This is a genomic window from Streptomyces sp. NPDC003032 (assembly GCF_053591415.1).
On the sequence record NZ_JBSFTT010000028.1, the window covers coordinates 57672 to 114054 of the forward strand.

The following is a 56383-nucleotide window of genomic DNA, read 5'->3' on the forward strand; positions in this document are numbered from 1 at the left end:
CCTCGACCTCCTCCACGCCCCCACTCCACCCGTGCCTCGATCTCACTTGTGCCTCCGCCTCATCCATGCCTCCGCCTCATCCAGGCCCCGACCGCACCCGCGCTCCACCTCGCCCACGCCTCGCCCACCTTCACGCCCGAGTCACACCCCTCACCGGAACAACCGCCGCCACGTCTCCGGCCCCGGATAGCCGTCCGCCGCCGCGCCCCGCCAGCCCTGTGCGCGCTGGAAGGCCTCCACGTTGCGGCGGTCCGTCTCCGTCCAGGTGCGGCCCGGGCCCCGTGCGTAGTGTCTGCCGAAGCCCTTCTTCACCAGCTGCCTGCCGAGCTGTTCGATCGCCGCGTGCGACTGGCCGGGGCGGAAGACGCCCCTGCCGGGGTAGGCGGGCGCGCCCTGTCTGCCGTCGGTGACCGGGCCCGCGCCCACCCGGGGGATGTTCCGCCCCTTCCCCTTCATCAGGTACGACCACGTCGTCGGCCCCGGCAGCCCGTCCGCGTTCCCGCCCCACCAGCCCTGCGCCAGCTGGAACGCCTGTGTCGCCCGGCGGTCCGCGTCGGTCCAGCGAGGTCCGGGGCCCGACCGGTAGAAGCGCTGGGCGCCCCGGGCGATCAGCGCCTTGCCGAGCTGCGTCACGTACTTGTTGTTGGCCCCGGGACCGAAGGACCCCGCCCCCGGGTACGACGTCTCCGTGGAACCGGAGCCGCCCACCTTGCCCTCACCCGTCTTGCCCTCACCCGTCTTGCCTTCAACCGCCGCGCTCTCGACCGTCGTGCCCTCGTCCGGCGTGCCGTCCTCCGTCGGGTCGTCATCCGTCGGGTCGTCGTCGTCCTCCTCCACGCCCTTGAAGCGATAGGCCAGATAGCGGTCCGCGTTCGTCCAATAGGCATAGGGAGTGGCCTGTCTGCGGGCGTGCGGGCGGGTCTGTTCGTACGCGATGTAATGCGTCTGTTTGGAGTCCGTCCAGCCGCCGAAAATCGTCACGTGCGAACCATTGGTGGGGTTCGCCGGATTGTGGAAGAGGAGAATGTCGCCGGGCTTGAGCTGCTCCTTGGAAATGGGCACCCCGTACTTGTCGAGGGTGCCCGTCCATTCGTTTCCGCTCAGGTTCCACGCCATCGAGACAAAGCCCGAGCAGTCCTGCCGGTAGCCGTCGGTCCAGTACTTCTCCATGCTGTACGGCACCTTCGCGGTGACCCACGTCATGGCCCGCTCGATGATCATCGAGCGGGTGATCCGGCCGTACACCGACGCCGCCGGAGTCCCCGAACCGCCGTGCAGCGGGCTCGCGCGGCCCTGCGGCGTATCCGGTACGTCGTCCGCCGGGCGGGGGTCGGGCCGTGCCGCCGAATGGCCTCCCACCTCGGTGGCGGCCACCTCGGCGGCGGCCACCGACGGCAGCGTCTGGCCGCCGAGCACCGTGCCGGCCGCCGCCGCGAGGACGAGGGCGCGGCGCGCGCCGTGCGCCGCCGGGTGGCCCCCGAGGCGCACCGGCAGCGCGTGCGCCATGGAGCGCCGCCAATGAACACAACCGGGACAGTCGCAGTCGCTCTCGGGAACGAATTCCTCGAATACCGGAGCGTCCTCCATGCGATTCCCCTCACACCCCTGAAAAGAATGTCCGCGCATCTGCACGTCCGTCAGTTTCTCAACTGTCCCGCGATACCGCATGTTGACGGTCCGAATGATGTAGCCGACCTCCGGGCCGGCCTCCGGGCGGACATCCGGGCGGCCCACCGGGACCCGCACGGGCGCCCCGGCCGGTCAGGAGCACCCCCGGACATCCGGTAGAGTTCTCCAGGTCAGCAGGCGCCGCTAGCTCAGTTGGTTAGAGCAGCTGACTCTTAATCAGCGGGTCCGGGGTTCGAGTCCCTGGCGGCGCACAGACAGCGAAGGCCCTCCGTTCACGCGGAGGGCCTTCGTCGTGTTCAGGACCAGGCCTGCGCTCCCGCCCCTACCGCTACGGTTGCGCCATGGCGCGCGACATCCAGGAGCGGATCAAGAAGCTCATCATCGATTCCCGGCTGCCCTCGGGGGCCTCGCTCCCCACCGAGCCCGAGCTGATGGAGCGCCTCGGCGTCAGCAGGAACTCCGTACGGGAGGCGCTCAAGGCGCTCCAGGCGATGGGGATCGTGGAGATCCGGCACGGTTTCGGTACGTATGTCGGTCCGATGTCGGTCGCGCCGATGATCGAGGGCCTCGCCTTCCGCACGGTCGCGGGCCACTACCGCGGCGAGGACAGCCTGCTCCAGCTCCTGGAGCTGCGCGAGGCCGTGGAGACGGGGCTGATCGCGCGCCTCGCGGGCCGCGTCCCGGAGACCGACCTCGCCGAGCTCGACGCCCTGGTGGACCGGATGGACGCCGAGGCGGCCTCCGCGGAGGGCGCCGTGCGCGCCGAGACCGACCGCGCCTTCCACGCGGCGCTCTACCGCGGCCTCGGCAACAGCCTCCTCGGCGAGGTCCTCGAGGCGTTCTGGGACGCCTTCCACAAGGTCCGCACGGATCTGGTGGACGTGCCGCAGGACCCGAGGATCACCTGCCGCCAGCACCGGGAGATCCTGGCGGCGGTGCGCTCGGGGGACGCCCTCCGCGCCGAGCGGGCCATACGGGAACACTTCGGCAACATTCGAACGCGTCTGACCTCACCTGTCTCCATAGACGCCAAAAATCGCTCCTATGACCGGTAAACACCTTGTATCGCCCTTGCGATCACGCTGTAGGGCGTAGAACCCTGTTCTGGAGCCATTGGCTCACATGAGGCGGACGATGCCGGGCAATTGGGGGCTCGTGCGGTCCGCGGCGGGGCAGGGATGGGGGTCCCCGTTCATGAGGCGATGCCGAGGGGGGCATCATGCAACCGGAAGGTTGTCGTTCCATGTCTAAGGGGACGGTGGCCTGCCACTGACGCGTTCGCGGGGTCGAGGGGGATCCGGGCGGACGGAAGGACCAACGAACACGCGGCGTGACCGCGTGCGGGGGGATGACTCATGACGTCGACGCCGACGGGCGCGCGGCAGAACGACCCGTCACAGACGACCCAGCTGCGGGTGCCATCGCACAGGACGGGCGGTTTCCGCCGAATCAAGAAGACCCTGCCGCGGTACGACTACGAGCACTACAGCCGGCTCGCCGGCCCGCTGACCCAGCCGGACCCGAGCAAGCCGTACCGGGTGAAGTACCGCTCGCTCCTCTCGCAGGAGCCGCACAGGATTCGGGCCGCGCTGATGCTGGGCGCGGCCCCACTGCTCTCCCTCGTCCTGCTCGGCTGGCTGCTGCAGCCCGAGCACTGGACGGAGCGGGACTACGTCGCGAACGACTGGCTGCCGGTCCTCGACGTCGTCATGCTCGTCTCGATCGGCCTGATCGAGTTCTTCCGCTGCATGAACGTGCTCTCCAACGCGCACGCGACGCTGGTGGCCCGCGACCCGATACCCGTGGTGCCCGAGACGGGCACCAGAGTCGCCTTCCTCACCTCGTTCGTGCCCGGCAAGGAGCCGATCGAGATGGTGACGAAGACACTGGAGGCCGCGGTCAGGATCCGTCACCGCGGTCCGATGCACGTATGGCTCCTCGACGAGGGTGACGACCCGGAGGTCAAGGAGGTCTGCCGGCGGCTCGGCGTGCACCACTTCTCGCGCAAGGGCGTCGCGAAGTGGAACATGGCGAAGGGCCCGCACCGCGCCAAGACGAAGCACGGCAACTACAACGCCTGGCTGGACGCGCACGGCGACGACTACGACTACTTCGCTTCCGTGGACACCGACCACGTCCCGATGCCGAACTACCTGGAGCGGATGCTCGGCTTCTTCCGCGACGAGAACGTCGGCTTCGTCATCGGCCCGCAGGTCTACGGCAACTACGACAACTTCGTCACCAAGGCCGCCGAGTCGCAGCAGTTCCTCTTCCACGCGCTGATCCAGCGGGCGGGCAACGCCTACGGCGCGCCGATGTTCGTCGGCACGAGCAACGCCGTGCGCATCAGGGCCCTGAAGCAGATCGGTGGCCTGTACGACTCGATCACCGAGGACATGGCCACGGGCTTCGAGATCCACCGGGCCACGAACCCGGCGACCGGCAAGAAGTGGAAGTCCGTGTACACGCCGGACGTGCTCGCGGTCGGCGAGGGGCCCAACGCCTGGACGGACTTCTTCACGCAGCAGCTGCGGTGGTCGCGCGGGACGTACGAGACGATCCTCAAGCAGTTCTGGAAGGCGCCGTTCTCGCTGCCCCCGGGCCGCCTCTTCAACTACACGATGATGGTCATCTTCTACCCGATGTCCGCCATGAACTGGATCCTGGCCGCGCTGAGCTGCGCGCTGTTCCTGGGCCTCGGGGCCTCCGGCGTGAACATCGACCCGACCATCTGGCTGATGCTGTACGGCAACGCCTCCGCGCTCCAGATCGGCCTCTACATCTGGAACCGCAGGCACAACGTCTCCCCGCACGAGCCCGAGGGCTCCGGCGGTGTGGCGGGCATGGTGATGTCGGCCCTCTCCGCGCCGATCTACGCCCGCTCGCTCCTCGACGCGGCCCTGCGCCGCAAGAGCAAGTTCGTGGTGACCCCCAAGGGCGACTCGGCGAGCCCGGACACGCTGTTCGGGACCTTCCGGATCCACCTGTTCTTCATCCTGGTCTTCGGTGGCTCGATGGCCGCCTCCTTCGTGTACGGGCACTCCCACCCCGCGATGATCATCTGGGCCACGTTCGCCCTGCTGATCACGGCGGCGCCGATCTTCGCGTGGCGCTGGGGCATGCGGAAGGACAAGAAGAAGCCCGGACCGCCCGCGCCGGACGTGATCGTTCCGCAGCAGAAGCCCAGCTGGGCGGCGCCCGACCAGACCATGCAGATTTCCCTTGGGGGACATAACAAATGAAAGACCGTTCCAGCCGCCGCCGTGCCCGCCGCATCGCGATAGGCGCGGCGGTCGTCCTTGCGCTGGCAGGGATGAACGGCCCCTGGCTGTGGCGCGTGGGCTCCGAGAAGTACCACGACTACAAGATCAACAAGCCGGAGTACAAGGCGGACAACGGCCACTGGGACGTCGTGGACTTCCCCGAGGAGTACCGGCAGAACACGATCCACGCGGCCCTGCTGCACACCGGCAAGGTGCTCCTGGTCGCCGGTTCCGGCAACAACCAGAAGAACTTCGACAAGAAGAAGTTCGACACCCGCCTGTGGGACCCGGTCAAGGGGACCATCAAGAAGATCCCGACGCCCACCGACCTGTTCTGCACGGGCCACACCCAGCTGGGCAACGGCAATCTGCTGATCGCGGGCGGCACGCAGCGCTACGAGAAGCTGAAGGGCGACATCACCAAGGCCGGCGGCCTGATGATCGTCCACAACGAGGACCCGGACGAGCCGAAGACGATCCCCGCGGGGACGAAGTTCACGGGCAAGAAGAACGGCAAGACGTTCGTCTCCCAGGACAACATCCTCGTGGAGAAGGCGAAGAAGGTCTTCGACAAGCAGACCGGCAGGTTCCTGCGCACCGAGCCGGGCCTCGGCCGCGTCTATGTCGAGGCGGCGAAGAGCGGCACCAAGCACGAGACGGGCACCCAGGACAACTACCGCATCCAGGGCCTGAAGGGCTCCGACACCCGCAACGTCTATGGCATGGCGCAGAAGCTCGCCCTGGACAAGAAGGACTTCCAGGGCATCAAGGACGCCTTCGAGTTCGACCCGGTCGCCGAGCGGTACATCAAGGTCGACCCGATGAACGAGGCGCGCTGGTACCCCACGCTGACCACGCTCACCGACGGCAAAATCCTCTCCACCTCGGGGCTCGACGAGATCGGCCAGCTGGTGCCGGGCAAGAACGAGGTGTACGACCCGAAGACCAAGAAGTGGACGTACACCAAGGGCATCCGGCAGTTCCCGACGTACCCGGCGATCTTCCAGATGACCGACGGCAAGCTGTTCTACTCCGGTTCGAACGCGGGGTACGGCCCCGACGACGTCGGCCGCAAGCCGGGCATCTGGGACCTGAAGACCAACAAGTGGCGGGGCATCCCGGGCCTGAGCGACCAGAAGCTTCTGGAGACCTCCGGCACGGTCGAGCTGCCGCCCGCGCAGGACCAGAAGTACATGGTGGTCGGCGGGGGCGGTGTCGGCGAGTCCAAGGAGTCCAGCGAGAAGACCCGCGTCGTCGACCTGAAAGCGGACGAGCCGCGGTTCGTCGACGGCCCCTCCCTGGAGAAGGGCACCCGCTACCCGCAGATATCGACGCTCCCGGACGACACCGTGCTGATCTCCGGCGGCTCCGAGGACTACCGCGGGCGCAGCGACTCCAACATCCACCAGGCGCGGATCTACGACGCCAGGACGGGTGAGATGCGGCGGGTCGCCGACCCGGAGGTGGGCCGCAACTACCACTCCGGTTCGATCCTGCTGCCCGACGGCCGCGTGATGTTCTTCGGCTCCGACTCGCTCTACGCCGACAAGGCCAACACCAAGCCCGGCGTCTTCGAACAGCGCATCGAGATCTACACGCCGCCTTACCTGTACCACGGCTCGCAGCCGAGCCTCGGCAAGGGGCCGAAGACGATCGAGCGGGGCGAGTCGGGGACCTTCCCGACCAAGCACTCCTCCGCCATCAAGACGGCCCGTCTCATCAGGCCGAGCGCCTCCACGCACGTCACGGACATCGACCAGACGTCGATCGCGCTGGACCTGAAGAAGTCGAAGGGCAAGGTCACGGTGACGGTCCCGAAGAACCGCAGCCTGGTCGAATCAGGCTGGTACATGCTCTTCGTGACGGACGATCAGGGAACCCCGAGCAAGGCCCGCTGGGTCCACGTGCCGTGAGCGGTGCCCCGTCGGCAGCACCCCGTGATGGGCGCCGCTGACGGGGCTCTCCTCAACCGGCGTTCTTCGCGAGGCCCAGCGCGTACTCGGGCCACCACTGCCCCGCCTTGGGGCCGCCCCGGCATGTCCCGTCGGACTCACCGGGCCGCTTGACCCACAGATACGCGTCGACGAGCGGATCGCCGGTCTTCGTGGTGGGCGCCTCGCCGAGCGCGCGGCCCGGCGGGTTGCACCAGGAGTCCTTGCCCTTGTCGTACGGCCCGTTGCCGTTGCGCCCCGTGTCGATGACGAACGGCTTGTCGCCGATCTTCGCCGACAGTTTCCTGCCGAACTCCGTACTGGCCTCGGTGGTCTGGAAGTTGGAGACGTTCACCGAGAAGCCGTCGGCCTGCTCGACGCCGGAGCGCTTCAGGGGCTCCCAGAGCGAGTCGGGGTTCTGCCAGCCCGCGTTGCCCGCGTCGAGGTACACCTTGGTGTTCTTCAGGGACTTGAGCTTGCCGATGGCGCCCTTGAGAAGGTCGTACCGCTCCTCGTGGAACTGTTCGGGCGTGCAGTTGTCGACCATGTGGAGCACGGCGTCCGGTTCCAGGATCACCGTGGCGCGGCGATCGCCGATGCCCTTGGCGACCTGGTCGACGAACTGCCGGTACGCGTTGCCGTCGGCCGCGCCGCCGCCCGAGTACTGGCCGCAGTCGCGGTGCGGGATGTTGTAGAGGACGAGCAGGGCGTCCCGGTCGGCCTTGTCGGCGGCCTCGGTGAAGCCGCGCGCCTGGTCCTCCGCGTTCTCCGGGACGATCCACTCGGCGACGGGCTGCTCGGCGATCTTGCGGATGAGCGCGCCGTCGTCCTTCTTGCCGTCCTTCTCGTACGCGGCGACCTGCTTGGCCGCGTTCCCCTGCGGGTTGACCCAGTACGGGTCCTCCCCCTTGGGCTGCTGCTTCACCGGCGGACCCGACGTCTCGCCCTCCGGGTCACCGCTGGAGGAGCACCCGGAAAGGAGCAGCGCGGCCCCCGCGAGCGCCACTCCCGTCCTCACCCCCCTGGCCGCGAAAACGTGTCCGCGGCCGGTGCCTTTGTGGTACATCCACTCCCCCTTGGGTGCACTGTCCGTATCTCAATCCTGACATACGCCCCCTCTCCCCACGAGGCCCGTCCGTCCTGCGGGAAGAGCTGTAGGAGAGCTGTTACCCAGAGGTGTTACCGCACGCCGTGGAAGGGTAGGCGCAGTCCGCGGGGAGTTGGAGGAGAGAGGGCCATGGCGCACCGCCCATGCGTACTGCGGCTCGCGGAAGTGCTGGTGGAGACCGCGAACACGCTGACCGACGACTTCGACCCCGAACGCTATCTGCGACGGGTCTCGGACCAGTCGGTGGAACTGCTCGACGTGCAGGGCGCCGGCGTGCTGTACGCCGACGGGAACGAAGGGATCCATCTCGTCCCCGGCAGCCGCCGACAGGAGGTGGTGCACGCCCTTTTGGTGGCGCAGCACCAGGGAGGCCCGTGTATCGACAGCTTCGGCACAGGCAAGTCCGTGCCACCGGTCCGTGTCGATTCCGGCGACGCGAAGGCCCGTTGGCCCGCGTTCGCCGAGCAGGCCGGCGAGCACGGCGTCGCGGAGACCTTCGCGGTGCCGCTGCGGCACAGCGGTTCGACACTCGGCGTACTGAATGTCTTCGTAACGCACGCACATGAATCGGCGCCTCTGGAAGGCGCGTTGGGGATCGCGCAGGCGCTGGCCGACGCCGCGGCGGTGGGCCTGCGCAATCATCGCGCTCTCACGCGTTACCGAACGCTCACGGAACAGCTCCAGACGGCGCTGGACAGCCGTATTCGCATCGAACAGGCCAAAGGCGTCCTCGCCGAGCGCTGGAACACCGGCATGGACGAGGCATTTGAGGCGCTGCGGCGTTATGCGCGCAGGGAACGCCAGGTCATCGACCTGGTCGCCACCCAGGTGATCAAGGGGACGATCGACAGTGAAGCGCTTCGGCGGGGCCCGTCCCCACCTTCTTGAGTAACCGGCTCCACCTGCGGCGATCACGGTGCGAAAGGGGCTCGCGACTTGGCGTTATTCGACCTCTGACGCCCTCTAGGCCGACGCGCTCATTCGTCCTAGAGTTTGTTGGACGGCCCCAGCCCCCGGCCATGTCTGCCATTCCGCGATTCGGGATGGTCTGAACCTCCCGCGCCGGCGCCGGGTTTCTCCCGCAGCTCGTGCGCGCGCGGTCGAGGACCAGCCCGGTCGGCGGCTCCGGGGGGAGCGGGCCGCCGATCGGGTCAGGTGGACGGGCCCGGAACCCGAGGGGTCAGCGCCTCACTCCCGTGAGGTATGCCGAGACGATGACGTTGGCCGTGTAGCTGCGGGTGGCCCTGTCGAAGGTGCCGCCGCAGGTGATGAGGCGCAGTTCGGCGCGGCCCTCCTCGTGGGGGCCGTACGCCTTCTTCGCGTCGAAGCGTTCGCGGGTGACGACCTCGACGTCGTCGACCGTGAACTCGGCGACCGTGCCGTCGTCCCGTGCCACCGTGACCTTCTCGCCGGGGCGCACCGCGCTGAGATCGTAGAAGACGGCGGGCTTCGTCTCGGTGTCGACGTGGCCTACGAAGAGGGCGGCGCCCGGGGCTCCGGGGCGGGTGCCGCCGCCGTACCAGCCGACAGTGTCCGGCCGGTCGTACGGCGGTGGGTCGATCGCGCCCCCGGTGTCCAGGCCGCGGGCGGTCACCGGGGCCCTGACCTCCAGGAACGGCACGTCGAGCCGCTGCGGTCGGGCGGGCGCCAACGGCTCGTGGGCGGGCGGGCCGCCCGGCCGGTCCATGAGGTCGCTGCCCCACAGCCACAGACCGCCGGCCAGGAGGACCGCCCAGGCGACGCCGGTGAGCGGGCGTCCGGCCCCGGGCGGGCGTTCACCGCCGGACACGGTCTCGCCCCGCCCGTCAGTCGGAGCGGCGCCGACGGGCGCTGCGGAAGGCCACGGCGACCGCCGCGACCCCCGCGAGGACGAGGCCGACCACGGCGTGCCGGGTGCCGGGGCCGGCCTCGTCCGCGTCGCCCGCCTCGGCGGACGCGACGGAGGTGAACTTCGCGGTGCCGCCGCCACCGGCCCGCACCGGGGAGGTCGGCTCACCGGTCTGCGACGGGGAGGTCGACTTCTCCGGCTTCCGCGGGTTCACCCGGACGGTGCCGACGCCCTGGTGGGGGTGGCCGTCGCAGATGACGGTGAGTTCGTACGAACCGGTGACGCCGTTCCTGATCCTGGCGCTGCCGTTGAGCGAGTCGGTGCCGCCGCCGTCCCGCCGGGTCAGCTCGGCTTCCCCTTCGAAGGCCCCTGCCCCGGCCGACCCGGTGGTGCTCTCGCAGCCCGAGACGCTCACCTGCACGGTGGCGCCGGGCGCGGCGCTCGCGGGGACGACGGTGGCCCGCACGGAGCCGACGTCATGGGCCTGGGCCGCCCCGGCGGGCAGGGCGGCCCCCACAAGGACGGCCACCCCGCTCACACGAAGAGCAAGGGAACATATACGCATCGCGAACCTCCTGTACTACGAGATTCACGCAGCCAACCGCCCTCTTAGCAACTCGATGCGTGGCAAACGGGTGGGTGGGAGACATCCGCCGCGAAGCGGCGGCCTCAAACCCGATCCACGAGATCAGCGATGGAGTCGACAACAGTGGAGGGCCGGAACGGATACTGCCCGATGTCCCCCCGGGAGGTAAGCCCCGTGAGCACCAGGAACGTCTCCATCCCCGCCTCCAGTCCGGCAAGGACATCCGTGTCCATGCGGTCACCGATCATCGCGCTGGTCTCCGAATGCGCCCCGATCGCGTTCAGCCCTGTCCGCATCATCAACGGATTCGGCTTCCCCGCGAAGTACGGGTTCTTGCCGGTCGCCTTGGTGATCAGCGCGGCGACGGCCCCGGTGGCGGGCAGCGGCCCCTCGGTGGAGGGACCGGTCTCGTCGGGGTTGGTGCAGATGAAGCGGGCGCCGCCGTTGATGAGACGTACGGCCTTGGTCATGGCCTCGAAGGAGTACGTGCGGGTCTCGCCGAGCACCACGTAGTCCGGGTCGTGGTCGGTGAGGACGTACCCGATGTCGTGCAGGGCCGTGGTGAGCCCCGCCTCGCCGATGACGTAGGCCGTGCCGCCGGGCCGCTGGTCGTCGAGGAACTTGGCGGTGGCCAGCGCGGAGGTCCAGATGTTCTCGACGGGCACTTCGAGGCCCATGCGGGTCAGCCGGGCCTGGAGGTCGCGCGCGGTGTAGATGGAGTTGTTCGTCAGCACAAGGAAGGGCTTGCCGGACTCGCGCAGTCTCTTGATGAACGCGTCGGCGCCGGGGATCGGGACGCCCTCGTGAATGAGCACGCCGTCCATGTCGGTGAGCCACGATTCGATGGGCTTGCGCTCTGCCATGGGGTGCACTCCTGCGGTGAACGGGTTGGCTGGGGCGCCGGGACAGCGCTGTGCCGACGCCCCCACCCTACGTTCAGCTGCCTGTCGCCGACTTCCAGTCCTCCACGTACGTACGGAGGTTCTGGGAGATGTCCGTCCAGTCCGGCTCGAAGATCTCGACACCGTCGATGATCTTGTCGAGGGCGACCGCGTTCGCGTCGGTGGCCTTGACGTCCTTGCGGGCCGCGAAGCCGCCGCCGACCTCGCTGACCTGCTGCTGCGCCTTCTGGCTGAGCAGGTGGTCGAGGAACTTCCTGGCGTTGGCGCTGTGCGGCGCCTTGCTGACGAGCCCGGCGGCGTACGGGAGGGCGAAGGTGGTCGGCTCGGAACCCCGCTTGGCGGGGAACCAGATGCCGAGGTTCGGCATGTCCTTGGACTGCGCGTAGTTCATCTGGACGTCGCCGTTGGCGGCGAGCAGTTCGCCCTTGTCGACCTTGGGCGCGAGCTTGCCGGTGGACGCGGACGGGCCGACGTTGTTGGTCTGGAGCTTCTTCAGATACGCCATCGCCGGCTCCTTGCCGCCGAAGTCGTGCATGGCCTTGATGAGCACGGCGGTGCCGTCGCCCGCGACGCCGGGCGTGGAGTACTGCACCTTGTCCTTGTACGCGCCGTCGGTGAGGTCCTCCCACGTCGTGGGGGCCCTGCCGCCGCTCAGCTCCTTCTTGTTGTAGATGAAGCCGAAGTAGTTGTTGACGACGGAGGTCCACTTGCCGTCGGCGTCCTTGTCTGCGCCGTCGACCTCCTCGGAGCCCTTGGGCCTGTAGGTCTGGAGCAGCCCCTTCTCGTCGGCCTGCTGGATGAAGGGCGGCAGGGTGATGATGACGTCGGCCTGTGTGTTGGACTTCTCGCGGACGGCGCGCTGCACCATCTCGCCGGAGCCGCCCTCGACGTAGTTCACCTTGATGCCGGTCTTCTTCTCGAAGTCCTCGAAGACCCGGTCGTACCAGCCGTCGCCGTTCTCGCCCTTGAGGCCGTCGGCGCTGTAGACGGTGACGACCTTCTCGTCGGACGCGGCGGAGCCGCCGCACGCGGTGAGGGACCCGGCGAGGACGAGGCCGCCGGTGACGGCGGCGAGCGTTCTGATCTGCGTAAGGCGGGACATGACGTTGTGTACTCCTTGCAGAGCCTGGGAGGGCGGGCGGTTCAGCGGTAGGAGGCCCGGGTGCGGATACGGGAGACGGCGAGGAGCACGAGCAGCGTCGCCGCCATCAGGACCACCGCGAGGGCGGCGCCGGTGAAGGTGGAGCCGCGGTCGGTGGCCGCGTGGATCCGCACGGGGAGCGGCATCCAGTCCGGCGGGTAGAGCATCATCGTGGCGCTCAACTCGCCCATGGAGAGCGCGAAGCAGAGCCCGGCGGCCGCGTTCAGGGACGGCAGCAGGAGCGGCAGCCTCACCTTCCACAGGACGTACGAGGGCCGGGCGCCGAGCGAGGCGGCGGCCTGTTCGTACGCCGGGTCGAGACGCACGATGGCGGCCGAGACCGACTGGTAGGCGAACGCCGTGACGAGAAGGGCGTGCGCGAGGATCACGATCCAGCGCGTGCCGTTGAGGATCATCGGCGGTTTGGAGAACGCGACGAGGACCGCGAGCCCGACGACCACGGAAGGCACGGCGACCGGCAGGACGAAGAGCGCGTCGAGCAGCCTCTTGCCGCCCTTCTTCAGCGAGGCGGCGGCGAGCGCGGCCCAGGACCCGACGGTGAGCGCGAGCAGGCCGGCCCCGACGGCGGTGACGAGGCTGGTGGTGAGGGCCTGGAGCGACTCCCCACGGGTGGCCGCCGCGTAGTGCCCGGTGGTGAAACCGGACGGGAAGGCGCCCGACCAGTGCGAGGAGAAGGACGCCGCGAGGATGACGAGCAGCGGCAGCGCGAAGAGCGGCAGGAAGAGGACGAGGAAGAGGGCCCAGGTGCCCCACTTGCCCTTGCGGCTATGCACCAGCACGACGGCTCACCACCCGGTAGAGGCCGTAGAGGCCCACGGAGATCGCGATGTTGACGACGGCGACGACGCAGGCCGCCGGGTAGTCGGATTCGAGCATCGCCTTGCTGTAGACGAGCATCGGCAGGGTCGTGACGCCCTTGGCCCCGGTGAACAGCACGATCCCGAACTCGTTCAGGCACATGACGAGGACGAGGCTGCCGCCGGCGGCGAGCGCGGGCAGCGCCTCGGGCAGGATGACGCGGCGCACGATCCGCCACGGCCGGGCTCCGAGGCTGGACGCCACCTCGATCTGAGCCGTGTCGATCTGCGAGAACGCGGCGAGCAGGGGCCGCATGACGAAGGGCGTGAAGTACGTGATCTCCGCGAGCAGTACGCCCCACGGGGTCGTCAGGAACTGGAAGGGTCCTTCGGCGGCGCCGGTCGCGTCCGTCCACACCCCGTTGGCCATGCCCTTCGTCCCGTAGACGAAGAGCAGGGCGAGAGTGATGAGGAAGGAGGGGAAGGAGAGGAAGACGTCGATGAACTTGGAGACGGCCTTCGCGCCGGGGAACGGCACGAAGGCGATGACCAGCGCGAGCGCGAACCCGAGCGCCAGACACCCCACGGTCGCCCCGGCCGCCAGCCACACGGTGGTGCCGAGCGCCTCCCTGAACGCCTCGGAGGCGAAGACGTCGGAGTACGGCTGAAGGGAGGTCCCGCCGCTGTCGGGCCGCACGGACTGCTGGACGACGAGGCCGAGGGGGTGGAGGAAGAAGATCGCGAGCACGGCGATCGGGGGCAGCGCCCACACGAAGCGGGGCATCCGTTCCCGCTGGCTAACCATCGGTCACCCCTGCGGAGAGCAGCACCGCGTCGTCCGGGGCGAAGTGCAGGGTGACCGTCTCCCCGATGCCCGGCGGCGTCCGAAGCTCCCGGACGTCCGCCTTCAGCCGCTCCCCGCCCACATCGACGTACAGCCGGTGTGTCGCGCCGCGCCACTGGACCTCGCTCACGCGGCCGGTGACGGGGTTGGGCCCGTCCCCGAGCCCGACCAGGTGCGGCCGCACGCACAGTGTGGCGCCGACCCCGGGAGCGACCCGCCCGGTGTCGACCTTCAGCTCGACGCCCCCGAGGGACACCACCCCGGCGCCCCCCACCGTCACCGCGAGAAGGTTCGCGTTGCCGACGAAGGAAGCCGTGAACTCCGTACGCGGTGTCCGGTACAGCTCCTGCGGCGTCCCGCAGTCCTGGAGCCGCGCCCGGTCCATGACGGCGATCCGGTCCGCCAGGGTCAGCGCCTCCACCTGGTCATGAGTGACGTAGAGGATGGACACGTCGGGCAGCTCGCGGTGCAGCCGGGCCAGTTCCGCCAGCATCCCCGACCGCAGCTGCGCGTCCAGCGCGGACAGCGGCTCGTCGAGCAGCAGCACCCCCGGCCGGATGGCGAGCGCCCGCGCGATGGCGACCCGCTGCTGCTGCCCGCCGGACAGTTCGCGCGGGAAGCGCCGCGCGTACGAGGCCATCCCGGTCATCTCCAGGGCCTCGGCGACCCGCCCGGGGATCTCGGCCTTGGCGACCTTCCGCGCCTTCATGCCGAAGGCGACGTTGTCCTCGACGCGCATGTGCGGAAAGAGGGCGTACTGCTGGACGACCATCCCGATCCCGCGCCGGTGCGGCGGAAGACCGGTGACGTCGCGCTCCCCGATGAACACCCGCCCCGACGCGGGCCGCACGAAGCCCGCGACGGCCCGCAGCGCGGTGGTCTTGCCGGAACCGGAGGGCCCGAGCAGGGCCATGACCTCGCCGGGCTCGACGGTCAGGTCGAGCGAGTCCAGGACTGTGTTCGCGCCGTAGGCGACGGAGACCCGGTCGAAGCGGATGCCGCTGCTCATGTGCCCTTCCTCGCCAGCAGGGCGGGCAGTTCGGCGACGGAAGTGAGGACGTGCGTGGCACCGTGCTCCGTCAGCCGCTCCTCTCCGTGCGCACCTGTCAGGACGCCCGCGACGACGCCGGCCCCGGCCCGTACCCCGCTCTTCATGTCGTACGCGGTGTCGCCCACGACCGCGACCTCCTGGACGCCCGCCACGGCCCCGGTCCGCAGGAAGGCGCTGAGCACCATGTCCGGGTAGGGCCGGCCGCGGCCGCCCGCGTCCGCCGGACACAGGGTCAGCTCGACGAGGCCGCGCCAGCCGAGCGCGTCCAGGATGGCGTCCTGGGTGACGCGGGCGAACCCGGTGGTCAACACCACGGTCCGTCCATCGGCCTTGAGCTGCTCGACGGCCTCGCGCGCCCCGGCGATCGGTGCGATCCGGCCGCCGTCGACCAGCGTCCCGTACGCGTTCTCGAAGGCGACGTTGGCCCGCTGGGCGAGCGTCTCCTCCCCGAAGAGGTGCCGGAAGACGGAGATCTTGGACTCGCCCATCGTGGCGCGTACGTACTCCAGCTTCGCGGCGTGGTCCGCCGAGCCGGGCTCCACGCCCAGTTCGGCCGCGGCGGCGGAGAAGGCCTGCTCGACGAGGCCTCCGTCGGCGACGGTGGTCCCGGCCATGTCGAGGACGACCAGACCGATGTGGTTCTTCGGCAACTCGCTCACCATCCCAGTTCGTTCGCGGTCCGCTCGGCGATCGCGGGCGAGCAGGTCATGCCGCGCCCGCCGGGCCCGGTGACCAGCCACACGCCGTCGCGCACCTGCTGGCGGTGCACGACCCGGCTGGTGTCGACGCACTGCGCGTACACCCCGGCCCAGCGCCGCCTGATCCTCGGCAGCGGGCGGCCGAGGAAGCCCTCGACGACCTCGGTGAGGTGGTCGTAGGGGTCTTCGAGGGTGTCGAAGGCGAAGGGGTGCTCGTACTCGTGGGTGTCGCCGATGGTCAGGCCGCCGTCCTCGCGCTGCACCATGAGCAGCTGCATCCTGTGCGCGGCGGCGGTCGGGGTCTGCGGCTGCCCGGCGTTGAGCGCGTCGAGGGCGTCCGACGTGTACGCCGGGTAGTAGCGGAAGCTGTCGGCGTCGGCGACGGACGTGGTGAGCGGCTCGCCGAGCGGCGCGGTCTGCATCATCTGGAGGCGGACGCGGCGCACGGGCAGTCCGGGCCCGGCCAGCTCGCGCACGAGGCCGCCGAGCCAGGCGCCGGTGGCGAGCACGACGACGTCACCGGTGTGCACGTCGCCGTGGTCGTCGCGCACCGCGCTCTCCCCGACGACCTCACGGACCTCTCGGCCGGGCAGGAAGGTGTAGCGCGGGGACGCCGAAAGCACCTCCCTGAGCCGGAGTTGGGCGGTGCGGGGCTCCACCGCCGCGTCCCGCTCGCACCACAGGCCCGCGACGAACTCGCCGCGCAGGGCCGGGTTGAGGGCGCGCGCCTCCTCGGCGGTCAGCAGCTTGTAGCCGCGGGCAGCCGCGTCCGGGCGGGTGAGCGCGGCCTCGGCGACCGCGCGTTCGCGTTCGTCGCGTACGAGGGTGAGGGAGCCGTTGGCCCGGAAGCCGAGGCCCGGCACGCGCTCGCCGATGCCCTCCCACAGCTCGCGGGCGCGCAGCGCGGTGTCCAGCTCCTCGCCGCCCGCGCGGCCGCTCACCCATATCTGCCCGAAGTTGCGCAGCGACGCGCCGCGGGCCTCGCTCTCGCGCTCGATCTGTACGACCTCGTGGCCGCGTTCCACTGCGTGCCAGGCGTGCATGGTTCCCACCACGCCGGCTCCTACGACGATGACTCTCACGCCGGCAACGCTCCTGCGGGCGGGTGGCCCGCGCGGGGCGGAACGGCGACGGGACGGTGAACGGCCACCCAAGCTTGGACCAGACCCGTTATCCTGCCGTGACCTTCACCCGCTGTGGTCACGGCCGAGGTGCGTGGTGAACGAGAACCGGTCGCCCCGGTAGAGCGTGCGCACCCGCTCCAGCGGGCGGCCCGCCGTGTCGCGGGAGAGCCGGTGGATCAGCAGCATGGGCAGCGCGGGAGGCGTCCCGATGAGCAGGGCCTCGCGCGGGGTGGCGAGGACCGTCTCGATCCGCTCGTCGGCGTCCCCGAAGGAGACGCCGAGCCGGTCGCGCAGATAGGCGTAGAAGGACGAGTCGGGCTCGAAGTCGCGGTCGAGGCGCGGCACCCGCGCCACGGATACGTACGTGCTCTCCAGGCCGACCCGTTCGTCGTCGGCGAGCAGCACGCGCTCCATGTGCCAGACGGGTTCGCCCACGTCGGCGCCGGTCTCCGCGGCGAGCGCGGCCGGGCACGGGAAGCGGTCGAGGGAGATGAGGTGGCGGCCGGGCGTCCGCCCCTGCCTCCGTACGCCTTCGGTGTAGCTCGCCAGGGACAGGGGCTGCTCCAGCTTGGGGCCCGCGACGACGGTGCCGCGGCCCTGCCTGCGCAGCCGCCCCTCCAGGAGGAGTTCGCGCAGCGCCTGGCGTACGGTCTCGCGCGCCACCTCGTACCGCACGGCGAGGTCCCGCTCGGTGGGCAGGGGCTGCCCGTCCCCCAACTCGTCGGTGAGAGCGGCGATCCTGGCCTTCACCGCGTAGTACTTCGGGATGCGCCCGTGCTCGGGGATGCCGGAGCGGATGGGGGCGCCGGGCGCCTGGTCGAGCAGGTGCGCGGGAGGGGACGCGGGGGCGGGTACGGGGTTCGGTTTGTCCACGCGGGGATGTTCGCAGACGTACGTGAACCGGAAGGTGAACGGAAGGCCGGCCGGCGAAGTGACCGTCGGCGTCAGCGGCCGCCCGCCCGAAGGCGCCGGTAGCGCGCCAGCAGGGCGGCGGCGCCGCCGAGGACGAGGGCGCCGGCGGCGGCCCCCAGGCCGAGCAGGACGGCGGGGCCGGTCTGTGCCAGCTGCTCGGCCGGTTCGGGCCGCGGCGGCGGCGCGGTGCCGGACGGGTCGTCGGGGGCGTCGTCCGCGATGGCGAACGTGTAGTCGTTGGAATCGCCGACCCAGTCGCCGTCGTCGTCCCTGCGCTGGACGAGCGCGGCGGACGCCACGACGCGGGTGGGCCGGGTGCCGTCGGTGAAGCCGAGCCGGACCTTGACGGTGACGGTGCTGCCGGGGCCGACCGTGAAACCGGGGAAGCCGTCGTCGAAGACGCCGACGTGCTCGTCCTGGTCGGTCCGCTCGAACCGCACGGGCCGCCAGCGCGTCCCGTCGTGGAACTCCAGCCGGATCTGGTCCGACCGCATCGGCTGCCGCTGGTCGACGAGGACCAGGATCGGGTGGATGCCGGCGCAGGGCTCTCCGGTGGCGTTGGTGAGGTCGATCGTCCAGCCCTGCCGGTCGCCGCCAGGGCGGTAGGCGGCGGGGCCCTCCTGGATGCGGGTGTCGATGGGGAAGGCGGCGCTGTCGGCGGTGGCGCAGGTGGGCGGGTCCACGTCGGCGCTCCGCTGCTGCCGCACCTGGGGGGAGGCCGCCGCGAGACCGGGCTGCGCCGCCGCGAGACCGGGCTGCGCCACCGCGGCGGACGTCCCGGCCGTGGCGGACGTGAGGGCGGCGGCGACGGTGGTGGCGACGCCGAAGGTGACGGAACTGCGGAATCGCATGGCAGACCTTTGCTGAGCTGAACACCGATCGGCAAAGCGGGGGTGACGGGGAGTCCCTGCCACGGACCCTGCCACGCGGGCCGGGCGGCGCCGTGGCGCCACCCCCCGGTAGGCCCGATCGGCCGTCCCGGAACCGCACGATCAGTCGAGATCCCGTCAATCGCGATTGGCGGGGAAGGCCACGTTCGCGCGGCCGAAAAGGGGCGCGAGGACAAGCTGGGCCGCGCCCTCCGCGACCCCGCGCTCCCCTCCCGGGGCGAGCGCGACGGACACCTCCGCCTCCCCGCCGCCACGCCGGACGCGCTCGGCGACGACGGCGCCCACACCTCGTACGAACAGCTCCTCGGCGGCGAACACGGTCCGCCCGCCGAGCAGGACGCGGTCGATGTCGAGCAGCCCGACCAGGTTCCCCGCGGCCGTGCCCAGCACCCGCGCGGCCTCGTCGAGCTGGCCCCGGGCGACGGCCGCGAGGCAGAGCGCCTCGACGCAGCCGCGGTCCCCGCACTCGCAGGGCGGGCCGTCCAACTGGAGCACCTGGTGGCCGAATTCGCCCGCGCCGGTGCGGGCGCCCCGGTGGACGGAGCCGCCGAGGACGAGTCCGGCGCCGAGTCCCGTGCCCAGATGCAGATACGCGAAGGAGTCGACGGCGCCCGCGAGGGCCAGGCCGAGAGCGGCGGCGTTGGTGTCCTTGTCGACGACGACCGGCAGCCCGAGCCGCTCCGCCAGCGCGTCCCGCAGCGGAAACCCTTCCCACCCGGGAAACCCGGTCACGCGCCGCAGCACCCCGCCCACATGATCGAGCGGCCCGGGCAGCGCGACCCCGACCCCGGAAAGGGTCCCGTCGGCCGCACCGTCACCCGACTCCGCCAGAAGCCCCCGCACCTCCCCCGCCGCCGCCTCCACGACCGCCTCCGCCCCCGCGCCGAAGGCGAGCGGCGCGTGGCGTTCCGCGACCACCGTGCCGGTCAGGTCGACGAGGACCGCCGTCAGCGCGTCGCGGTCCAGGTGGAGGCCGACCGCGTGGCCCGCGTCGGGCACCAGGCGCAGCACGGTGCGCGGCTTGCCGCCCGTCGAGGCGCGGCGGCCCGCCTCCGCGGCCAGCCCCTCGGCCCGCAGCCGGGCGGTGATCTTGCTGACGGCCTGCGGGGTGAGCCCGGTTCGCTCGGCCAGCTCCAGGCGGCTTATGCCCGCCTCACCCGCCGTGCGCAGCAGATCGAGCACGAGCGCGGCGTTGTGCCCGCGCAGCGCCGGCAGGTTCACTCCGGGGTTCGCCCTGTTCACGTACGGCTTCACGGAGCCATTGTCTCTTCCGCTTGCACTTTGGCAACACCGTTGCTTAAGTGGAAGGCATGACTGGTACAGGCCCCTCGGGCTCCCGCTCCCCCCTCCGCGTCGGCCTCGTCGGATACGGTCTCGCGGGCTCCGTCTTCCACGCCCCGCTGATCGCCGCCACCGAGGGCCTCGTCCTCGACACGGTCGTGACGTCGAACCCCGAGCGGCAGGCGCGGGCCCGCGCCGAGTTCGGCGACGGCCTGCGCCGCGCGGCCTCCGCCGACGAGCTGTGGGAGCGGGCGGACGAGCTGGACCTGATCGTCGTCGCGTCCCCGAACAAGACGCACGTATCGCTCGCCACGGCCGCCCTCAAGGCGGGCCTGCCGGTGGTCGTCGACAAGCCGATCGCGGGCACGTCCGCCGAGGCGCGCGAGCTGGCGGCCCTCGCCGACGAGCGCGGGCTGCTCCTCTCCGTCTTCCAGAACCGCCGCTGGGACAACGACTTCCGTACGCTGCGTCAGCTCCTCGCGGACGGCGAGCTGGGCGACGTATGGCGCTTCGAGTCCCGCTTCGAGCGGTGGCGGCCGAAGCCCAAGGGCGGCTGGCGCGAGTCCGGGAACCCGGAGGAGATCGGAGGTCTCCTCTACGACCTGGGCAGCCACGTCGTCGACCAGGCCCTGGTCCTCTTCGGCCCGGCCGTGAGCGTGTACGCCGAATCGGACGTCCGCCGCCCCGGCGCGGAGGCCGACGACGACACGTTCATCGCGATCACCCACGCGAACAGCGTCCGCTCGCACCTGTACGTGAGCGCCACCACCGCCCAGCTGGGCCCGCGCTTCCGCGCCCTCGGGTCGAAGGCCGGGTACGTGAAGTACGGCCTCGACCCGCAGGAGGCGGCCCTGCGCGACGGCAGGCGCCCCGCCACGCAGAACACGCGGGAGGCGCAGAACACGCGGGACGCGCAGAGCACGCAGGACCCTTGGGGCGTGGAGCCCGAGACGATGTGGGGCCGGATCGGCTCCGGGGAGTCCCCGGCGACCGGCGGCGGCCGCCCCGTGCCGACGCTGCCCGGCGACTACCCCGCGTACTACGCGGCGATCGCCGACGCCTTGCGCGGCACCGGCGAGAACCCCGTCACCGCGCACCAGGCCGCCGCCGCCCTGGACGTCCTGGAGGCGGCCCGCCGCTCGGCCCGCGACGGTGTGACGGTGACGCTGTGACCGCCGCACGCGACGCCGCCGCGCCCACACCCGCCAAGCCCGCCCAGCCCGCCGCGCCGGCCATCGACGAACTGGAGGCCCAGGAGCGCCGCCTGGTCCTGTCCCGCTTCACCTATGACGACGCGTGGGCGCTCGGCACCCTCCTCGTGGAGCTGGCCCGCGAGCGCCGTGCCCCGGTGGCGATCGACATCACCCGGGGCGGCCAGCAGCTCTTCCACGCGGCGCTGCCCGGCTCCACCCCGGACAACGACGCCTGGATCGCCCGCAAGCGCCGCGTCGTCGAGCGCTACGGCTGCTCGTCCTACCTGGTCGGCTCCCGCTTCCGCGCCAAGGGCACGACCTTCGAGGACTCCTCCCGCCTGGACCCCGGCATGTACGCGGCGCACGGCGGCGCGTTCCCGCTCGCGGTCGAGGGCGCGGGGGTCGTCGGCGCGGTGGTGGTTTCGGGGTTGCCGCAGGTGGAGGACCACGCGCTGGTGGTGGAGGCGCTGGAGCGCTTCATCGCGGGCTAGCGCAGCCGAACGAGAATTGTTCAGCGGAAGGTGTGAGTCCGGGCGCTCGCGGCCCCATGGACCCCATAGGGTCCCTCCATGCAACTGCCCGCATTCGTAGATCTGCGCCCCATCGGCCGTTGCAATCTCAGCTGCCCCTTCTGTTTCGGGCCGCGCCACGACGTCCCGTCCATGTCCTGGGAGACCGCCCGGGAGGTGACCGCCGCCCTGCGGGACGGCGGCGTGCGGGGCGTCGTCCTCTCCGGTGGAGAACCGACTCTGCTCGGCTATCTCCCCGATCTCGTGGCGGCCTTGAGCCGTCCCGACACGGACGGTCTGCGCCCCCGCGTCGTCCTCAGCACCAACGGCCTCGCCCCGCTGAGGACCATGGAGCGCATCCTTCCGGGCCTCTCCTGGCTCGCCCTGCCCCTGGAGTCCAAAGACGGCACGGAGCACGGGCTGATGCGCACCGGCGGCGCCGCGCCGCACCGCGAGAAGGTGCTCGGGCTGCTGAGGGAAGTGCGCAAGAACCATCAGCACGTCCAGGTGAAACTGGGCACGGTCGTGACGCGCCTCAACGTCAAGGGCGCCCCGCGGGTCCTCGATCTGATCGAGGACGAGGGTTCCCTCCCTCATGTGTGGAAGGTCTACCAGATGTCGGAGACCAACTACGGCGCGGACAACCGGGACTGGCTCTCCATCGGGGACGACGTGTTCGAGGAGGTGGTGAAGGAGTGCGAGGAGGCCGCCGAGGAGTACGGCGTGACCTTGCGGGTGTACCGCAACGCCACCCGAACCGGCAGTTACTTCTTCATCGATCCGGACTGCGAGATCGTCGTCGTCGACAAGGATGGCGAACGAAGAATCGGGAATCTTTTCGAGAGGCTGGCGGACGGCACGCTCCGGCCCGCCGATTTGATCACTCTCGACAGGAACGTCAAGAATTTTGACAGTACCTATCCACGTCTGAGGAGTTCCCGATGACGACACAGGTACGCGTCGGAGTCCAGGCCATCGTCCGGCTGGGCGGCGACGTACTGCTCGGCCTGCGCGCGGGCGGCTTCGGCGCCGGCACCTGGGGCCTGCCCGGCGGCCATCTGGAAGTGGGCGAGTCCCTGATGGGCGCGGCCCGCCGCGAACTGGCCGAGGAGACCGGCATCGAGGCGCTCGGCCTGCGGGTCGCCTGCGTGACCGACCCGGACCCGGCCGCCAATCACCACATGCAGGTCGGCGTGGAGGTCGTGGTCTACACCGGCGACATCCGCGTACGCGAACCGGACCGCTGTCTGCGCTGGGAGTTCTGGCCCTTGGACGCGCTGCCCGACGCGCTCTTCGTCGGCTCGGCCGGTGTGCTCAGGAGCATCAGGGAAGGCGCCCTGCACCGCCCCCTGACCGCGCTGTGCCGACCATGATGTCCCGGCCGTGATGTCCCGGCCGTGACGCCCCCGACCCGCTACGTCTCGGCGCGCTTGCTCAGCCGGTCGTCGGACTGCGTCGCCATCAGCGCGCGCAGCCGCCCCTGGTGCTGCTCCTCGTGCACCCCGAACTGCTCCCAGGTGCTGGTCAGTTCCCACTGCGTACGGAACGCGGCGAGGCTGTCCGCGTAGTACTTGCTGTCCTTGTTGAACCGGTGCTCGAAGACGCTCAGGCCCCTGCGGGTCCGGTGCAGCGGGTTCATCGTGATGTACGGCTCGAAGAAGCCGACCTGCGAGGTGAGCAGCGTCGACCCCGAGATGTCGGTGGGGGTCAGCTTCAGCTCGATGTGGTCAGGGAACTGTTCGCGCAGGTCGAGATAGGAGTCGATGACCGGCCGGAACGTCTCTTGGTAATAGGTGCTCGCCCGCACCCGGTCCACGATGTTCTCGTGGCTCGCCCGCTCGGCGTCCGCTCCGTGCTGCATGAAGATCGCGAGATTGTTCCAAGGGCTGCTCAGAATCACATGGAAATAGGTGCCGCGCTCCAGGGCGCCGCGGATCTGCCAGTAAAAGATGTCCAGGTCACCGAGGAAGTACGAGGCGCCGGCGTGCGCGGTCAGCCGGACGATGTTGCGCTCCGCGTCGATCGCCCGCCGCTTCGCGTCGTTGCGCAGGTCGTTCTCCTGGGGCGTGTAGGTGCGGTCGATGAGGTACGGCAGGTCGTCCGTCTGCACGGTCGCCACCCGCAGGTGCGCGAGCGCCTCCCGGATCGCGAGCGTCTGGGCGTGCTCACGGCCGAGCACCTCCACGGCCATCTCCTCCGCCGTCTCCAGCAGGGACACGGCGCGCTGCCTGCGCGGCAGGCTTCCCGAACCGCCGCTGGCGGCCTCGAACTCGGCGACGGCGAGCGCCGCCTGGGCCACGATCGTCTCCCGGTGGCCGGCCCCGAGGAGCGCCGACGCGTTCAGCTTGACGATCTCCAGCTCGCACAGTTCGCGTTCGCTCCGCTCCACGTCGTGCGCGGCGGCCGCCGCCTCGAAGCGGGCCGTGGCGAGGGTGCGCCGGGCGGCGACGGCCGTCGGATGGGCGCCGCCCTTGAGGCGGACCGACCGCTCCACCGACCGTTCGAACACCTCCATGACCGGCGCCAGTTGCGCGCTGTCCTTGCGTGCCCTCGCCACTTCGAGGCGCACCCAGTCGGCGGTCAGGCGCGCCTCGGGGTCGTCGTCCTCCCAGCGGGTGTCCATCTCCCGGAGCGCCTTGCCGGCCCAGATGTCGGCGTCGTCGACGTTGCCCATGCGCAGGCTCACCGCGCTCAGGTTGGCGAGGATGCGGCCCCGTTCCGGTACGAGGCTGCCGCGCTCCGCCCTGCTGAGCGCGCGGCACAGGATGAGCCGGGAGCGCTCCAGGTCGCCGTGTTCGGCGAGCAGCGAGCCGAGGCCGTCCCAGACGGAGGCCGCGTAGACCTGGTGGTCCGCCTCCGCTATCTCCATGTGCCGCAGCGTCATGTCGGCCACGGACAGGGACAGCGTCTTCATGCCGAGGGCGCCCAGGAGACGGGCGAGGTGGGTGAGCTGCTCGGCGCGCAACTGCTGGCAGCGCTCCCCGGGATCGGGCCCCTTGACGTGTTTGACGTAGTCCGCCAGGCGGTCCTTGTCCCGGCGCCGTGGGCCGTCGGGCGCCAGGAGCATCTTCTCCGCCGCCGCTATGGCGTCGTCCAGGTACTGCGTTGTCGTCATGGTCCGGTCCCTCCCGGGTGCCGTCGCCCGATCGCCGGTGGGCTGGGGTCGGCGGCGTGTCCAGTGCGGTCAGCGGCGCGTCCAGTGCACTCTCACCACGCGGGGGAAGCCCGCTCTGTCGAGGGCGTCCTCCACCGCGGTCCTGATCAGGATCTCTTTCTCCGTCTCAGTGGCCCCTACGACGAACGGCCGCACGGCCAGGGGCGGTGCCGGGTCCCCGGCCAGGTCCTCGACGCGGAACCGGAAGCGCTTGAACCGCGTGACGGCCTCCCGCACCGTGCCGGCGAAGAGCGTGCCGTCCGGTGCGCCGCCCGCCCGGTCCTGGACGATCAGTCCGAGGACCACCGGCGTCCGGTAGGGGTCGCCGCGCTCCACCGGGCTGCCGGCGAAGATCGCGTAGTCGTCCGGAATCCATCCGCAGTCGAGCCGCAGTGCGCTGATCGTCCCTCCCCTGCCCGTGCTTCCGTAGGTGTAGGAGACCTCGGCGACGCTGCCGCACAGGATGTCGTCGCCGTCCGGCGGCTGGTGCGTCGCCTTCCACAGTTCCTGCGGCCGGGCGTCGTCGAAGCAGACCCCGGGGAGCTGGACGTCCTCGTCCTTCTGGAAGATGAGCCTCAGCAGCGCGAGGTCGGACGCCCTGTCGTAGTCCTGGACCTCGCCGGTGGCGTGTTTGCCGTCCGGCAGACAGAGTCTGACCGCGACCCTGCCCTCCAACTCTCGCCCCTCCAGGCAGTGCGCCGCGGTGAGGGCGAAGTCCCGGGTGAGCCGCACCCCGGAGCCCAGTCGGCGCTCTTCCCGGAAGACTTCGATGAAGTACTCGTCGTACACCACGGGCCACCCCCCGGTCCGGCCCCGGAGCGAATCCCCGCTCTCGCCCGGAAGACGCAATGGTAGCCAGAAAAGGTTGCGGTGGACCGGGCCGGGAAACGAAAGAAACGAATATGCCGGACGGGAACCCAGATTTTACCGTCCCCCATTCATATGGAGAATCTCCCGCAACTTCCGTCGCTTGCGTCTCTTCTCCGTGTGCACTTCCGCCCGCAGCAGATCAAGGACGATTCCGTCGGACTCGCGCGACTTGTCCACCGTCAGCTCGAACTCCACCCACAGGTCGTCGTCCTCGCCGCGCCGGGGATTGTTGCCGCGCTGGGTGCGCCAGGCGCCCCACGCCCAGTTCCACTCGTGCCCCGCGTCGAACATGTCCTTGCAGGCGTCGAGGAGCGGGTCGGTGGCGTAGATCTCCAGGCGGGCCAGGAGCGGGACCACGTCGTCGACCACGGCGGCCTCACCGGCGCGCCGCTCGGGGAAGGCGCCGGTCCGCAGGACGGTCTCGCGCAGGTCCGCCATCCGTCTGACGACGATCATCACCTCGTCGTAGACCTCCATGCGCCGGTCCCAGATCCTGTTCTCCCGCTCCCGTCTGGTCGTGGCCCGCTGGATGTACCAGGCGCTGGAGAACGTGGCCGTAGCGCCCAACGCCGTACCACAGAGGGCGGCTTCGGCCGGAGTCAGTCCCACCACGCCATCATGCCGCGCCACCGCCCTCCGGTCCCCGCCCACACGCGCTGAGCCCGGCTTACGCGGGTCGAGCCCGGCTTACGCGTCCTTGAGCTCCTGCCGCTGCCGCCCGAGCCCCTCGATCTCCAGCTCCACGACGTCCCCGGCCCGCAGATACGGCTTCGGCTCGGGCTGCCCCATGGCCACGCCCGCCGGCGTACCGGTGTTGATGACGTCACCGGGGTAGAGCGTCATGAACTGGCTTACGTAGCGCACCACCTCCGCGACCGGGAAGATCTGCTCGGCGGTCGTGCCGTCCTGCTTCAGCTCGCCGTTGACCCAGAGCTTCAGGGACAGTGCCTGCGGGTCCGGGACCTCGTCGGCGGTGACCAGCCAGGGGCCCAGCGGGTTGAACGTCTCGCAGTTCTTGCCCTTGTCCCAGGTGCCGCCCCGCTCGATCTGGAACTCCCGCTCGGACACGTCGTGCGCCACCGCGTACCCCGCGACGTGCGCGAGCGCCTCCTCGTGCGACTCCAGGTAGCGCGCCGTACGTCCGATGACCACGGCCAGTTCGACCTCCCAGTCGGTCTTCACCGAGCGGCGCGGCACCAGCACGGTGTCGTCGGGGCCGATCACCGTGTCCGCCGCCTTGAAGAAGACGACGGGCTCGGCGGGCGGCTCGGCCCCGGTCTCGCGGGCGTGGTCGTGGTAGTTGAGCCCGATGCAGACGACCTTGCCGATCCGCGCGAGCGGCGGCCCGACGCGCAGCCCCTCGGCCGCGAGGACGGGCAGCTCACCGGAGTCCGCGGCGGCCCGCACCCGGCCGAGCGCGTCCGCGTCGGCGAGCACTGCGCCGTCGATGTCGTCGACGACCCCCGACAGGTCCCGCAGCGTCCCGTCGGCGTCCAGCAGCGCGGGGCGCTCCGCCCCCGCCGTACCGACTCGCAGCAGCTTCATGGTCAGTCTCCCTTGGTCGAGCGTGGCCCGGCCGATGGGTGCGGCCATCGGAGGTTTGGTCGATCGTCCAAGGTCGCTGTGCCGTAGGCAATACCCGGTTCACGTACTGGACCGTTACCCGGCGGTAGCCAGTGCCCCCGCCCCGCCCGGCATGTCCCGGTACAGCACCGCCCGCTCGACCGCGCTCCAGGTCGTACTGGTCACCACGTACAGCGCGGCGGCCAGCGGCACCACGGCCACGGTGAACAGAGTCATGAACGACATCAGCGGCATGACCTTGGTGATCGCGCCCATGCCCGGCACCTGCTGGTCGCCGGTCCGGGGCAGCGGGGTGGCCGCCATCTGCCGCTTGGTGCGCCGGTAGTTGAACGTGGCGACCGCCGCGACGATCGCGAACAGCGCCAGATAGACCAGGCCCTGCGCCCCGAAGAGCCCGCCGTCGGCCAGCGCGTCCGTCCACCGGCCGCCGAGCGGCGCGGCGCCGAGGGTGTGGCCGAGCAGCGCGTTCGCCTCGCCACCGATGTCGGAGTTGGAGAAGAGGTGGTAGAGCAGGAAGAACGCGGGCAGCTGGAAGAGGCTGGGCAGGCATCCGGAGAGCGGCGACACCTGCTCCTCGCGGTGCAGTTCGAGGACCGCCTTCTGCAGCTTCTCGGGGTTCTTGGCGTGCTTCTCGCGCAACTCCGCGATCCGCGGCGAGAGCTTGGCGCGGGCCTTCTGCCCGCGTGCCGAGGCGCGCGACAGGGGGTGGACGAGGAGTCGTACGCAGGCGGTGAAGAGCACGATCGCGGCGGCGGTCGCCGAGCCTTGGAACACCGGGCCGAGCAGGTCGGCGAGGTGCTCGACGAGGCTCGCGAACACGGACATGAAGGCGGAGAAGGAGTCGGAGAAGAAGCTGGACATGGAGGAGCCCTCCGGGGGTCTCGTCGTGCCGGGGAGAGGAGGAGCGAAGTCGATGGAGGACATCGCGTCGGCATGACGACCCGCGAGGGGGTTGGCGCGGCAGCGGTGCTGCGGTGGTGCAGCACTGGTGGTGCGCTGGTGGTGCTGCGCTGGTGGTGCGATCCCCTACGCGACGGCCGTCAGGAGGGGACGGCCGGGTGCTCGGGGGCGCCTTCGGCCCCTGGCGTCGGGATCGCGCTGGGGCAGGAAGGCGGTGCGCCGTTCACGGTCGCGGATGGCCGTGCGCACTCTGGTGCGGGGCACGGCGGGCGCGCAGCGCGCGGCGATCACGGAACAGACGGCGAGCGCGGACCCCGCGGCGGCGGTCGCGGCGAGCGCGACGGCGGCGGTGAGGCTGCCGGTGTCGACGAGGACGACCTCGACGAGCAGGAAGAGGAGGAGCAGGGCGGGGCGGGCGGCGGCTTTCCAGCCGCGGATCAGTTCCTGCACCGTGGGTCCCTCCTCTCCTCGTAGCGCGCGGTCTTCGCGTCGTACCGCGCGGTCTTCTTGTCATGGCGCGCGGTCTTCTTGTCGTACCGCCCGTTATACAGGATCGGTCTCGATCGGCTGAAGGAGCCTGCGGGGCTTGGTCAGCGCGCGGCTGACCGGATCCGCCGGTTCCAGGTTGAGGCCGGGGCCCGGCAGCATCTCGACGTCCTCGACGGGTACGAGGACGCGGCAGGCGGGGCAGTCGCCGACGGCGCCCAGTTCCGTACGGCAGGCGGCATGGCGGAAGAGGCGCAGCGGCTCGCCCTCGGTGTAGTTGTCCTGCCCCCAGGTGCCGAGCGCGCACAGGGTCCACCACAGTTGCCGGCCGCGCTCCGTCACGACGTACTCATGGCGTGACGGGACATCCGCGCAGGAGCGCTTCTCCAGGACGCCGGCCGTGACGAGCGACTGGAGGCGCCCGGCCAGCACGGCGCGCGGGATGCCGAGGTGGACGAGGAAGTCGTTGTAGCGCCGCACTCCGTAGAGCGCGTCCCGGACGACGAGCAGGGTCCAGCGCTCCCCGACGATCTCCAGTGCGCGGGCGACCGAGCACTGCTGGGAGACGTAGTCCTTGCCGAGAGCCATGAGGCCACTTTAATCGACGGGCGGAGGTGAGGTTCATTTACTGAACCTGTACGCAAGTTCATTCAATGAACCGCCACTGGTACGGTAGCGCCACCTGAGGAAGTTCGTTCACTGAACCTTGGAGGCGCAGCCCATGTCGTGCTCTGCACCAGGCGAGTCCGTCGCCCCCGTCAAGACGGCCGCGGTACCGGCCGGACCGGCTTTGGCCTCCCCGGCCCGGACGGAACCGCCCGGCGACGCGACCCCACGCGCCGCCGCAGCCCGCACCCCGAGCCCCGCGGCCACCCTCGCCGTCACGAGCGCCGCCACCCTGGTGGCCCTGATGACCTACACCGCGCCGGCGGTGATACTCCCCGACACCGCCGCCTCCCTCGGCACCTCGCTCACCGCCCAGGCCTGGCTGCTCAACGGCACTCCGCTGGGCCTCGCCGCGTTCCTCCTGGCCGCGGGCAGCCTCGCCGACGACCACGGCAGGCGGCGGGTCTTCCTCTACGGCACGGTCGCGCTCGGCCTCACCACGGCGCTGGGCGCCCTCGCGCCGACCACCCTGCTGTTCACCCTGGCCCGCGTCGCCCAGGGCGCGGCGAGCGCGGCCATCCTCGCGACGAGCCTCGGTCTGCTCGTACACGCGTTCCCCGCGGGGCACGGCCGCGTCAGGGCGACCGGCATCTGGGGCGCGTGCGTGAGCGGCGGCATCGCGGTGGGCCCGCTCATCGCGGGCGGCATCGCCCTGGCCGACTGGCGCTGGGCGTACGCCGTGCTGGGCGCCGCCTCTCTCGCCGTGGCCGCCTTCGTCCCGCGTACGTTGACGGAGTCCCGCACCCCGAGGGGCGGCCGCCCCGACCTGGCCGGGGCGCTCACGCTCGGCCTCGCGGCGACCTCGCTGGTGGCGGCGCTGACCCTGGGCCGCGACGGCTGGCTGCGCGTACCGGTGGGCGCACTCTTCCTCGCCTCCGCGCTGCTCCTCGCCGCGTTCGTCGTCATCGAGCGCCGCGCGACGGCACCGGTCCTGGACCTCGCCCTGCTGCGCCGCCCGCTCTTCCTCGCCTCGTCGGTCGGCGGCCTCTTCACCGGCTTCTCGGTGATCGCGTTCTTCAGCTATCTGCCGGTGCTGCTCCAGCAGACGATGGGCATGTCCGCGATGGGCGCCGCCTGGCTGTTCTTCTTCTGGTCCGGCGTCTCCTTCGCCGTGGCCCTCCAGGCGAGGCGCCTGGTGGGCCGGATCCACGCCCGCCACCAACTCGCCCTCGGCTTCACCCTGCACGCCGTCGCCGTCCTGACGATGCTGGGCGCCGCCGCGTCCGGCTCCTGGGTCCGCCTGCTGCCCGGCCTCCTCGTCTCCGGCGCGGGCAGCGGTCTCCTGAACGCCGCGCTGCCCCATCTCGCCGTCGAGTCCGTGCCCGCCGAGCGCGCGGCGATGGGCTCGGGGGCCAACAACACGGCGCGCTACATCGGTTCGGCGGCGGGCGTCGCCCTGATGATCGCGATCGCCACGGCCACGGGGGATCTCGCGCACGGCGCGGACATGGCGATGACGGTGTCGGCGGCCCTCGGCCTGGTGGCGGCGGTGGGGGTGCTGCTGCTGCGCGAATCCGGTCGGGACTGAGGCGGCTGTCCGGGGAGCTGCTACCCGGGGGCGCTGTTACCCGGGGCGCTGCTACCGGGGAGGCGACTATCAGGGAGGCGGCTATCCGGAGCGGCTGCTACCGGAGAGCGGATGCTATCGGAGAGCGGCTGCTACCGGGGACGCATGGAACGCAGCTTGCCCCAGACCACGAGCCGGTACTTGGAGGTGTACTCGGGGGTGCAGGTGGTGAGGGTGATGTAGAACCCCGGCGCCCGATACCCGTACCCGCCGCGCACATCACTGCGCGGCACACCGCGAAGGACGCCCCCGTCATGGGCGGAGGTCCGCGCCACCCGCTTGTCGACGACGTACGTGTATACGGCGCTCCTGGTCTCGACCCTCAGCTCGTCCCCGCCCCGCAGCCGGTTGATGTACCGGAAGGGCTCTCCGTGGGTGTTGCGATGCCCGGCAAGCGCGAAGTTCCCGGCCTGGCCGGGCTGGGCGGTGCGGGGGTAATGCCCGACGTACCCCTGATCGAGAACACCGTTCTTGCCGACCCCCTCGGCGACGGGGACGCGGATGCCGATGCGGGGAATACGGAGGACGGCGTAGGCCTGGTCCCAGCGGGGGGCGGGGGCGGTTCCGGGGTCGCGGGCCGCACCGTCCCCGCCCCGCGAGGCTGAGCCGCCACTGCCTCCGCCCCTCGAACGGGACCCCCCACCGGATCCCGAGCCCGAGCCGGAGCCCGCACTCGCCCCCGCCCCCGTCCCCGCACGGGAGGGCCCCTCCCGCCACTCATGGCCGTCCTCCCACTCCTCCTCAAGCTGCCGCACCTTCTCCTCGGCGGCGGCGCGGGCCTGTCGGTTGGTCCACCACAGCTGATGGACGACGAGCAGAAGGAGTACGAGCCCGAAGGTCACGGCGGCCTCGGCCCCGCCCCACAACACCCGCGCCGCGAGGCCACGCCGCGCGCCGCGCCCTTGCTGCACCACCGGAACCCGCTCCCGCACAAGGCCTCCCCTACGGCGTCACGCCTCCCCGGCGGCCCGCACGATAGGCGCTGCCTCCGCAACAATCCATGGCGGGAGCCGGACCGGCCGAACGGGCCGGGGCCCTCCTGCAAGAGGCCCGCTCGGCAGTACGGTGTCCCGTATGCGCCCCGACAAGCCTGCCGCCGCCGATCATGTCGACGCCGACCACATCGCCGAAGCCGCGCGCCTGGAACGCACGGCCGGCCTGTACCCGGAGGACGCCGAGCAGCTCCTCCTCCAGGCCGCCGCCCACCTGGAACTGGCCGGCGCCCGCGACCGCGCGACGACGCTCTACGACCGCCTGCTGTCCGCGGACGCCGAGCGGCCTCCCGCGTCCCCGCTCCTCATCCGCGCCCTGAAGGCCTCGAACCTCTGGGAGTACGGCCACGAGGCGGAGGCGAGGGCGATCATCGATGGAGTCCGCGCGGCAGCGCCCCGGGACCCGGCGCCGTGGGTGATCGTGGCGGAGTCCCTGGAGTCCCACGACGAACTGGAACAGGCGCACGCCACCTTCACGGAGGCGGCGACGCTGCTCCTCCCCCTCACCACGACAGACCCCCCCTATCCCACGCACCCCCTGCTCTTCGGCCGCCACCGAGTACGCCGCCTCATGGGCGCCGACCACGACGCGTGGGACGCCCTGGCGGACCGCATCTCGACGGCCCCCGTCCCCCTGGACGAACTGCACGACCCCAAGCGGATCTGGTCCCTCGGCTCGGAGAACCCGGCGGAACTCCGCGCGGAAATCACCCGCATCCAGGCGGAACTGGGCTCGTACAGGGAGGCCCTGTCCCGCCCCTTCCCGGTAGCGATCCTCCACTGGCCGGCCCCGGAACTCACAGAACTCCTGACGGCGTACCCGACGCTGACCTCGGAATACCCCTCGCACGAGGCGCACTTGTCGACCATAGAGTCCTCCCTCCGCGAACTGGCCTCCTCCGGCACCCCGAACCTGGGCATCGTCACGGGAACGGTCCCGTCCTACGAGGCCTTCGCCGCCTCGGAGACCACGTCCCCGGACGAGCCGTCCCTCCTCCCTCAGTACGCGACGACGCTGGCGGCGCGGGGGCGGGCTGTGTCTTGGCCGCCGGAGGCGAACGGGGCCTGTTGGTGCGGGTCGGGGACGTCGTACGTGCAGTGCCACGGGGCTCCGTAGAAGGCGCCCTCCACCCGGCTTGCCGCACCCTTCCGGCACAATGCCCGCGTGCCTGATGACGGTGAAGCTCGCAGCCCCTTGATGCCGCGGGTTGGTTCGTGCTCCGTTTTGAGAGCGCGAATATCTGGCGACCGTCGCTTGCGCCCCCGCCGCCAGGACAAGATCGGAAGGACACCATCATTCCCACCAACCAAGAAATGACTGCCTACCCACACCAAAAGGACATGCTGGAGCGCTTGGAAGTGGAGCGCTCGGTACGGGACCGCCACCGTAATCTTTTAGTTGCGGCGACTGGTACGGGTAAGACCGTGATGGCAGCGCTCGACTTCAAACACCTGCGCCAGAAGGCAGGACGCGACCTTAGACTCCTTTTTGTTGCCCACCGCAAGGAGATCCTGGACCAGTCCCTACACACCTACCAGAAAGCACTCAATGACGCCAGTTTTGGCGAGCTGCTCTATAGCGGCGAGATTCCCACAGATTGGACACACGTGTTTGCCAGTGTCCAATCTCTCAACTCTCGAACCCTAGAACGCCTTACACCTGATCATTTTGACGTGATCGTCATCGACGAGTTCCATCACGGAACGTCCCCCACGTACCGGAAGCTCCTCGACCACTTCACCCCTCGCGAGCTCCTCGGCCTGACTGCCACACCTGAGCGCATGGACGGCAAGAACATCCAAGGCGAGTTCTTCCAAGGTCACATTGCGGCCGAGATGCGCCTATGGGAAGCACTAGAGAACGAACTACTCAGCTCGTTCCGCTATTTTGGAATCAGCGATAGTACCGACTTGAGCGCCGTACAGTGGAAGCGTGGCGCCTACGACTCGGCTTCCCTTAGTAACGTATTTACGGGCAATGATATACGTGCCCGACTCGTCTTGAAATCGGTACAGGATAAGGTCCCATCCCCTAGCAAAATGCGCGCCCTAGGATTCTGCGTCTCTGTCCAACACGCGCACTTCATGGCCCGCTACTTTCGCAAATTCGGCCTCAGCGCCATCGCCCTCTCGGGCGAATCGCACCGAGATGAACGGGAACAGGCTCTCACCGACCTCAAGGTCGGCAAAGTGCAGATTATCTTCTCCGTCGACCTATTCAATGAGGGCCTCGACATACCAGACGTCGACACTGTTCTCCTCCTCCGACCGACGGCGAGCGCCACGGTTTTCCTGCAACAACTCGGCCGCGGCTTGCGACGCACAGAGAACAAGGACTACCTGACAGTCCTCGACTTCATTGGTCAACATCGTAAGGAATTCCGCTTCGAGAACCAGTTCCGCGCTCTGACAAATCTCACCAGAAGACGCCTGATCGACAACATAAACGACAATTTCCCCATGTTGCCATCGGGCTGCGAGATCATCCTGGAGCCCAAGGCCAAGCAGTCCATCATCAAGAACATCCAGGAACAGATCAACGTCAATGTGACTGCGCTGGCTCGCGAGGTAGCGACCTACGCCGAGCGTGACCTTGCGACGTATCTGAAGGAGAGTGGTCGTGAGCTAAAGGAGATCTACCGTGGAGGCAACGGCAACTCATGGACCAATCTGTTGCGCCGCTCTAAGTTGCTCCCCGGTGCCGCCCCCGAGGGAGAGCTAGCGCTACTGAAGCGCATTCCCTCTTTCCTTCACGTAGACGACCGTGAGCGGATCGATGCATACCAGCGACTGTTGACTGAAAATGCACCTGCGTACGAATCCTTGCCCCCACTGGAACAGAGTTACGCTCGCATGCTGTTCTTCAATTTGTGGGACAAAGCAGGCGATTATGCAACGTATCAGGACGGGTTGGCATCGCTACGCAAGCACAGAGCTGTGTGTGATGAACTTCGCCAAGTCCTCGATCACTGCCTGGCCACTGCAGACCACTTCCCACTTCCTCTGGAGGGCCCACACAGCGGGCTCCCGCTGAAGATGCACAGCTCCTACAACCGTTCCGAAATATTGGCTGCCCTCGGTGTGGCCCGCCTTGGTGGCCAGATGCCAGGATCCTTCGCTCAAGGAGTAGTTGACGCCAAGGAGATCAATTCGGACGCCCTCCTCATCACCCTAGAGAAGGACGAGAAGGATTTTTCACCCACAGTCCGGTACAAGGACTATGCAATGAGCCCAACCAGATTCCATTGGGAGTCACAGAGCACAACAGACGAAGAATCCACCACTGGGCGCCGGTACCGCGAACACGCTCAACGTGGCAGCCACGTCCTGCTCTTCGTCCGTCGGTACAAAAACACCGACATCGGCGGTCCCGCACCATGGATGCTTCTGGGCCCTGCCCGGTACGTCTCTCACGAAGGCAGCAAGCCCATGGCAATCACCTGGGAACTTGAACAGGAGATGCCGGCGGACGTATGGACATTCTCCGCGGCCCCGGAGAACTAATGGGCACCGATTAGGCTTTGTCTTAACCTGCCGTCTCCGCTTCGGCTTCCGCTTCCGCTTCATAGTGCATCTGCGCCCGGTCCAGCACCTCCTCAGGAGTGCAGCCGTGCACCCGGAGCCAGTGAAGGAGGTCGGCGATCAGGTCGATCGCCACCTCCTCCGCTACAGCTGTTGCTAGACGTCCCGAGCCAGCAGCGCACTCGGATCGCGTCGCACCGTAGAGCAACAAATGCTCCCCTGCGCGAATGACGCGAGCATCTGCACTTTCTGGCTCGCATGTCTCCGTCGCCAACTCGCACCACACGACCTTCGAGTCCGCGCGAAGGAAGACACCCCATCGGTGGTCGCAAACCGCGTCGATAAGCGTCATCCCGCGCCCCGACTCCGCATCAGAGGTGGAGTCGAGGAGTGTCGGAAGTGCTCGCGCGTCCGGATCGTGCACTTCGATACGGAGGTACGTGCCTCTCATGACCATCCCCAGCGAAGCGGATGTGCCAACGCCTACGTGACGAATCACGTTCGAAACCATCTCAGTGACGCAAATCTGAGCCGGCTCGACCAACTCCGGCAATCCCCACAGCGTCAGTCGGAGCTGCAACTCTCGACGCAGCCCGGCCACTTGCTCCGGTTCCGCAGAGAAGGGCTGAGCCCAAGGGGCCCGCCGACCGCAGTCCTCCGCAAAGATCATCCTGTCCACCTCACACACCGGAGCGCATCGCGCTGTGTAGCCAACAGTCACTCTTGGTGAAAGGCTCTCAGTGGGAATCCCGCTATGCAACATGCACAGAGAGATTCCCACGATGGGGTGATTGGACTTTCGTGGGACTTCCGATGGGATGGAGCTTCCGCTACAGCGCTAGGAGTTGCCATGGCAGGCTCGCCTACTGCACGTCGCCGTCGATTGGCGATCGAGCTCAAGAAGCTCCGCGAAGAGAACGGCTTCACCTGCAACCAGGTGGGCAAGGAACTGGACTGGAGTAGCTCCAAAGTCAACCGCATGGAGACGGGGCAAGGTCGCGTACAACCGTCCGACGTGGAAGCCCTGTGCCGCTTCTACGACACGTCGGAGGAGCTGTGCCAGCTCCTCAAGTCCCTGGCGAAGGAGTCGAAGACCAAGGGCTGGTGGCACGCCCACGGCGACGCCGTGCCCTCATGGTTCTCCGTCTATGTCGGGCTTGAGCAGGCCGCTTCCAGTCTGCGCAGCTACCATGGCGAGTTCGTTCCTGGACTACTTCAGACTCCTGACTACGCATCCGAGCAGAGTCGCGCTTGGGTCGATCACACCGCCGAAGAGATCCAACGCATGGTCGAGGTACGGATGCGACGTCAGGACCTCCTCATGGGCGATCGCGCACCCGACTTGTGGACCGTCGTGCACCAGGGCGCCCTGATGCACGTCGTTGGCAATCGACAGGTCATGGCGGGCCAGCTCGAACGTATGCTGGAAATGGCGAAGTTGAGGGCCGTGACGATCCAGGTGCTGCCGTTTGATGCGGGCGCCTACCCCACGACCGGGGCGTTCACCGTCCTCGGTTTCCCAGAGCAGGAGGACCCGGACGTGGTGTACCGGGAGGGGCTGACAGACTCCGTCTACCTCGAGGGCCCCAAGGAGGTGGAGCTCTATGCAAAGGCCTTCGACCACCTCCGAGCACTTGCATTGAGTCCGCAGCGATCAGCCCTGCTGATCAAAAGAGTCATGGAGGAGCACTCCCGATGACGCCTGTCCCAACTAGGCAGTGGCGGAGGAGCAGTTACAGCAACGGTATGGGTGGAGAGTGCGTCGAGGTCGCTTTGGCCCCCGGCGTCATAGCTGTCCGAGACTCGAAGGCCCCCCTGGGACCCCAGGTCGCCATGAGCGTCCCTGCCTGGAGGGCCTTCGTGAAGGCAGTTCAGTCGGCCAAAATGGCCTAGCGCGCAGCCTGGCTGGGAGCACGGATGACGGCTCCCGCTCTCTCGAGGAAGAGCGAGTGCGCCTGCGTCATCTCTTGGTTTGCGCGATCCCAGTGGGCCCACTCGCGACGCGACCCTCCAGACGTTGGAGCACCGCCTCCTTGGGCCTGCCTCAGAGCTTGCGTCGCTTCGATCGTGCTCACCGCAAGCGCATGCGCCAGCCGGATCACCTCTTCCGGCCCCCACAGGGCAATCTGCCTCGTGCACTTCTGCAACGTCAGGCTCCTCTGCGTCAGTTCATCGCGTGCTTCATCCGAGAGACGCCCACCCGCTCGTATTCCCGGGGCGGCTCTCGCAAGCGTGTCCTCGACCGCGGATTGAGCATCAAGTAGCTGCCCATAGGCTTGCTGCCGCTGGCCACGCACCCACTGAAGTTGCTCGGCTGCAGCCTGGCCCTCGATCTGCAAACGCGCTGCCTCAACGGCCTTGGAGCCCCCGATTTTGGCGCCTCGCACTGCCCAGATCCCACCGGCGAAGGCGCCAGCGACGGCCCCCACAAGCCCAAAGCCACCAGCCAGTACCGCAGCTATTCCCTGATCCATCCCCACATCGTCTCCTCCTCCCCAACGGGAGCCAAAGCGGCTCTACAGTCTGACGGTTGACCTGAGCGCGCCGTCGTCGAGGGCTCGGACTAACCTCTATGCCATGACGACATCCGCGCCCGCGATCAAGCCCGGAGACATCCGTACACGCGCGGAGATCCGTCAAGAGCTAGGCGGCAGTCCCCAGGGTGGTATATGTCCGTCAGATCCCAAGAAGACCGTTGTTCTCTTCTCGGATATCAAAGCCGGCGAACAGTACGGATACCGCGATGGGTGGCTCGCCGAGGACGACGACCTCGGACCCATCTTCGCGTACACCGGAGCGGGTGCTCGCGGTGACCAGACTTTCGGGGGGCTCTATGGCAAGGGCAACTCCGCTGTACTTGACCACTCCGCGCGTGGGCGAACTCTGCACTTGTTCATAGCCGAAGGGCAGGTTCCGGGATCCGCCACCCGTCTCCACCGCTATGTCGGCCCGTTCAAGGTCGATGAGCGCGAGCCCTATCAGCTGCGTCAAGCTCTCGACGAGAATCGAGCAGACCGAAGCGTTATCGTCTTTCGCCTGCGTCCGACTGGCCCGGTCCACCGTTCCGAAGCGCACGTACTCCCGAGGGCAAGAGCTACCAAGCCAATCTTCATTCGGGCCAGAGAAGCAACGCGGTTGGCGAGAGCGCAGCGCAGGCAGCGGCGCCAGCAGCGCCCCCTTACGCCCGAGGATGTAGTCGCCCAGCGGCGTGACGAGTTGAATGAGAGCTATGAGACTCGGCTGAACGAAGCGGGTCACTCCGTCGGCTACCTCCAAGTGGAGGTCAAAGACAAGACGTCCACTCTCATCACTGACCTTTACGACGAAAGCGACAACACTCTCTACGAGACAGCGGGTAGCACGTCACGCGAAGCGATCAGGAACGCTCTCGCGCAACTTTTGGACCTCAACAGGTACCTACGCTCGATGGAGCACAGCCAACCGCTCCGGCTCATGGTCCTCTCCCCTGAGCTCCCCGACACGGACATTCGTGAACTCCTCGAGGAGCACGACGTCGGTGTCATTTACCGTAACGAGGCCGGGGAGTTTTCCGAGTTCGGGGGTGAGCGACGGCCCCCACGCCGAGCCGGAATTCTCCCGGTTCCGTGTGCCGAATGCCCATCCCTAAGTAGGTAACTCCTTGGGCCCAGAAGCCTTCCGGTTGCGGCCGCGGGCGGACCGCCCCCGCAAGCTCCGACGTAACCTCAGCAGCAGACCTTCAGTACGCCGCCGCTGCCTACGCCGGGAGGCCCATGCCCCCGCATCCCCACCGCCTCCATCGCCGCCGCCGGACTCGTCGGCGGGTATGCCGTCGCTCGGTTTACCAAGAAGCGGCCCCTAGGTGGGGCTGTGCTCTCGGCTGCGGGAGCCGTCGCCGCTCGGCAGTGGCGGGTCGAGGCCGGTGGGAAGACCGCTGCGGCGCTCAGTGCCGGTACGTCGCCGGTTCGCTGGGGCGCATCCGCTGGCCAAGAAGGTGGGGGCCTGGCCTGCTGTCTTCGGAGTCGCGGGCGGGGTCGGGGTTGCCTCGTATCTGCTCGCCGACCGGCGTGGTGAGGCTAGGGCTTGCTCCAGTTGCGGCTGAGCTGCCGCGCCACCGCCGAGGCGAGCAGCGCCCACGCCAACGGCCATACGTCCGCCTCCGGTGCCGGGTGACCTGCGAAGGAGGGCGTACAGCAGCGCTGTGATCAGGAGCGTCAGCCCCGTCGCCGTCACCGGTGACGTCTCCTGGGGTGCACCCGGCGACTCGGCGCGGTTGCGCAGGTCCCACCGGCCCGACCGGCGCGTGGGAAGCTTCGTGCTCCTGCGGGGGCAGAGCGAGAACTTGGATGTCGTCTACGTAGACCTACCGGTCGGCGGGCTCTTCATGGAGAAACCCAAGGAACTTGAGCGCTACAAATTGGCGTTCGATTACCCCTGCGTGCGCAGGCTCTCGATCTGGAATCATCCACTGAAGCCATCCGTCGAAGCCTCAGGGAGTTGTGATGGACCCCCGCCACCCCGTCCGCTGGTTCAAGTCGTCCTACAGCGGCGGTTCCGGAACCGAGTGTGTCGAGGTGGCGGTGGTGGTGGCGGCGCCGAAGGTCATGGTGCGTGACACGAAGTGCCCTGCCGATGGCCGGGTCTGCGTCGGGACAGCCGCCTGGGCCGAGTTCGTGACGGCGCTGCCCGAGATGCTTCGGCACTGACGGCGGGCATAGGGTCGATGTCCGGTGTGGCGACGCCACCGGTCGGCCACGACCGCGAGGAGAGGAAGATCCCTTGCCCTACGCTCCCGAGAACGACCAAGACCGCAAGTTCCTCGAACTGGCCATCGCCAACTCCCGGCGCGCGCTTGAGGACGGCAGTACCAAGAAGCCCTTCGGTGCCGTCGTAGTCATGGGCGGGGAAGTCGTGGGCACGGGTAGCAACTCCGTCGTCGAAGCGTGTGATCCGACCGCTCATGCCGAGGTCATCGCCCTGCGGGACGCGGGGCGGCGGCTCGGGACGTATCTCATGGAGGACTGCACGCTGTATTCGAGCAGTGAGCCCTGTCCCATGTGTCTCGTCGCCTGTTACTGGGCCGGGATTCCGCGGCTCGTGTATGGCGGCACCAGTCGCGACGCCGCGGTCAACGGGCATGAGGATCTGCGGTTCTACCGGGAGCTGGCGTTGCCCAATGCCGAGCGGCGGATGTTGGACGAGGTGCCCGTCGACGGTGCGCCGCGCTCCGCCGCGGTGGATGTTCTCGCCGCGTGGGCGGCCGCGCAGCCCTACCCCGTGGAACCGCAGCTCTGATCCCGCCCGCCGGTTTCCGGTCGCCGCGCGTTAGCCTCGGGCCGAAGGAACATCGCGGATGTATCGGTGAGAGGCGGGTCAACCATGGCGAGGATTCCCGGAGCAGTCGTGGCCGCGAGTGGGCTCATCGGTGGGTACGGCGCCGCCCGGTTCACCAAGAAGCGGCCCCTCGGCGGAGTCGTGCTCGCCGCTGCCGGGGCCGTCGCCGCTCGGCAGTGGCGGGAGGCGGCCGGCGGGAAGACCGCCGCCGCGCTCACCGCGGCCTACGTCGCCGGGTTCGCCGGCTCGCACCCGCTCGCCAAGAAGGTGGGAGCCTGGCCCGCCGTGTTCAGCGTCGCGGGTGGTGTCGGGATCGCGTCGTGGGTCCTCGCCGACCGGCGCGGCTGAGGCGAGGCGAGGGGGCAGGCAGGGGCGCGGGGGCGCGGCGGCCTTGCCGATCGGCGGAGGTGAGGCGAGGCGAGAGGCGGGGCACTGTAGCCCGCGTACGTCAGGCCTCGCGGCGCGCCGCACTCCTCGCCACCCCCGCCGCCACCAGGGTCCCCACCCCCATGACCAGCGTGCAGAACGCCCACGCCGGCGGCCACACGTTCGCGTCCTGGGTGGGGTGTGAGTTGAAGGAGACGTACATCAGCGTCGCCGGCGGGGCCGCCACCACCAGCAGCGTCCATGCCAGGCGGTCCCTGATGCCGAAGTAGGCCGCGAGGGTCAGCAGGGCCAGGGCCAGGAGCACCACCCCCGACGCCGTCACCGGTGATGTTTCGTTGAGCGCGCCCGGGGTCTCCGCCCGGTTGCGCAGGTCCCAGGGGAGGCAGGCCACGTATGCCGCGGCCGCGAGCGCCGCGCCCATGAGGCGGGTCGCGTACCTGGGGAGCGGTGCGGTTTGGCGGAGCGGTATCAGCGTCGCGTTCATGTGTACGACGGTGCCGCGCCAGGCGCGTGGCACGACAGAGTACGCGTACTCATCTGTCCGGTGAGTCGGACGAACCGGGTGAGTCGAGCGCCCCGGGCGCCCTGGGTGAGCCGGGCGCCCTGGGTGAGCCGGGCGCCCTGGGTGAGCCGCCTCGCCCCGGGTAAGGCGCCCCAGGTGAGTCGGCTCGCCAGGTGCCCCGCGCGCACCTGGACACTTGCAGAGGGGTACGGGTCCGGCCAGCCTCACCTCTCCAAGCGTGCGCTAAGGCGTCGCCCCACCCTTCCGCGTCGCCCCGGCTCCCCTCCCCACCGACGACAACGGCTCCGCGATATCCTCCAGCGACCGCCTCTCCGCCTTCACCGCGAACACCGCCGCCACCAGGCCCGCCGCGCACATCAGGCCCGCGCCGATCTCGAAGGCCAGGACCGTGTCGCCGACCACGCCCGACTCGGTCAGCTTGGCGAAGATCAGGGGGCCGCTGATACCGCCGGCCGCCGTGCCGATCGCGTAGAAGAAGGCGATGGCCATGGCGCGGGTCTCCATCGGGAAGATCTCGGAGACCGTCAGATACGCGCTGCTCGCGCCCGCCGACGCGAAGAACAGGACCACGCACCAGCAGGCCGTGAGCGTCGCCGCGCTCAGCGAACCCCGGTCGAAGAGCCATGCCGTGCCGAAGAGCAGAACGCCGGAGGTGAGGTAGGTCGAGGAGATCATGATCCTGCGGCCTACCGTGTCGAAGAGTTTGCCCAGGAGGAGCGGGCCCAGGAAGTTGCCCGCGGCGATGACGGCGAAGTAGTAACCCGTGCTGCCCGAGGGCACGTCGTAGAACTTGGTCAGGATCGCGCCGAAGCCGAAAGTGATCGCGTTGTACAGGAACGCCTGGCCGATGAAGAGGGACAGGCCGAGGACCGCCCGCTTGGGGTAGTCGCGGAAGACCGTCTTGGCGATCAGGCCGAAGCCGATGCTCTTGCGCTGGTGGATGGTGATCTCACGGTCGGGCGGCGGCAGCGGCTCGCCCTTCTCCCGCTCGATCTCCCGCTCCACCGACGAGACCAGGCCCTCCGCCTCCTCGCCGCGGCCGTGGATGAACTGCCAGCGCGGGCTCTCCGGCACGTGGCGGCGTACGAGGAGGATCACCAGGCCCAGGACGACGCCGAGGGCGAAGGTCAGTCGCCAGCCCAGGTCCTTGGGGAAGATGTCGGTGTTGAGCATGACGACCGAGAGCAGCGAGCCGCCGATCGCGCCCAGCCAGTAACTGCCGTTGATGATCAGATCGACGCGGCCGCGGTACTTGGACGGGATCAGCTCGTCGATCGCCGAGTTGATCGCCGCGTACTCCCCGCCGATGCCGAAGCCGGTCAGGAACCGGAAGAGGAAGAACCACCAGGCGTCGAAGGAGAGCGCGGTGAGGGCGGTGGCGCCGAGGTACACCGCGAGGGTGACCATGAATAGCTTCCTGCGGCCGTACTTGTCGGTGAGCCAGCCGAAGAAGAGCGCCCCGGCGCACGCCCCCGCCACGTACAGGGCCGCCGCGATGCCGGTGACCTGCGCGGAGCTGATCGCCAGGCCGCTGCCCTCCTCGGAGAGGCGACTCGCGATGTTGCCTACGGTGGTGACCTCCAGGCCGTCCAGGATCCACACCGTGCCGAGGCCCACGACGATCATCCAGTGCCAGCGCGACCACGGCAGGCGGTCGAGGCGGGCCGGCACGGCCGTGGTGACGGTGGCGGCCTCGGAGTCCCCACCGGGACGACCTGGGGTGTGGCCGGGGGGCGGCGGCGAGGCCGGTGGCGTGGACGACGCGGTCATGGCGGGCGGCTCCTTCCGCTGTTCCCACGTCGCCGCACTGCTGAGCGCGCTCGCACCGCTGTCGCACCGCTGCTCACGCTCGCACCGCTGATCGCGCTCGCACCGCTGATCGCGCTCGCATCGCTGCTCACACCGCTGCTCACGCTCGCACTGCTGCTCACACGCGCGCCGCTTGCTGTACGCGCCGCGCGGGCGACGGCCCCCTCGGCTCCGAGCGAGCCCCTCCAGAGTGCCCAGCAAACGCTTCCTCACGCGCGCTGGAGCCCGCCGGAAGATCAGCAGCCGGACCGGGTCAGGTCAGGTCCCCCTCACGCCCAGAACGCCCGCGACACCGCATAAATCACCAGCCCCGCCAGCGAGCCGACCACCGTTCCGTTGATCCGGATGAACTGCAGGTCCCGCCCGATGTGCGCCTCGATCTTCTTCGAGGTGTGCTCCGCGTCCCAGCCCGCCACCGTGTCCGTGATGAGCGAGGTGATCTCGTCGCGGTACGTCGTCACGACGTACACCGCCGCGCCCTCCACCCAGCCGTCCACCTTCTGCTGGAGCCGCCCGTCCTGCGCCATCCGCGCGCCGAGCGACAGCAGCGAGGCCCGCACGCGCAGCCGCAGCTCGCTGCGCTCGTCCTCGGCGGCGGCCACGATCATGGACCGCACGGCCGACCAGGCCGAGGCGATCAGGTCCTGCACCTCGCCGCGCGCCAGGATGTCCCGCTTGAGGCGCTCCACGCGCGCGCGGGTGTCCGAGTCGGACTGGAGGTCGGCGGCGAAGTCGGCGAGGAAGCGGTCGACGGCGCCGCGCGCCGGGTGTTCCGGCATGTCCCGCATCTCGGTGACGAAGCGCAGCAGCTCCTTGTAGACGCGATCGCCGACCTTCTTGTCGACGAACCGCGGGGTCCAGCCGGGCGCGCCGCCCTGCACCGCGTCCATCACCGAGTCGGCGTGCTCGACCAGCCAGTCGTGGGCGCGTACGCAGACCAGGTCGACGACCCTGCGGTGGCCGCCGTCCGCGACGATCTTCTCCAGCATCTTCCCTATGCCGGGCGCGATCTCCTGTGCGTCGGCGCGGCGCGTGATCGCCTCGCCGACGACCGCCTGCACGTCGGAGTCGCGCAGGACGGTGAGGGCGCCGCGCAGCGCCGTGGCCAGCTCGGCGGTGACGCGGTCGGCGTGCGCGGGCTCGGCGAGCCAGGTGCCGAGGCGCGCGCCGATGCCCACGGCGTGCAGGCGGCCTCGTACGACGTCGGCGGAGAGGAAGTTCTCCCCCACGAAGTCGCCGAGGGAGGCGCCCAGCTGGTCCTTCTTGTTCGGGATGATCGCCGTGTGCGGAATGGGCAGACCGAGCGGGTGCCGGAAGAGCGCCGTCACCGCGAACCAGTCGGCGAGCGCGCCGACCATGCCGGCCTCGGCGGCCGCCGCGACGTACCCCGTCCAGGCGCCCGCGCCGGAGTGCTGCGCCCACTTCGCCAGTACGTAGACCAGCGCGACGAAGACGAGCAGTCCCGTCGCCGTGATCTTCATCCGGCGCACGCCGCGCCGCTTCTCCTCGTCGGCGGGGCTGTACGTGAAGCCACCGGGGGCCGGGGTCACGGGACTCCTCGCGCCGGGGGCCGAGGGCTTGGCCGCCCCGAACGGAGTACGCCCCGCAGGGTGACCCTCACGGGACCTTCCCTCCGCGCCTCCCTCCTGGTTTTCCGCCGTGTTTCCCGCCGTGTCTTCCGCCGCGTTCTCGCTCTCCACTCACTCCACCTGGCCCGTTCGCCTCGTCATCATCCGTACTGTCCCCACGTATCCCACGTATCCCCACGTCCTGTGTTCTGCGTCCCTTCCTCACCTACTCCTGGAACGAACGACAAGTTCCCGGCGTCGATAAGGGCAGAGGGGGGCAGTGTCGGCCGCCTCACGGTCCATGCCGCATCATGGGGTGATCACACCGGAGCCTCGGGGCTCCCCCTGCCCGAGGAGAAAGAGCCCGCATGACCAAGCGTCACGGTTATGCCCTTCTCGCCGCGGTCGTCGCGGTCATAGTGGTGATTTCCGCCGCCATATACGTCGGCGTCACCGGCACCGACGACGGCTCGCAGGACACGATCAGCGCGGGTCCGCGCACCCCGCGCAACTCCGCGGCGCCCGCCTCCTCCGGCACCTGGGTCGGCTCCTGGTCCGCCTCCCCGGCGGGGTCCGAGCCGGGCACCGAACGCAAGGGCTTCGCCGGCCGCTCCATCCGCAACATCGTGCACACCAGCGTCGGCGGCGAGAGCGCCCGCATCACCCTGTCGAACCTCTACGGAACCACGCCGCTGAGCATCACGCACGCCTCGCTCGCGCTGGCCTCCGCGTCGAACGACCCGGCCGCCGCGCCCGGCACGCTGCGCCGCCTCACGTTCAACGGCAACACCTCGGTGGTGATCCCGCCGGGCGCCCAGGCGATGAGCGACGCCGCCCGCGTGCGCGTCCCGCACGACTCCGACCTGCTGGTCACGACGTACTCGCCGACCCCCTCGGGCCCCGTCACCTACCACCCGCACGCACGCCAGATCAGCTACGTGGCCGAGGGCGACCGCACCGAGGACCCGGCAGGCGACGCCTACACCGAGCAGAGCCCGTTCTGGCGCTACCTCTCCGCGGTGGACGTGCTGAGCCACGAGACCGACGGGACCGTCGTCGTCTTCGGCGACTCCATCACCGACGGCATCACGTCCACGATGGGCGCCAACCGCCGCTGGACCGACATCCTCGCCGACCGGATGCGCGCCGAGTCCGGCGCGCCCCGCTACGGCGTCGTGAACCAGGGCATCAGCGGCAACCGCGTCCTGTCCGACGGGCGCGGGCGGCCCGCCGCCAACCCGAGCGGCCTCTCCCGCTTCGACCGCGACGTCCTGGACCGCACGGGCGTCAAGGCCGTCGTCATAGCGCTCGGTGTCAACGACATCCTGCGCAACCCGCACCAGAACAACCCGGACCGCATCGTCGAGGGCCTGCGCGAACTGACCCGTCAGGCGCACACCCGCGGCCTGCGCGTCGTCGGCGCCACGCTGATGCCGTTCGGCGGCCACCGCGGTTACGAGCCCGCCCTCGAAGCGGTGCGCCAGTCGGTGAACGACCAGATCCGCTCGGGCAAGGTCTTCGACGACGTCGTCGACTTCGACCGCGCCCTGCGCGACCCGTACGACCCGCGCACGCTGCGGGAGCGGTACGACTCGGGCGACCATCTGCACCCCTCGGACGCGGGCTACCTCAAGATGGCGGAGACGTTCAACCTCGCGCACCTGAAGGGGTCGGCGGCGGCCGAGCTCTGACATTCCTCCACCTGCGGGGCCGGTTGTGGCGGGTCGCGCGCGGCTCCCCGCGCCCCTCGCGCGGCCCCTCAGCCGCGCTCCCTACGGCGTTCCAGCTTCTCGCGACGGCGCTCCTCCTTCAGGCGCAGCTTCTCGGCCTTGCGCAGCTTGCGCTCGACGCCGACGCCGCCCATCAGGGCGAAGCCCTTGACGACCACGCGGGGCGAGCCGGGCGTGCCGAGGCCGGTCGCCCGGTCGTCGAAGCCGCCCATGATGCCGAAGCCCTTGACCACGACGTTCATCTCCGGCGGCACGGTGACCTGGATGCCGCCCATGATGGTGAAGCAGAAGATCTCCACGTCGCCCTCCGTGAAGTAGGCCTCGCGCAGATCGATGTCGCCGCCGCCCCACATCACGAACGAGGAGAACCGCCGGCCGACCACCCAGCCGCCCTTGCGGCCGAACCCGCTCCAGAAGGCGAAGCCGAAGGTCGACGTGGGCTCGCCGTCCACCATCCGCGCCGCCCAGTCGACGGCGGCCGGGTCGTCGCTCGCGGCCCCCTTCACCATGGAGACCTTGGCGGCACTGTGCGCCGGCAGGTCACGGGTGATCGGCTCCAACTCGCCGTACGTACGGGCCTTGTACGCGGCGTCGAGGCGCTCCTCGAACTCCGTCATGTCGAGGCGGCCCTCGGCCATCGCGTCCCGGAGTACTTCGGCGACCCGCTCACGGTCGGCGTCGGAGGCCCGCAGGTCGGGGAGTTCTTCACTCATGAGGAGCAGCCTACGAGGTCGCCCTGTCCGCGTACATCTTGGCGATGACCGCCTCGATGTCCGGCTCCCTGACCGACAGATCGGCCAGCGGATACCGGGCCGCGATCCGCGCGACAAGCGGAGCTGCCGACTCCGCGGCGGGGAAGGCGAGCCACTGCCGCGGGCCCTCCACCCTCACCACCCGCGCCGACTCGGCCTCGATGGGCGGAAGTTCACGCTCCAGGTCCACGACCAGGGTGCGCTCACTCTCCCCCACCTCGTGCAGCCCGGCGAGCGGACCGTCGTACAACAGACGCCCGTGGTCGATGACCATCACACGCTTGCAGAGCTGCTCGATGTCGGTGAGGTCGTGCGTGGTGAGGAGGACCGTCGTGCCGGCCTCCGCGTTCAGGTCCCGCAGGAAGCCCCGCACCTTGGCCTTGCTGATGACGTCCAGGCCGATCGTCGGCTCGTCCAGATAGAGCACCTCGGGGTCGTGCAGGAGCGCCGCCGCGATGTCGCCGCGCATCCGCTGGCCGAGGGAGAGCTGACGGACGGGGACGTCCAACAGGGGGCCCAGCTCCAGGAGTTCGACACACCGGTCGAGGTTCTCGCGGAAGCGGGCGTCCGGGATGCGGTACATGCGGTGCATCAGGCGGTACGAGTCGATCAGCGGCAGGTCCCACCAGAGCGTGGTGCGCTGGCCGAAGACGACGCCGATGCGGTGCGCGAGGCGGGTGCGTTCGCGGGAGGGGTCGATGCCCGCGACGCGCAGGCGGCCGCCGCTCGGCGTGAGGATGCCCGTCAACATCTTGATCGTCGTCGACTTGCCCGCGCCGTTCGGCCCGATGTAGCCGACCATCTCGCCGCGCGGCACGGTGAACGAGATGCCGTCGACGGCCCGCACCTCGTGCCGCTCGCGCCGCAGGAATCCCGTCTTCTTGCGTACGTCGAAGACCTTCTCGACGCCGTCCAGCTCAATGAGGTCGGTTCCCACGACGGTTCAGCTCCCTGTGCTGCGGTACGAACGGAGGCCCGTGCGCCAGGCGAGACCGGCGAGAGCGAGGCAGGCGACGGCGACCAGCGGGGGTGTGAAGGCGGTCCACACCGGCAGGTCCAGCGGGTAGGGCCGCCCCAGGACGTACAGCGCGGGCAGCCAGTTCACGAAGGCCAGCGGCAGGACGAAGGTCACGCCGCGCACCAGGTCCTTGGCGAAGACGGACGGCGGGTACTGGAGCAGCGTCGTGCCGCCGTACGTGAAGGCGTTCTGCACCTCCGCCGCGTCCCTCGCCACGAACTGGAAGGCCGCCCCCGCCACGAACAGCGCCCCGAAGATGCCCGCGCCGCTGAGCAGCATCAACGGCACCATCGCGGCCTTCGGCACGGTCCAGTCGATGTCCAGGACCACGAGCGCGTACGTCAGGACGAGCGCGCCCTGCGTCAGCCGGCCGAGCCGGTGCAGCCCGAACCGGTCGGCGGCGACCTGCGCGATGACCGGGGCGGGCCGCACGAGGAGCGTGTCGAGCGTGCCGTCGCGCACCCGCTTGCCGAGGCGGTCCATGGAGCCGAGGGACAGGTCGGCGAGGCCGAACGCGGTGCACGACGCGCCGTACAGGAAGGCGATCTCGGAGAGCGAGTAGCCGCCGAGCCGGTCCACCTGGGAGAACATCAGCAGGATCGCCGCGAAGTCGAACGCGGTCACCGCGAAGTTGCCGAGCGCGGTCATCGCGAAGGACAGGCGGTACGCCATGAGGGAGCGGATCCACATGCCGGAGATCAACCGATAGGCACGCACCCCGGTGCGCACCTCGGCCGGCCGGGATCGCACCCGCTCGGGCCCGGACCGCACCCGCGCCAAGTCACCCACCCTGCACCACCACCCGTCGGGTCGCCACGGTCTGCAGCAGTCGGCCGGCCGTCAGGAGTGCCGTGGCCCAGCCGAGCTGGAAGGCGTACGTGCGGAGCAGGTCGACGCCCGTGTGGCGGCCGAGGAACACGTCGGCGGGCACCTGGAGCAGCGCCGACCAGGGCAGCGCGCGGGCGATCTCGCCGAGCGTGCCGGGGAAGACGTTCAGCGGCAGCAGCATCCCGGAGAAGAACGTGCCCGCGAGCATCGCCACCTGTGTGATGCCCGCGCCGTCCATCAGCCAGAACGCGGTCAGCGCCACCAGGAAGCGCAGCGCGAAGCTGACCAGCGCGCCGAGCACCACGGCCGACAGGAACGCCAGCCAGCGCAGCGGATCCGCGGGCAGCGCCAGGTCGAAGACCATCGCGCCGATCGCCACCGGCACGACACCGCGCCCCAGCAGCTGGAACAGGGCCCGGCCCAGATCGCTCGCCAGCCACCAGGCCTGGAGGTCCGCGGGCCGGTACAGGTCGACGGCGATGTCCCCGGTGCGGATCCGCTCGATCAGCTCGCCCTCGAAGCCGCCGCCCATCAGCGCCATCACGGTGAGCAGCGCCTGCCCGAGCCAGACGAACGTGACCGCCTGCGCCTGGTCGTACCCGCCGAGGCCCGGCCGCTCGTCCCAGAGCGCGATGTAGGTGTAGGCGAGGATCAGCCCGAAGACGGTGTTGGTGAACACCCCCGCCGCGGTCGCGACGCGGTACGTGGCGTATCTGCGGAAGCCCCCCTCGGCGACGGCCGCGTACAGACGGAACCGTCCTGCGCGCACAAGCATCCCTTTCACAGTGGGCCTCGTCCCGAATCGGGCCAAAGCGCAGGATCGTAGTGTGGTCGGGAACGCTCGCGCCAGGCATTTTCGGCGCGGGACGCGTGCCTGGTGCCTTACGCGTGTGGCGACAGTGTGCAATGGGGTTTACGAGGCGTACTGGACGTACGACGCTAACCGGGAGTTTCGCGAGACATGAGCGACGAGCCGCAGCAGCAGGGCGCCGCCGGGCAGGGTGGCGCGGCCACCGGGACCGGGAAGGCCAGGAAGCCGAAGCGCCCCAAGCGCAAGGGCTGGCGGCGGATCTTCCCGACCTGGCGCATGGTCCTCGGCGGTTTCATCCTGCTCGTCCTGCTGCTCGTGGGCGCCTTCATGGCCGGTTACATGCTGGTCGACATCCCCTCGGCGAACGCCGCGGCGACCAAGCAGAGCAACGTCTATCTGTACGCCGACGGCACCGAGATCGCCCGCGACGGCGAGGTGAACCGCGAGAAGGTGCCGCTCACACAGATCCCCCTGAGCGTCCAGCGCTCCGTGCTCGCCGCCGAGGACCGCGACTTCTACAGCGAGTCCGCTGTCGACCCCAAGGCGATGATCCGGGCCGCCTGGAACACCGTCACCGGCAAGGGCAAGCAGTCCGGCTCCACGATCACCCAGCAGTACGTGAAGAACTACTACCTGGGCCAGGAGCAGACGGTCACCCGCAAGGTGAAGGAGTTCTTCATCTCCATCAAGCTGGACCGCGAGGTGAGCAAGGGCGAGATCCTCTCCGGCTATCTGAACACCAGCTACTTCGGCCGCAACGCGTACGGCGTGCAGGCCGCCGCCCAGGCGTACTACGGCAAGAACGTCAAGGACCTCTCCACCGCCGAGGGCGCCTACCTCGCGACACTCCTCAACTCGCCCAACGCGTACGACGTCGCCACGCACCCCGAGAACAAGCAGCGTGCGACGGGCCGCTGGAACTACGTCCTGGACGGCATGGTCAAGGAGGGCTGGCTCAGCAGGTCCGAGCGGGCCGGCATCAAGTTCCCGATGCCCGACGAGGCGAAGGGCACGGCGGGCCTGTCCGGCCAGCGCGGCTACGTCGTCAAGGCCGTCGAGGACTATCTCACCGCCAACGAGATCATCGATGCGGAGACCCTCGCCAAAGGCGGCTACCGCATCACCACGACCCTCCAGAAGGACCGCCAGGACGCCTTCAAGAAGGCCGTCGACGACCAGGTGATGTCGAAGGTCGACAAGGACGCCCGCAAGGTCGACCGCAACGTCCGCGCGGGCGGCGCCTCCATCGACCCGGCCACCGGCAAGGTCGTCGCGATGTACGGCGGCATCGACTACACCAAGCAGTACGTCAACAACGCGACGCGCCGCGACTACCAGGTCGGCTCCACCTTCAAGCCGTTCGTGTTCACCTCCGCGGTCGAGAACGGCTCGGTCACCCAGGACGGCCGCCCGATCACCCCGAACACCGTCTACGACGGCACCAACAAGCGCCCCGTGCAGGGGTGGAGCGGCGGCGCGTACGCCCCTGAGAACGAGGACCAGGTCTCCTACGGCGAGACCACCGTCCGCGAGGCCACCGACAAGTCCGTGAACTCGGTGTACGCGCAGATGGCCGTCGACGTCGGCGCCGACAAGGTCAAGGACACCGCGATCGCCCTCGGCGTCCCGGAGAAGACCCCCGACCTCACCGCCTCCCCCTCCATCGCGCTCGGCCCGTCCACCGCGAGCGTCCTCGACATGGCCGAGGCGTACGCGACCCTGGCCAACCACGGCGAGCACGGCACGTACACGCTCGTCGAGAAGATCACCAAGGACGGCGCGGAGATCGACCTGCCGGAGCAGGAGACCGAGCAGGCCGTCACCCGCGAGGCCGCCGACACCACCACCTCCGTCCTGCGCAGTGTCGTGCAGGGCGGCACCGGCACGGCGGCCCAGGGCGCGGGCCGCCCCGCCGCGGGCAAGACCGGCACCGCCGAGAACGACACCGCGGCCTGGTTCGCCGGCTACACCCCCGACCTCGCGACGGTCGTCGCCGTCATGGGCCAGGACCCGGACACCGGCGCGCACACCCCGCTGTACGGCGCGCTCGGCGAGTCCCGCATCAACGGCGGCGCCTATCCGGCGCGCGTGTGGGCGCAGTTCACCAAGTCCGCCCTGGAGGGCAAGCCGGTCAAGGACTTCGACCTGGAGGTGGCGCGGGGCGCGGACACGCCGCCGCCGACCGACCCGGCCACCGGCGGCACCCAGGAACCGGAGACCGGCGGCCCCACCACCGACGACCCCACCGACGGCGGCACGACGGACGGCGGCCCCACCGACGGGGGCGCCACCACCGGCGGACAGGACACGGGCGGCGGCGCCACCACGGACGGCGGCCAGGACCCCGGCGGGCAGACCGGCGGCCAGACGGGTGACCAGACCGACGGCGGCATGCTCGACGGAGGCACACTCGACGGAGGCACGCTCGACGGAGGCGCCGCCCAGGGCGGCCCGACGGGCGGCGGCACCGACACCGGAGGAGGGACCGGCGACGGCGCCTCGGTCGGCGGCGCGCTCGGCGGCCTGACGGACGGCTAGGGCGTGTGTCGGGGCACGGTCAGTGCCCCGAAGTGGCCTTCAGGCCGACGACAGCGACCAGCAGCAGACAGACGAAGAAGATCCGGGCGGCGGTGACGGGCTCGCCCAGGATCACCATGCCGAGCACCGCCGCACCGGCGGCGCCGATGCCGACCCACACGCCGTACGCGGTACCGATGGGCAGCGACTTGGCGGCGTACGACAGGAGCAGCATGCTCGCGACGATGCCCGCGCCCGTGAACACGCTCGGCCACAGCCGCGTGAACCCGTCCGTGTACTTCATCCCGATCGACCAGCCCACTTCGAGCAGACCGGCGACTATCAACAGAACCCAGGCCATGACGGCACCTCCGACGAGTAGAGAGAAGGGGTGCGTCGTCTTTGCGGAAACCCGGTACGGCGCGTCTCGTCGGGGTCATTCCACGGTAGCAAAGGCCGTGAGTGAGGGGCTGGTGACCATGGTCACCAGCACTCATGACTCATGACTGTCATGACTCATGACTCCTGCCCTACAGGTACAGGCCCGTCGAGTCCTCGGAGCCCTCGAAACGGTCGGCGGCCACGGCGTGCAGATCGCGCTCGCGCATCAGGACGTACGCCACGCCCCGCACCTCCACCTCGGCGCGGTCCTCCGGGTCGTACAGGACCCGGTCACCCGGCTCGACCGTACGTACGTTCTGTCCGACCGCGACCACCTCGGCCCAGGCGAGCCGCCGGCCCACGGCCGCGGTCGCGGGGATCAGGATGCCGCCGCCGGAGCGGCGCTCGCCCTCGCTGGTGTCCTGCCGCACGAGCACGCGGTCGTGCAGCATCCGGATGGGCAGCTTGTCGTCGTGGTGGGTCTTCTCGCTCACGCCACCGAACCTACCCGCCCCGGCGCCGTATGCGGCCCCCCGGGTCAGCTGTCGCGCCGCCGCGCACCCACCACGAGCAGTCCGACGACGCCCACGGCCACCAGGGCCACCGGGACGATCCGCTCGATGCGGGGCGAACCGTCCTCCGCGACGAACCGGCCCTTCACGTCCGAGACGAATCGGTTCGCCCCGACATACGCCCGGCCAAGTGAGTTGTCCACACTCGACACGACCTTCGCCTTCGCGTCGCCGACGATCGTCTTCGGGTGGACGCGCACCCCGATCTCGTCGAGCGTCTCGGCCAGCTGGTCGCGCCGGCGCTTGATGTCCGCCTCGATCTGCGCAGGGGTCCTGGCATCCGACACCGCGCTGCCTCCAGGTCGTATCGATTGTGTGGACGTGATCTGTGCCCACAGTCTGTCAGCTTCACGCGCGCCGCACCCCACGGCACCCCTATTACGCTCGACTCCGGCACCACACCTTTCACGCCCCTTGCGAGGAGACCCGAAGATGAGCGAGCGACTGCAGCCCGGCGACACCGCCCCCGCTTTCACCCTGCCCGACGCCGACGGCAAGGACGTCTCGCTGGCCGACCACAAGGGCCGCAAGGTCATCGTCTACTTCTACCCGGCCGCCCTGACCCCCGGCTGCACCAAGCAGGCGTGCGACTTCACCGACAACCTCGACGTGCTCGCGGCGGCCGGTTACGACGTCATCGGCGTGTCGCCGGACAAGCCGGAGAAGCTCGCGAAGTTCCGTGAGCAGGAGAACCTCAAGGTCACGCTGGTCGGCGACCCGTCCAAGGAGACCCTGGAGGCCTACGGCGCCTTCGGCGAGAAGAAGCTGTACGGCAAGACGGTGACCGGCGTCATCCGCTCGACCGTGGTGGTCGACGAGCAGGGCAAGGTCGAGCACGCGTTCTACAACGTGAAGGCGACGGGCCACGTGGCCAAGATCATCAGGGACCTGGGCGTCTGAGCGACGCTTCCCCCGGACGAGCCCCGCACCGCGACAAAGCACTGTGACAAAGACTGCGACAAAGCACTGTGACAAAGCCCCCCTCGCGGGGGGCTTTCGTTTGCGCGGGCGATGTTCGAGCAAGTGATCCCCGGGGGGAGCACGTCCGAAGAACGAAAGGAACCACTCCATGGCGGCCCACGAAGAGACCGAGGCCGATACAGAGGCGGTCAAACGCCACCGCACGCTGTTCCGGGCCGTCAACCGGCGCAAGAACCCGCCGCTGCGCCGTACCGACATCACGGTCACGGACGAGGCAGCGGTCAAGCGGGCGGTGAAGGCGGCCTCGCTCGGCAATGCCATGGAGTGGTTCGACTTCGGCATCTACAGCTATCTGGCCGTCACCATCGGCCATGTGTTCTTTCCATCCGGGAACGACACGGTCCAGCTGATCTCCTCCTTCGCGACCTTCGCGGTGTCCTTCCTGGTCCGCCCCATCGGTGGCATGGTGTTCGGCCCGATGGGCGACAAGATCGGCCGCAAGAAGGTCCTCGCCCTGACGATGATCATGATGGCGATCGGCACGCTCGCCATCGGCCTGATCCCGTCCTACGCCACGATCGGCTTCTGGGCGCCGGTCCTGCTGATCTTCTTCCGCCTGGTCCAGGGCTTCTCCACGGGCGGCGAGTACGGCGGGGCCTCCACCTTCATCGCCGAGTACGCCCCCGACAAGCGGCGCGGCTACTTCGGCAGCTTCCTGGAGCTGGGCACGCTGGCCGGGTACACCGGCGCGGCCGGGCTCGTCCTCATCCTCAACAGCGCCCTCGGCTCGGACGCCATGGAGTCCTGGGGCTGGCGCATCCCGTTCCTCGTCGCCGGACCGCTCGGCCTCGTAGGCCTCTACCTCCGACTCAAGCTCGACGAGACACCCGCGTTCCAGAAGCTGGAGGACGCCACCTTCCACTCGGCGTCCGAGGGCGCCTCCACCGTGGAGACCACGGCCAAGGGCGACCTGGCGAAGATCTTCCGGAACCACTGGCCGACGCTCATCCTCTGCATCGCGCTGGTCGGCGCGTACAACGTCACCGACTACATGCTGCTGTCGTACATGCCGACGTACCTCTCCGACGAACTCGGCTACGACGACTCCCACGGCCTGCTGATCCTCATCGGCACGATGATCGTCCTGATGCTGATCATCAACCAGGTGGGCAAGCTGTCCGACCACTTCGGCCGCAAGCCGCTCCTGATGACGGGCATGCTGAGCTTCCTGGTCCTGTCGATCCCGGCATTCCTCCTGATCAAGCAGGGCAGCCTGCTGGCGGTCTCGGGCGGCATGCTGCTGCTCGGCCTCTCCCTGGTCTGCCTCCTCGGCACGATGTCGGCGACACTCCCGGCCCTCTTCCCCACCTCGGTCCGCTACGGCTCCCTCTCCGTCGGCTACAACCTCTCCGCCTCCCTCTTCGGCGGCACGGCCCCCCTGGTGATCACGTCCCTGATCAGCATCACGGGCACGGACATGGTCCCGGCGTACTACTCGATGGCGGCGGCCGTCGTCGGCGTCATCGCGGTGGCCTGCATGAAGGAAACGGCCCAGAAGCCGCTCTCGGGCTCGCCACCGTCGGTGGAGACGAAGAGGGAGGCGGCAGAACTGGTGGAGGCCCAGGCGACGGCCCCTAAGTTCTGACCTCCTGCCGCCGCCCCCATCCGGAACGGCCCGCCCCACCTACAAGTAGACGCTGTTGGTTAATTCCGGGGCTCGCGTGACGTCGGCCTTCAAGACCTGGTTGTGGGATTTTATGGCCACGTAGTAGTATTGGGTGGGTGGGGATTTAGATTCAGCCGA

General features: G+C 69.5%; 53 protein-coding genes, 1 tRNA gene, 3 pseudogenes and 1 riboswitch. Of the genes and pseudogenes, 22 read left to right on the plus strand and 35 right to left on the minus strand.

Going from position 1 to position 56383, the window contains the following annotated elements; all coding sequences use genetic code 11:
* Positions 1–150 precede the first annotated feature (150 nt).
* Positions 151–1587 (minus strand): peptidoglycan-binding protein, encoded by a 1437-nt coding sequence (locus ACWDZ7_RS31575; RefSeq protein WP_451801735.1) that lies wholly within the window; start codon positions 1585–1587, stop codon positions 151–153.
* A gap of 219 nt (positions 1588–1806) precedes the next feature.
* Here ACWDZ7_RS31575 and ACWDZ7_RS31580 point away from each other — a divergent pair.
* The 4 genes from ACWDZ7_RS31580 to ACWDZ7_RS31595 all read left to right on the plus strand — a co-directional run bounded on the left by ACWDZ7_RS31580 (position 1807) and on the right by ACWDZ7_RS31595 (position 6805).
* A tRNA-Lys gene (locus ACWDZ7_RS31580) sits at positions 1807–1880 on the plus strand.
* A 90-nt stretch (positions 1881–1970) separates the two neighbouring features.
* Positions 1971–2684 carry a FadR/GntR family transcriptional regulator gene (locus tag ACWDZ7_RS31585; RefSeq protein ID WP_451801736.1) on the plus strand — a complete coding sequence of 238 codons (714 nt, stop codon included), beginning with the start codon at positions 1971–1973 and terminating at the stop codon, positions 2682–2684.
* A gap of 300 nt (positions 2685–2984) precedes the next feature.
* Positions 2985–4871, plus strand: a complete 1887-nt coding sequence (locus ACWDZ7_RS31590) for a glycosyltransferase family 2 protein (protein WP_451801738.1) — start codon at positions 2985–2987, stop codon at positions 4869–4871.
* The gene (locus ACWDZ7_RS31595) at positions 4868–6805 is read left to right on the plus strand and encodes a galactose oxidase-like domain-containing protein (RefSeq protein WP_451801739.1); all 1938 of its coding nucleotides are present in this window, start codon (positions 4868–4870) and stop codon (positions 6803–6805) included. Before ACWDZ7_RS31590 ends, ACWDZ7_RS31595 begins: the two co-directional genes overlap by 4 nt.
* Before the next feature lie 52 nt (positions 6806–6857).
* Here ACWDZ7_RS31595 and ACWDZ7_RS31600 read toward each other — a convergent pair whose 3' ends face one another.
* Positions 6858–7889, minus strand: a complete 1032-nt coding sequence (locus ACWDZ7_RS31600) for a glycoside hydrolase family 6 protein (RefSeq protein ID WP_451801741.1) — start codon at positions 7887–7889, stop codon at positions 6858–6860.
* A gap of 171 nt (positions 7890–8060) precedes the next feature.
* Between ACWDZ7_RS31600 and ACWDZ7_RS31605 the strand changes: the two genes are divergently transcribed.
* A complete protein-coding gene (locus ACWDZ7_RS31605) occupies positions 8061–8819 on the plus strand; it encodes an ANTAR domain-containing protein (RefSeq protein WP_451801743.1) in 759 nt (252 codons plus the stop codon).
* Between the two features lie 292 nt (positions 8820–9111).
* Here the strand turns inward: ACWDZ7_RS31605 and ACWDZ7_RS31610 are convergent, their stop codons facing one another.
* From ACWDZ7_RS31610 to ACWDZ7_RS31665, 12 genes are all read right to left on the minus strand, one after another.
* Entirely contained in the window at positions 9112–9720 is a 609-nt protein-coding gene (locus ACWDZ7_RS31610; protein ID WP_451801744.1) for a class F sortase, read from the minus strand.
* Between the two features lie 16 nt (positions 9721–9736).
* A complete protein-coding gene (locus ACWDZ7_RS31615; protein ID WP_451801745.1) occupies positions 9737–10297 on the minus strand; it encodes a hypothetical protein in 561 nt (186 codons plus the stop codon).
* 131 nt (positions 10298–10428) lie between these two features.
* Positions 10429–11208: an HAD-IIA family hydrolase gene (locus ACWDZ7_RS31620; protein WP_451801747.1), complete on the minus strand. Its 780-nt coding sequence runs from the start codon at positions 11206–11208 to the stop codon at positions 10429–10431.
* Between the two features lie 73 nt (positions 11209–11281).
* Positions 11282–12349, minus strand: a complete 1068-nt coding sequence (locus ACWDZ7_RS31625) for a 2-aminoethylphosphonate ABC transporter substrate-binding protein (RefSeq protein ID WP_451801748.1) — start codon at positions 12347–12349, stop codon at positions 11282–11284.
* A 41-nt stretch (positions 12350–12390) separates the two neighbouring features.
* Positions 12391–13188, minus strand: coding sequence for an ABC transporter permease (locus tag ACWDZ7_RS31630; protein ID WP_451801750.1), 798 nt, complete (start codon positions 13186–13188; stop codon positions 12391–12393).
* Positions 13175–14011 (minus strand): 2-aminoethylphosphonate ABC transporter permease subunit, encoded by an 837-nt coding sequence (locus ACWDZ7_RS31635; protein ID WP_451801752.1) that lies wholly within the window; start codon positions 14009–14011, stop codon positions 13175–13177. The genes ACWDZ7_RS31630 and ACWDZ7_RS31635 overlap by 14 nt, the downstream gene beginning before the upstream one ends.
* Positions 14004–15059: an ABC transporter ATP-binding protein gene (locus tag ACWDZ7_RS31640; protein WP_451801753.1), complete on the minus strand. Its 1056-nt coding sequence runs from the start codon at positions 15057–15059 to the stop codon at positions 14004–14006. Before ACWDZ7_RS31640 ends, ACWDZ7_RS31635 begins: the two co-directional genes overlap by 8 nt.
* Complete coding sequence (locus tag ACWDZ7_RS31645) at positions 15056–15751, minus strand: phosphonatase-like hydrolase (protein ID WP_451801754.1); 696 nt, start codon at positions 15749–15751, stop codon at positions 15056–15058. Before ACWDZ7_RS31645 ends, ACWDZ7_RS31640 begins: the two co-directional genes overlap by 4 nt.
* 5 nt (positions 15752–15756) lie before the next feature.
* On the minus strand, positions 15757–16881 hold the full coding sequence (locus tag ACWDZ7_RS31650) for a TIGR03364 family FAD-dependent oxidoreductase (RefSeq protein WP_451801756.1): 1125 nt from the start codon (positions 16879–16881) through the stop codon (positions 15757–15759).
* A gap of 105 nt (positions 16882–16986) precedes the next feature.
* Positions 16987–17796 (minus strand): GntR family transcriptional regulator, encoded by an 810-nt coding sequence (locus ACWDZ7_RS31655; protein ID WP_451801757.1) that lies wholly within the window; start codon positions 17794–17796, stop codon positions 16987–16989.
* A gap of 71 nt (positions 17797–17867) precedes the next feature.
* Positions 17868–18686 carry a hypothetical protein gene (locus tag ACWDZ7_RS31660; RefSeq protein WP_451801758.1) on the minus strand — a complete coding sequence of 273 codons (819 nt, stop codon included), beginning with the start codon at positions 18684–18686 and terminating at the stop codon, positions 17868–17870.
* A 156-nt stretch (positions 18687–18842) separates the two neighbouring features.
* Positions 18843–19979, minus strand: coding sequence for an ROK family transcriptional regulator (locus tag ACWDZ7_RS31665; RefSeq protein WP_451801760.1), 1137 nt, complete (start codon positions 19977–19979; stop codon positions 18843–18845).
* 56 nt (positions 19980–20035) lie between these two features.
* On the opposite strand from ACWDZ7_RS31665, the gene ACWDZ7_RS31670 reads away from it, so the two are divergent.
* The 4 genes from ACWDZ7_RS31670 (at position 20036) to ACWDZ7_RS31685 (ending at position 23081) form a co-directional block, all read left to right on the plus strand.
* Complete coding sequence (locus ACWDZ7_RS31670; protein ID WP_451801761.1) at positions 20036–21178, plus strand: Gfo/Idh/MocA family oxidoreductase; 1143 nt, start codon at positions 20036–20038, stop codon at positions 21176–21178.
* Positions 21175–21690 (plus strand): heme-degrading domain-containing protein, encoded by a 516-nt coding sequence (locus ACWDZ7_RS31675; protein WP_451801763.1) that lies wholly within the window; start codon positions 21175–21177, stop codon positions 21688–21690. The genes ACWDZ7_RS31670 and ACWDZ7_RS31675 overlap by 4 nt, the downstream gene beginning before the upstream one ends.
* Positions 21691–21768: 78 nt before the next feature.
* The gene (locus ACWDZ7_RS31680; RefSeq protein WP_451801764.1) at positions 21769–22653 is read left to right on the plus strand and encodes a radical SAM protein; all 885 of its coding nucleotides are present in this window, start codon (positions 21769–21771) and stop codon (positions 22651–22653) included.
* Entirely contained in the window at positions 22650–23081 is a 432-nt protein-coding gene (locus tag ACWDZ7_RS31685; protein WP_451801766.1) for a nucleotide triphosphate diphosphatase NUDT15, read from the plus strand. The genes ACWDZ7_RS31680 and ACWDZ7_RS31685 overlap by 4 nt, the downstream gene beginning before the upstream one ends.
* A gap of 41 nt (positions 23082–23122) precedes the next feature.
* Here the strand turns inward: ACWDZ7_RS31685 and ACWDZ7_RS31690 are convergent, their stop codons facing one another.
* The 7 genes from ACWDZ7_RS31690 to ACWDZ7_RS31720 form a co-directional block, all read right to left on the minus strand.
* Positions 23123–24823, minus strand: coding sequence for a hypothetical protein (locus tag ACWDZ7_RS31690; RefSeq protein WP_451801768.1), 1701 nt, complete (start codon positions 24821–24823; stop codon positions 23123–23125).
* Between the two features lie 69 nt (positions 24824–24892).
* Entirely contained in the window at positions 24893–25654 is a 762-nt protein-coding gene (locus ACWDZ7_RS31695) for a S1 family peptidase (RefSeq protein ID WP_451801770.1), read from the minus strand.
* Positions 25655–25786: 132 nt separating this feature from the next.
* Complete coding sequence (locus ACWDZ7_RS31700; protein ID WP_451801772.1) at positions 25787–26341, minus strand: hypothetical protein; 555 nt, start codon at positions 26339–26341, stop codon at positions 25787–25789.
* 78 nt (positions 26342–26419) lie between these two features.
* Complete coding sequence (locus tag ACWDZ7_RS31705; protein WP_451801773.1) at positions 26420–27277, minus strand: fumarylacetoacetate hydrolase family protein; 858 nt, start codon at positions 27275–27277, stop codon at positions 26420–26422.
* A gap of 114 nt (positions 27278–27391) precedes the next feature.
* Entirely contained in the window at positions 27392–28141 is a 750-nt protein-coding gene (locus ACWDZ7_RS31710; protein ID WP_451801808.1) for a YidC/Oxa1 family membrane protein insertase, read from the minus strand.
* Between the two features lie 201 nt (positions 28142–28342).
* Positions 28343–28657 carry a DUF6412 domain-containing protein gene (locus ACWDZ7_RS31715; RefSeq protein ID WP_451801809.1) on the minus strand — a complete coding sequence of 105 codons (315 nt, stop codon included), beginning with the start codon at positions 28655–28657 and terminating at the stop codon, positions 28343–28345.
* 102 nt (positions 28658–28759) lie between these two features.
* Positions 28760–29290 carry a winged helix-turn-helix transcriptional regulator gene (locus ACWDZ7_RS31720; RefSeq protein WP_451801774.1) on the minus strand — a complete coding sequence of 177 codons (531 nt, stop codon included), beginning with the start codon at positions 29288–29290 and terminating at the stop codon, positions 28760–28762.
* Between the two features lie 133 nt (positions 29291–29423).
* Here ACWDZ7_RS31720 and ACWDZ7_RS31725 point away from each other — a divergent pair, with 133 nt between their 5' ends.
* A complete protein-coding gene (locus tag ACWDZ7_RS31725) occupies positions 29424–30896 on the plus strand; it encodes an MFS transporter (RefSeq protein ID WP_451801776.1) in 1473 nt (490 codons plus the stop codon).
* Positions 30897–31027: 131 nt separating this feature from the next.
* On the opposite strand, the gene ACWDZ7_RS31730 is transcribed toward ACWDZ7_RS31725, so the two are convergent.
* The gene (locus tag ACWDZ7_RS31730) at positions 31028–31849 is read right to left on the minus strand and encodes a class E sortase (protein ID WP_451801778.1); all 822 of its coding nucleotides are present in this window, start codon (positions 31847–31849) and stop codon (positions 31028–31030) included.
* A gap of 160 nt (positions 31850–32009) precedes the next feature.
* On the opposite strand from ACWDZ7_RS31730, the gene ACWDZ7_RS31735 reads away from it, so the two are divergent.
* Together ACWDZ7_RS31735 and ACWDZ7_RS31740 are read left to right on the plus strand one after the other, a co-directional pair.
* On the plus strand, positions 32010–33044 hold the full coding sequence (locus tag ACWDZ7_RS31735; RefSeq protein WP_451801779.1) for a hypothetical protein: 1035 nt from the start codon (positions 32010–32012) through the stop codon (positions 33042–33044).
* Between the two features lie 194 nt (positions 33045–33238).
* Positions 33239–35431 (plus strand): annotated as a pseudogene (locus ACWDZ7_RS31740) (DUF3427 domain-containing protein); the annotation flags it as partial.
* Positions 35432–35453: 22 nt separating this feature from the next.
* Here the strand turns inward: ACWDZ7_RS31740 and ACWDZ7_RS31745 are convergent.
* Complete coding sequence (locus ACWDZ7_RS31745; RefSeq protein WP_451801810.1) at positions 35454–35585, minus strand: hypothetical protein; 132 nt, start codon at positions 35583–35585, stop codon at positions 35454–35456.
* A gap of 198 nt (positions 35586–35783) precedes the next feature.
* Positions 35784–36212: pseudogene (locus ACWDZ7_RS31750) on the minus strand (ATP-binding protein); the annotation flags it as partial.
* Positions 36213–36299: 87 nt separating this feature from the next.
* On the opposite strand from ACWDZ7_RS31750, the gene ACWDZ7_RS31755 reads away from it, so the two are divergent.
* Together ACWDZ7_RS31755 and ACWDZ7_RS31760 are read left to right on the plus strand one after the other, a co-directional pair.
* Positions 36300–37148 carry a helix-turn-helix domain-containing protein gene (locus tag ACWDZ7_RS31755; RefSeq protein WP_451801781.1) on the plus strand — a complete coding sequence of 283 codons (849 nt, stop codon included), beginning with the start codon at positions 36300–36302 and terminating at the stop codon, positions 37146–37148.
* Positions 37145–37342 (plus strand): DUF397 domain-containing protein, encoded by a 198-nt coding sequence (locus ACWDZ7_RS31760; RefSeq protein ID WP_451801783.1) that lies wholly within the window; start codon positions 37145–37147, stop codon positions 37340–37342. Before ACWDZ7_RS31755 ends, ACWDZ7_RS31760 begins: the two co-directional genes overlap by 4 nt.
* Before the next feature lie 783 nt (positions 37343–38125).
* Here ACWDZ7_RS31760 and ACWDZ7_RS31765 read toward each other — a convergent pair.
* Positions 38126–38707 (minus strand): hypothetical protein, encoded by a 582-nt coding sequence (locus ACWDZ7_RS31765; RefSeq protein WP_451801785.1) that lies wholly within the window; start codon positions 38705–38707, stop codon positions 38126–38128.
* A 504-nt stretch (positions 38708–39211) separates the two neighbouring features.
* On the opposite strand from ACWDZ7_RS31765, the pseudogene ACWDZ7_RS31770 reads away from it, so the two are divergent.
* From ACWDZ7_RS31770 to ACWDZ7_RS31785, 4 genes and pseudogenes are all read left to right on the plus strand, one after another.
* A pseudogene (locus ACWDZ7_RS31770) lies at positions 39212–39530 on the plus strand (hypothetical protein).
* Positions 39531–39930: 400 nt separating this feature from the next.
* Complete coding sequence (locus ACWDZ7_RS31775) at positions 39931–40134, plus strand: DUF397 domain-containing protein (protein ID WP_451801786.1); 204 nt, start codon at positions 39931–39933, stop codon at positions 40132–40134.
* Between the two features lie 73 nt (positions 40135–40207).
* Entirely contained in the window at positions 40208–40723 is a 516-nt protein-coding gene (locus tag ACWDZ7_RS31780) for a nucleoside deaminase (protein WP_451801787.1), read from the plus strand.
* A gap of 84 nt (positions 40724–40807) precedes the next feature.
* Positions 40808–41110 (plus strand): hypothetical protein, encoded by a 303-nt coding sequence (locus tag ACWDZ7_RS31785; RefSeq protein ID WP_451801788.1) that lies wholly within the window; start codon positions 40808–40810, stop codon positions 41108–41110.
* 100 nt (positions 41111–41210) lie between these two features.
* On the opposite strand, the gene ACWDZ7_RS31790 is transcribed toward ACWDZ7_RS31785, so the two are convergent.
* The 3 genes from ACWDZ7_RS31790 to ACWDZ7_RS31800 all read right to left on the minus strand — a co-directional run bounded on the left by ACWDZ7_RS31790 (position 41211) and on the right by ACWDZ7_RS31800 (position 45031).
* The gene (locus ACWDZ7_RS31790) at positions 41211–41633 is read right to left on the minus strand and encodes a hypothetical protein (protein ID WP_451801790.1); all 423 of its coding nucleotides are present in this window, start codon (positions 41631–41633) and stop codon (positions 41211–41213) included.
* A gap of 261 nt (positions 41634–41894) precedes the next feature.
* Positions 41895–43442: an MFS transporter gene (locus tag ACWDZ7_RS31795; protein ID WP_451801791.1), complete on the minus strand. Its 1548-nt coding sequence runs from the start codon at positions 43440–43442 to the stop codon at positions 41895–41897.
* 308 nt (positions 43443–43750) lie between these two features.
* Positions 43751–45031: a DUF445 domain-containing protein gene (locus ACWDZ7_RS31800; protein WP_451801792.1), complete on the minus strand. Its 1281-nt coding sequence runs from the start codon at positions 45029–45031 to the stop codon at positions 43751–43753.
* Positions 45032–45417: 386 nt separating this feature from the next.
* On the opposite strand from ACWDZ7_RS31800, the gene ACWDZ7_RS31805 reads away from it, so the two are divergent.
* Positions 45418–46740: a GDSL-type esterase/lipase family protein gene (locus ACWDZ7_RS31805; protein ID WP_451801793.1), complete on the plus strand. Its 1323-nt coding sequence runs from the start codon at positions 45418–45420 to the stop codon at positions 46738–46740.
* Between the two features lie 68 nt (positions 46741–46808).
* Here ACWDZ7_RS31805 and ACWDZ7_RS31810 read toward each other — a convergent pair whose 3' ends face one another.
* The 4 genes from ACWDZ7_RS31810 to ACWDZ7_RS31825 are packed head-to-tail and all read right to left on the minus strand — an operon-like array spanning position 46809 to position 50152.
* Positions 46809–47492, minus strand: a complete 684-nt coding sequence (locus ACWDZ7_RS31810) for a DUF1707 SHOCT-like domain-containing protein (RefSeq protein WP_451801794.1) — start codon at positions 47490–47492, stop codon at positions 46809–46811.
* 10 nt (positions 47493–47502) lie between these two features.
* Positions 47503–48468 (minus strand): ABC transporter ATP-binding protein, encoded by a 966-nt coding sequence (locus tag ACWDZ7_RS31815; RefSeq protein ID WP_451801796.1) that lies wholly within the window; start codon positions 48466–48468, stop codon positions 47503–47505.
* Between the two features lie 6 nt (positions 48469–48474).
* Positions 48475–49338 carry an ABC transporter permease gene (locus ACWDZ7_RS31820; protein WP_451801797.1) on the minus strand — a complete coding sequence of 288 codons (864 nt, stop codon included), beginning with the start codon at positions 49336–49338 and terminating at the stop codon, positions 48475–48477.
* Positions 49331–50152, minus strand: coding sequence for an ABC transporter permease (locus ACWDZ7_RS31825; RefSeq protein ID WP_451801798.1), 822 nt, complete (start codon positions 50150–50152; stop codon positions 49331–49333). Before ACWDZ7_RS31825 ends, ACWDZ7_RS31820 begins: the two co-directional genes overlap by 8 nt.
* A 186-nt stretch (positions 50153–50338) precedes the next feature.
* Between ACWDZ7_RS31825 and ACWDZ7_RS31830 the strand changes: the two genes are divergently transcribed.
* Positions 50339–52726: a transglycosylase domain-containing protein gene (locus tag ACWDZ7_RS31830; RefSeq protein WP_451801800.1), complete on the plus strand. Its 2388-nt coding sequence runs from the start codon at positions 50339–50341 to the stop codon at positions 52724–52726.
* 19 nt (positions 52727–52745) lie between these two features.
* Here the strand turns inward: ACWDZ7_RS31830 and ACWDZ7_RS31835 are convergent, their stop codons facing one another.
* The 3 genes from ACWDZ7_RS31835 to ACWDZ7_RS31845 all read right to left on the minus strand — a co-directional run bounded on the left by ACWDZ7_RS31835 (position 52746) and on the right by ACWDZ7_RS31845 (position 53945).
* Positions 52746–53066 carry a DMT family transporter gene (locus tag ACWDZ7_RS31835; protein ID WP_451515595.1) on the minus strand — a complete coding sequence of 107 codons (321 nt, stop codon included), beginning with the start codon at positions 53064–53066 and terminating at the stop codon, positions 52746–52748.
* A 29-nt stretch (positions 53067–53095) separates the two neighbouring features.
* A riboswitch (guanidine-III (ykkC-III) riboswitch) is annotated at positions 53096–53156 on the minus strand.
* Positions 53157–53235: 79 nt separating this feature from the next.
* A complete protein-coding gene (locus ACWDZ7_RS31840) occupies positions 53236–53580 on the minus strand; it encodes a GroES family chaperonin (RefSeq protein WP_030793504.1) in 345 nt (114 codons plus the stop codon).
* 44 nt (positions 53581–53624) lie between these two features.
* Positions 53625–53945 carry a DUF3618 domain-containing protein gene (locus ACWDZ7_RS31845; protein WP_451801801.1) on the minus strand — a complete coding sequence of 107 codons (321 nt, stop codon included), beginning with the start codon at positions 53943–53945 and terminating at the stop codon, positions 53625–53627.
* 145 nt (positions 53946–54090) lie between these two features.
* Here ACWDZ7_RS31845 and bcp point away from each other — a divergent pair, with 145 nt between their 5' ends.
* Complete coding sequence (bcp, locus tag ACWDZ7_RS31850; RefSeq protein ID WP_223774844.1) at positions 54091–54558, plus strand: thioredoxin-dependent thiol peroxidase; 468 nt, start codon at positions 54091–54093, stop codon at positions 54556–54558.
* Positions 54559–54727: 169 nt separating this feature from the next.
* A complete protein-coding gene (gene proP / locus ACWDZ7_RS31855; RefSeq protein ID WP_451801803.1) occupies positions 54728–56224 on the plus strand; it encodes a glycine betaine/L-proline transporter ProP in 1497 nt (498 codons plus the stop codon).
* Positions 56225–56383: the final 159 nt, after the last annotated feature.

Excerpts from the sequence above, each read along its gene's own strand:
- ACWDZ7_RS31755 (WP_451801781.1), top strand. The coding sequence starts at position 36,300 with ATGGCAGGCTCGCCTACTGCACGTCGCCGTCGATTGGCGATCGAGCTC.
- ACWDZ7_RS31585 (WP_451801736.1), top strand. The coding sequence starts at position 1,971 with ATGGCGCGCGACATCCAGGAGCGGATCAAGAAGCTCATCATCGATTCC.
- ACWDZ7_RS31605 (WP_451801743.1), top strand. The coding sequence starts at position 8,061 with ATGGCGCACCGCCCATGCGTACTGCGGCTCGCGGAAGTGCTGGTGGAG.
- ACWDZ7_RS31735 (WP_451801779.1), top strand. The coding sequence starts at position 32,010 with ATGCGCCCCGACAAGCCTGCCGCCGCCGATCATGTCGACGCCGACCAC.
- ACWDZ7_RS31710 (WP_451801808.1), bottom strand. The coding sequence starts at position 28,141 with ATGTCCGTGTTCGCGAGCCTCGTCGAGCACCTCGCCGACCTGCTCGGC.
- ACWDZ7_RS31575 (WP_451801735.1), bottom strand. The coding sequence starts at position 1,587 with ATGGAGGACGCTCCGGTATTCGAGGAATTCGTTCCCGAGAGCGACTGC.
- ACWDZ7_RS31590 (WP_451801738.1), top strand. The coding sequence starts at position 2,985 with ATGACGTCGACGCCGACGGGCGCGCGGCAGAACGACCCGTCACAGACG.
- ACWDZ7_RS31805 (WP_451801793.1), top strand. The coding sequence starts at position 45,418 with ATGACCAAGCGTCACGGTTATGCCCTTCTCGCCGCGGTCGTCGCGGTC.
- bcp (WP_223774844.1), top strand. The coding sequence starts at position 54,091 with ATGAGCGAGCGACTGCAGCCCGGCGACACCGCCCCCGCTTTCACCCTG.
- ACWDZ7_RS31600 (WP_451801741.1), bottom strand. The coding sequence starts at position 7,889 with ATGTACCACAAAGGCACCGGCCGCGGACACGTTTTCGCGGCCAGGGGG.
- proP (WP_451801803.1), top strand. The coding sequence starts at position 54,728 with ATGGCGGCCCACGAAGAGACCGAGGCCGATACAGAGGCGGTCAAACGC.
- ACWDZ7_RS31725 (WP_451801776.1), top strand. The coding sequence starts at position 29,424 with ATGTCGTGCTCTGCACCAGGCGAGTCCGTCGCCCCCGTCAAGACGGCC.
- ACWDZ7_RS31835 (WP_451515595.1), bottom strand. The coding sequence starts at position 53,066 with ATGGCCTGGGTTCTGTTGATAGTCGCCGGTCTGCTCGAAGTGGGCTGG.
- ACWDZ7_RS31775 (WP_451801786.1), top strand. The coding sequence starts at position 39,931 with ATGGACCCCCGCCACCCCGTCCGCTGGTTCAAGTCGTCCTACAGCGGC.
- ACWDZ7_RS31830 (WP_451801800.1), top strand. The coding sequence starts at position 50,339 with ATGAGCGACGAGCCGCAGCAGCAGGGCGCCGCCGGGCAGGGTGGCGCG.
- ACWDZ7_RS31760 (WP_451801783.1), top strand. The coding sequence starts at position 37,145 with ATGACGCCTGTCCCAACTAGGCAGTGGCGGAGGAGCAGTTACAGCAAC.
- ACWDZ7_RS31795 (WP_451801791.1), bottom strand. The coding sequence starts at position 43,442 with ATGACCGCGTCGTCCACGCCACCGGCCTCGCCGCCGCCCCCCGGCCAC.
- ACWDZ7_RS31640 (WP_451801753.1), bottom strand. The coding sequence starts at position 15,059 with ATGAGCAGCGGCATCCGCTTCGACCGGGTCTCCGTCGCCTACGGCGCG.
- ACWDZ7_RS31660 (WP_451801758.1), bottom strand. The coding sequence starts at position 18,686 with ATGCGATTCCGCAGTTCCGTCACCTTCGGCGTCGCCACCACCGTCGCC.
- ACWDZ7_RS31625 (WP_451801748.1), bottom strand. The coding sequence starts at position 12,349 with ATGTCCCGCCTTACGCAGATCAGAACGCTCGCCGCCGTCACCGGCGGC.
- ACWDZ7_RS31825 (WP_451801798.1), bottom strand. The coding sequence starts at position 50,152 with ATGCTTGTGCGCGCAGGACGGTTCCGTCTGTACGCGGCCGTCGCCGAG.
- ACWDZ7_RS31720 (WP_451801774.1), bottom strand. The coding sequence starts at position 29,290 with ATGGCTCTCGGCAAGGACTACGTCTCCCAGCAGTGCTCGGTCGCCCGC.
- ACWDZ7_RS31690 (WP_451801768.1), bottom strand. The coding sequence starts at position 24,823 with ATGACGACAACGCAGTACCTGGACGACGCCATAGCGGCGGCGGAGAAG.
- ACWDZ7_RS31785 (WP_451801788.1), top strand. The coding sequence starts at position 40,808 with ATGGCGAGGATTCCCGGAGCAGTCGTGGCCGCGAGTGGGCTCATCGGT.
- ACWDZ7_RS31620 (WP_451801747.1), bottom strand. The coding sequence starts at position 11,208 with ATGGCAGAGCGCAAGCCCATCGAATCGTGGCTCACCGACATGGACGGC.
- ACWDZ7_RS31635 (WP_451801752.1), bottom strand. The coding sequence starts at position 14,011 with ATGGTTAGCCAGCGGGAACGGATGCCCCGCTTCGTGTGGGCGCTGCCC.
- ACWDZ7_RS31670 (WP_451801761.1), top strand. The coding sequence starts at position 20,036 with ATGACTGGTACAGGCCCCTCGGGCTCCCGCTCCCCCCTCCGCGTCGGC.
- ACWDZ7_RS31595 (WP_451801739.1), top strand. The coding sequence starts at position 4,868 with ATGAAAGACCGTTCCAGCCGCCGCCGTGCCCGCCGCATCGCGATAGGC.
- ACWDZ7_RS31790 (WP_451801790.1), bottom strand. The coding sequence starts at position 41,633 with ATGAACGCGACGCTGATACCGCTCCGCCAAACCGCACCGCTCCCCAGG.
- ACWDZ7_RS31705 (WP_451801773.1), bottom strand. The coding sequence starts at position 27,277 with ATGAAGCTGCTGCGAGTCGGTACGGCGGGGGCGGAGCGCCCCGCGCTG.
- ACWDZ7_RS31810 (WP_451801794.1), bottom strand. The coding sequence starts at position 47,492 with ATGAGTGAAGAACTCCCCGACCTGCGGGCCTCCGACGCCGACCGTGAG.
- ACWDZ7_RS31685 (WP_451801766.1), top strand. The coding sequence starts at position 22,650 with ATGACGACACAGGTACGCGTCGGAGTCCAGGCCATCGTCCGGCTGGGC.
- ACWDZ7_RS31680 (WP_451801764.1), top strand. The coding sequence starts at position 21,769 with ATGCAACTGCCCGCATTCGTAGATCTGCGCCCCATCGGCCGTTGCAAT.